This is a genomic window from Paraburkholderia lebeckiae (genome assembly GCF_050436225.1).
GTDB classification, from domain to species: Bacteria; Pseudomonadota; Gammaproteobacteria; order Burkholderiales; family Burkholderiaceae; genus Paraburkholderia; species Paraburkholderia tuberum.
The window spans coordinates 1,492,539-1,549,437 of sequence record NZ_JBNDLU010000002.1; the positions used below are offsets into that span (position 1 = coordinate 1,492,539).

Genomic DNA, 56,899 nt, shown 5'->3' on the forward strand with positions numbered 1-56,899 from the left:
CGGCTAGCGGAATAGGAGCTGCATGTGTCCGACGACTCTGGGTAGAGGGTGCATCAATCGGCGTCGCAGACCATGACAACGGCGGGCTTGACAAGCTCGTAACGGAGTTGAGCGATGATGCTCGCGTCTATAGTGCGACCCTCGACGTGTCCGACGGTGAACAGGTGGAATCGTTCGTTGCGGGGGCGAAGAGGAAGTTTGGAAATCTTCACGGCTTGATCAATTGCGCAGGCATCAAAGGGGTGGGTAATGTGCTGGATTGTGAGGCGGAAAACTGGAGGAAGGTGATGTCCGTCAATCTGGACGGAACCTTTCTCATGTGCCAGGCTTTTTCACGCGCCGTCCAGCATGACAAAATTTCACGAGCTATCGTGAACATCTCGTCCGGGGCAGGCATCATGGGCGTTCCGAATCGACTGCCGTACGTCGCTTCAAAGTTCGCAGTCTCTGGTATCACGCGGACTATGGGAGCAGAACTTGGTCCCTACGGCATTCGGGTCAACGCAATTGCCCCCGGGATGATTAGAACGCCTTTTACTGCCTATATGTTCGACGATCCGGAAAAAGCAAAACGCATTCGGGCAGCTCACGCGATTGGTCGCGAGGGGCAGCCTGAAGAGATTGCGGCGGTAGCAACGTTTCTGCTCACGGACGATGCCAGCTTTATGACAGGTGCGGTTATTTCTGTCGACGGTGGCCAGACGGCGTGCATTCCAGCCGTCTGAATGTTGTGATTCAGCGGGGATGGGTTTCGAGGTTGGGCCTAGGGGCGACACTTCCGTTTGTGGGTTTCAATGGTAATGCCGCCGTAGGCGAAGCTGCTCCGGCTGGCGCTACACAACGTGCTGGCAACGTCCACACGCCAACTCGCGGCGAGAGGAAGAGCACGATTCAAGCGCCGGGGGAGCACTAACCGGTCGATTATGCAGTTACGCGGCTATGGGATGATTTGGTTTGCGAAGCATATGGATGGCCACACCAGCGGTGCAGGCAGCGATCACCGCGCTGACCATGAAGATCGCACGCAGCCCGGCGTGCCCGCCGATCCATCCGAGGGCCGGGCTTCCTACTGCCATCGCCACATCCAGGAAGGCGGTGTAGAGGCCCATCGCCATTCCGCGATTATTCGGCGTTATGCCGCTGACTGCCTCGACGCCGAGTCCCGGATAAACGAGCGAATAACCGAAGCCGGCAACGGCCGCTCCTGCAGACGCGACCAAAGCCGTTGTAGCCAGCCACATGAGCAGCAAACCTATCGCCTCGACGATGACGAACACAGTTGCGACTTTCGCCCCTCCGAACCGGTCGGGAAGATGGCCTCCCATCGCGCGCGACGCGATCAGTGCGACGCCAAATGCGCTAAAGGCCATCCAGACAGGCTGCCAGTGCATGTCGGTGAAGAACAGCGAACTGAACGCCAGGATTGCGCAGTAGCCGATACTGGCGAGCGCCGCGCCGAGGCCGGGCAGCCACACGGCTTTCATGATCGTATTGAAGGGCGCATGCTCGCCGTGTGCTTGCGGCGCGACTGCGGGCATCCGGACGAGATAGGCAAGAACGATCAACGGCAGTAGCGCTGTGACAAGCGCGATCGCTAAAAATCCGAACGAGGTGTAAAGGATGGTCCCAATGGGCCCGCCCAGCGACATGGCTGCGAACATGGCTGTTCCCACCCAGGCGATCACTTTCCCGGCATGTTGCCTGGGGACGAGCCCCAGCCCCCAAGCGACGCCCCCAGTAATGATGAAACTTTCCGCACCGCCCAGAACCGCACGACCGATAAGGAGGATTGCGACGGAGAGCTCCGGCACCTTCACGAAGGCGAGAGAGAGCAAGTACAGTAGCCCTGCAGCGGCCGCGGCAATGAGACCGACCAGCATCCCGCGCTTTGCACCGCGTCTGTCAGAATAAGATCCCGCCCAGACTCGCGAGAAGAGCGACGCGGCAAATTGCGCTCCAGCCACGAGGCCGACAACGAATGGACCGAAGCTCAGATCGTTGTTCACATGTAAGGGCAGTACTGGAAGCGCTACGCCGATGATGATAAAACCGGCGAGCACCGCGGTCATTACCGGCATCAGCGTTGCAGCGACGGACTGCCCGTCGGCTTCCGCCAAGGGTGACTCAGCCATACGATGCGCCTCTTCATTCAGTATTCGGGTTTCTTGTAAAGCGTCTGAGCACGTGTCTCGATGTCCGGGCGATAGACTTCGTCCTTCCATCGGTCCGGTGGAACTTCCTCAAATCCGACTGAGACAGACTCTTGCCCGTAGCCGAGGATGTCCATCACATCACGGGTGATTGCTTCGGCCAGGCGTTGCTTCTGTTCCTCTGTCTTTCCGGGCCAGGCCCTAACGATGACATGCGGCATTACAGCTTCCTCCAGAAATTTGAAACGAAGGACCGTGCGAAACCACACATCGCGCAGCCAGGCCTATACGCCGGTACTGCAGGAAGCAGGCGAACGCCGCTCACGAGCTCGATTGTATGGCTCACGCCGGGCGTTTTGAAAACACATCCTTGAACACCGGCATCGTTGAAAAAACGTTCGGCCATCCGGCGTAAAACGCCAGGTGCGTCAGCACTTCGGACGCTTCGTCTTTGCTCAGCCCGTTGTCCATCGCGCGGTTCAGGTGATAGGGAATCTGTGCGACCTGACCATTTGCGACGAGCGCACTCACCGTCACCAAACTACGGTCGCGCGGCGCAAGCCCCGGACGAAGCCACAGGTCGCGGAACAGCGAATCCGTCGTGTACTCGACCACGCCAGGCGCGACTGCTCCGAAGTTCTCGCCGACCATCTGTGCGCGTTGCTTCTCAGCCGCTTCGTCCAACGGCAGCAGCGTCACGTCGGCAGGCGCAAGCTGATCGGGGTCGATGCTGCGTTCATCGAAGATGTGCCTGGCGACGCCCGAAGCGGCCGTTGCGTTGGCCCACCCCGAGTAAAAAGCCAGGTGTGCAATCATTTCCGAAATCTCGGCGGGTTTCACGCCGTTGTCGAGCGCGAGCCTGAAATGAAGCGGCATTTCGACGGTCTGACCGCGAGCGATCAGCACCGAGAGAGTCACGATGCTCCGGTCGCGCGGCGAGAGTTGCGGCCGCTTCCACAGACCGTCGAACACAGTCTGCGTCGTGTAGCGCTCGAAAGCGGGAGAAACCGACTTGAGGTCGGCGAGGGAGGGGGCTTGCATGGATTCAGTCCTTTGCGTATGGGCACAGGCGGACGCGAGGATCGCGAGACCCGCCGCTGCAATATGTCGGGACAAGTGGCGCATTTGCCTGTTACGGCCCGGTGTATTGCTGATCCGTGACTTGTTCGAGCCAGTCGACGTTTTTGCCATCAAGCGACTCCTGAAGCGCGATATGCGTCATGCCCGTGGTGGCGGTCGCACCGTGCCAGTGTTTGACTCCAGCGGGGATCGACACGATGTCGCCGGCTACGATCTGCTGCCGGTCGCGGCCCGATTGCTGGATCCAGCCCCGACCGGACGTGACGATCAACGTTTGCCCGAGCGGGTGCGTGTGCCAGGCAGTGCGGGCGCCCGGTTCGAACGTGACCATGCCGCCGGACAGGCGCGAAGGCGACTGCGGTTGAAAGAGCGGATCGATGCGCACCTGACCAGCAAAGCGCGGCGTGCCACCCTGGGCGGACGGTTGCGACCCGCTCTGCGCGACCGTTATGCCCGCCGGCTCGGCAACGGCGGCATACGCCGCTAGCGGAGCCCATATCAGCGCTGAAAAGACCAAGGCTGCCGCGAGCTTCCTCATTTCTGATCGCCGCTACCGAGGTATTGCTCGTCCGTCACTTTCTCCAGCCAATTGACGTTCTTGCCGTCGAGCGCTTCCTGAATGGCGATATGCGTCGTCGCGGTCGTCGATGTCGCGCCGTGCCAGTGCTTGTGACCAGGCGGACACCAGATGACGTCGCCCGCACGAATCTCGACACGCGCCTCGCCTTCGCATTGCGTCCAGCCGCAACCCGTCGTGACGAGCAGCGTCTGCCCGAGCGGGTGCATGTGCCATGCGGTACGCGCGCCAGGCTCGAAGGTGACGCTTGCGCATGAAACCCGCGCGGGCGGCGGCGGAGCGTTCAGTGGATCGATCCGCACTGTGCCCGTGAACCATTCTTCGGGGCCTTTCATTGAGGGCTGCGAGCCCGCGCGCTTGAGTTCCATTACGTTTCTTCCTCACAAAATTGGCGACGCATGCGTCGTGCTGCCTGACCATAATCTAACGCCTCGCCATTCATGCGACTAGATGGCAAAATTGGCATGGGCCTATGCTTTGGTGCATTAATCGATGGAAGACTTCAACGATCTCATGGCGTTCATGGCAGTTGCGCGTGAGCGCAATTTCACTCGGGCGGCCGCCCAGTTGGGCGTCTCGCAGGCCGCGTTGAGCCGCACGGTGCGGGCTCCGGAGGAGCGCATGGGCGTGCCACTGCTTACGCGCACGACCCGCAGCGTGTCGCCGACGGAGACAGGGGAGCGATTGCTTTCGTCGATCGGCCCACGGATCGAGGAAATCCAGGCGGAACTCGAATCTTTGCGCGCGATGACAGACCGGCCGGCAGGAACCGTCCGGATCACCGCCACGGATTACGCGGCGAACGCCTACGTGTGGCCGCGGGTGCAGACGCTGCTCCGCCAATATCCAGAAATCAAGATCGAACTCGTGAACGACTACGGGCTTTCAGATCTGGTCGCAAATCGCTGTGACATCGGCGTGCGTCTCGGCGATCAAGTAGCCAAAGACATGATCGCAGTGCGTATTGCACCGGATATGACGATGGCGATCGTGGGATCTCCCGCCTATCTGCAGACCGCAACACGAGCCAGGACGCCGCAGGATTTGACGCGGCACAACTGCATCAATCTGCGACTGCCGACAAGAGACTCCCTCCTGGCGTGGGAGCTAAGCAAAGGACGGCGTGCGTTACAGGTTCGCGTTGAGGGACAGCTCACATTCAATAACGTTTATCAGATGGTCGAGGCAGCGCTCGCCGGCTTCGGGCTCGCATACGTTCCGAGAGATCTTGTAGAGCCGCATGTTGAAGCGGAACGTCTTGTCTGGGTTTTGGAAGAGTGGTTTCCCACTTTCGTCGGGCACCATGTCTATTATCCGAGCCGCCGCAAATCATCGAGGGCTGGTGGAACTCGTCGTGGACGCATTGAAGTCTGGTTACCGAAGGCGAGCACCGTGACAGGCACAGATCTCGTTTTCATGCAATCGAAGAGTGGGTCCGCAAGTGCCGCTCTGTCCCATAGCTCCTTGGGCAAGCGAGCGATCGGGCTACAAGAGCTACTCAGCTGCCATAAAATTTGACATAAAAGTAATGAGCAAAATTTTGACTGTTAGTCCAAAGTTCAGATGTCGCGTTTCCGCTAAATTGAAATGTCGTGTTTGCGGGTTCAGGCTGGCGGCCAGTATCTCTTCAGGAGCGCTGGCCATGAACGCATCCGGGACGATCACCATGTCGATGACCGAGCTGGACCGGTTGAAGGTTGAAAGTGGTACAGGCTGTTTGCGAGCGGCGTCTGAAGCCGGGCCAGGCAGCGGACCGCCTTGCGTTGAGCGTCCGTCAGGATGAACGTCTGGTGCTGCGCTACGAGGCTGCCGGTGTGGCCGGTCTGGTATCAGGCGGCTGCGCCGCCCAGCCCAAAAACATAAGAAAAAACACGATAAAACCCGACATTTCAATTTAGCGCAGACCCCGACATTTGAACTTGGCGGCGACATTGACTGCAGCGGCTATCGTATTGTCGTGTTTTGTGTATGGCTCAGTGTTGGGCATTCAGTTCAGTGCGTCGGCGACGAATGCAACTGCGACGAGCACTATGACGACTCGGAAGCGGCGCGGATGAAACTCTGGAATTCGAGCGTCGGCCCCTTGGGCGCCTGAAACCGGCGATAGCCTATCCTGCCATCCCTCGTTTTTATGTTGTTTTTAATGCCCCAATCCAAACGTTTTCGGCGAGGTCGACCGTGATATTCCGCGAGGTTGCCAGGGGAGTCCGCGGGCGACACGCCATGAGTCTGGTGGCCTTCTGTTGCTGGACTGCATACTTCCTCATCGCCAGTCTGTGATGTCGACTGATCGAGTCTGTATACGGCGCAGGCCGATTCCTGCGTGGTAGTCCGGTCCATGGTCGATAGCTGGATGCCGGATGTCCGCGAGGCGTGCCGCTGCAGTCGGCAATCACATGCCCCGAATCCGTAAGATCGATCCTGCTTCGGCAGCCTGCTCTGTTTCCAAAATCCGTGAGGTCGTTCCCGAGAGTATGCAGGCGGGGCTGTCGCGAGTCTGTAGGGTAAGAGGAAAAATCTGCGAGCTTGTCGTGTTGCTGTCGGCGCAGTGGTGATGTCTACCTGCATCCCTTCCGAATTTTTTTCAGGCTATCTATCGGAGTCTGTCGCACGTGGCCGACACACCAAAATATTTTTGCCTCTTTTGAATTCTCAATGGGTGGTTTGGCGGGTCAAGGGCGGGCGTAAGCCCGGCGCAGCGAACCCTTGATGCGCACTGATTCGATAAGCTGAGTCATGGCTGGTTGCGGCAGAATGGTGCAACCAGCCATGCAAGACGAAACGAATAATGACGAACCAATTGTTTGAAGCCGCCTTGGGAATCAGGGCCCCGTGGTACGTACAAAGCGTCGACTTTGATACCGGCAAACGCCAGCTCACGATTGCCGTGGACTTCGTCGCGGGTAGCCGGTTTGCCTATGCTGACGTAGCCGGCGAGCACCCCGTGCACGACACGCAAATCAAGCGTCTGCGCCATTTGAATTTCTTTCAGCACGAGTGCTTTCTGGAAGTACGTGTGCCGCGTGTGCGTTTGCCGGACGGCTCGGTACGGTTGGTGGAACCTGATTGGGTCGGCCAACTCAGCGGCTTCACGTTGCTGTTCGAGGCGCTTGTGCTGATGCTCGCTCAGCAGATGCCGTTTGCTGCCGTGGCGCGCATCGTCAACCTGTCGTGGCACCGGGTGCATGCCATCTGCTCGCGCTATGTGGAACTGGCGCTCGCGTCGGCGGACCTGTCGGAGGTGACGATGGTGGCGATTGACGAAACCTCGTACCGGCGCGGTCATGAGTATCTGACACTGGTGGCCGACATGCAGGCGCGGCGCGTCGTGTTCGTGACGACCGGCAAGGATGCCGGCACAATTGAACGCTTCGCGGCTTATCTTGGCCAGCATGGTGGCAAGCCCGAGCAAGTCGATTCGGTCAGCATCGACATGTCGCCGGCTTTCATCAAGGGAGTCAACGAACATCTGCCCGATGCGCGGCTGACCTTCGACAAGTTTCACGTCGTCGCTCACGCGTCCAAGGCGCTCGATACCGTGCGTCGACAACAACAGAAAGTCGACCCGGAACTCAAAGGCATGCGCTGGACGCTGCTGAAAGACGCGAACAAACTCAACCTGGCGCAATTGACCGACCTCGAGGCGCTCGTCAGTCAGTACACCACGAAGCGCACCGCCCGCGCATGGCTATATCGCGAGCAACTGCGCGAGATTCTCGAGCGCAAGCAAATCAATGTCGTCTCCGACATGCTGCAGCAGTGGTGCACCAACGTTATGCGTTCGAAGGTCGAACCGATGAAGGATGTGGTGCGATTGATTCGCCGACACTTCGACGGAATCGTCGCCTGGACCCAGACCCGCCAGACCAACGGATTCATCGAAGCCATCAATGGACTGTTTCAGGCCGCCAAGCGCAAGGCACGCGGATACGCTCGCTTCGAAACTATGCGAACGGTCCTGTTTCTCATCGCAGGCAAACTCGACTTCTCCAGCATCAACCCGCATGCCTCGTGAGCCGCATAACCCACTCCACTTTCAAAAGAGCCATATTTTTTCTATTCCGATGCAATCTCGCTAATTCCATGGCATTCCGGCAGCGAAATTTTAGCTAGAAACGGGTATTGACGGAGCTTTCCTGAGCGGACAAGATGAATTGAAGAAAGCGGGATGGAGCGACTTATGCCTGTTGCGAAGAGCTATACACGTGCGCAATGGGATGAGCTTGTCCACTCTCTCCAATCACTGCCTGTCAAGCCGGAGGCTGAGCAGCGCGTCTCGATCACCGATGCGATGAAAGAGATGCGGATGGTGATCGGCGCGGTGAAGGAAAAGGGATATACGCTGGAAGAAATCGTTGAGCATGCAAGAGGCAAGGGCGTCGAATTTAGCGTTGGCTCTGTCAAATACGCGTTATATCCATCGAAGAAAAGCAAGCCACCCCGGCAGGCGATAAGGGAATCTGCACGAGGCGATGCCGCACCGTCGCCTCGCACGAAGAAAGTAAACCAGGGCAACGTACAGCGCGCGGAAAATGCCCGCAAGAATCAAGGGCAGGATGGGAAAAAGGTAGTCAACAAGCCGGGGGCCATGGTGATGCGCGACGCGTTCTCATTTGAGATCACGCCCGACACCGAGAACCTTTAGAGGATCCAAATGGATACGACGACTTACCCTATCTATATCGTTGGCGGCAGTAAGGGCGGCGTGGGCAAGAGTTTTGTTGCGCTCGCGCTGGCCGATTATCTGCTACGGCGGGAGATTCATGCGGCCCTGGTGGAAACCGATACCTCCAATCCAGACGTGATGAAAGCGGTGCAGGACGAGATGCGTTGCATCGCATATAACCTGGATGATGCAAACGGCTGGATCGGCCTCGTCAATTTCTGCGACGAGCACCGGGACGCCGCAATCGTCGTCAACACGGCGGCGCGGAGTCAGACGGGCGTGGCGCAATTCGGTGCGACACTGGCCGGTGCGCTTGACGAGCTTCGACGCCAGCTTGTTGTACTGTGGGTGATCAACCGGCAACGCGACAGCCTTGAACTGTTGAACGCTTTCAGCCGGACTTTCCCGGACGCGGTGACGAACGTCGTGCGTAATGGCTATTTCGGTTCGGCGGAAAAGTTCACCCTGTATCAGGGGTCGCAGCTTCGCCGCTCCATCGAAACGCGAGGCCATTCGCTCGATTTTCCCGATCTCGCGGATCGCGTTGCCGACGAGCTTCGCAGTCAGCGTCTGTCGATCCGCAAGGCAGCGGAGACGATGCATATCGGCGAGCGGGTCGAACTATTGCGCTGGCGTTCGTTATGCGATGCCATGTTCGCCAAGGTGACGGCCGATGCGTAACAGACGGGCGAAGTTGCCTGATACGCTCGCCCGCCTGTTCCTCGATGTCACGGGCGAAGTGCCCGACGACGCCAGCCTCCTGCGCATGCGCCGGATGTCCGGCACGCTGAACCTGCGCGACAACGATGCGCTATGGTCGGTCATTGCCGTGCTCGAATACTACGCGCGGCTATATGAGGCGATGCCCGAGCGCATCCGGCGCGCGGGTGATGGTGGTTTCGATACCGTGCGCCGGGAAGCGGAGGCGGCGACCGACGCCCTGATGCGTCAGCATCGCGACGCGCTCGCGCGCTGCAAGGAGACGATCAGGCTGGCCGAGGAAATGACCCGGGAGCACGAGGCGCGCTATCGGGTCGCACTGGCGACATTGAACGACCAGTCGCTGACGATGCTGGCCGAACGGGCGGCGGGCAGGATTGCGCGCATGGCCGGAAACCGTCTGGTCGGCCTGTCGGCTGTCGCTGCGCGCGAACAGCGGGCGCGGATGGATGGCGTGATCGCTCAGGTCAATGGCGCGGGACAGGTGGCGACGCGTGACATAGTGCGCACATTCCGCCGTCTGCTCGGAGGCATGCTGGTTGTTCTGCTGTTGGTGACGGGAGCAGGCGCGTGCGCTGGCTGGTGGGCTGGCGTGCATGCCGCGCAGGCAGGACATGTGGGCCGGTGACAGACAGGAAGAAACCTCGCCCCGTTGCCGGGGCGAGGAAGTCGCGGGTTATGCAGCGTCCCGTGTTGCGAGATGGCTGTTTATGGATGCCGTAGTTGGGGAGGGCCACGCAGGACGCGTATCGTCGTTCGCGGTGTCGGCCGGATCGCCCGATCCCGTGTCGGTAGGCTCAGCCGGGTCGGATTCTTCCGTCTCCTGCCCGTTGTTCGCATCGTTCTCATCGGAGTCGTTCATCACACCGTAGACGTGTGTGACCGGCACCTCTCGATCGGTGAGCATTTCCGGGAGCCACGCGGATTTTGCGAGCCGCAATTCAGCCGACGCGGCGGCATCGCCCTTCTTCATCTTGCTCAGGTCAAGCGCGATCTTGGGCGACACCGACTGCCTGGCGACATCCACGATACGCGCCTTGCTGACGTGATCGAAATACGAGGCGCGGGTCGGCGTCCAGTACCGGGTCATATCGAGTTGCAGCACGTTGCTCAGGGCGTTGATCGCGTGCGGCCCATCCGTGCCGGTGACCCCATCGAGCAGGGTGCCGGTGCAAAAGGCGAGCAGATCGAGCAATGTCGTGCCGGGGGCCTGCTCGACCAGCCACGGCAGCAGGTCGGCCAGTCGCGCGGGCAGGGCCGTGAGCCACTGCTGGCGCTGCGCGTCGATGACGCTCCATGCGGTGCTGGCGGACAGGTCGTCAGGGCCTTGAGCAGCGCATCATGGTTGCTGGTTGCGTTCAGTTCGAGACAATCCCGGCTGGCGTGCCCGTACCGTTCGGGAAGGCGACCGGCGCGAGCCGGAACAGCAGGGCGGCGAGGGCGACGGACGGCTGCGCGATCAGTTCCGCGTGAACGGCGGCGGTGCGGTGGGCACTCAGGCGCTGGCAGAGTTTCGCGCTATGAATGGGCTTGGCTTTCCGGTTCGCTTCCTTGAGCGCGGCGACGGCCTGACTGACCGGAGTTGCGCTGTCGTCGTGCCCATCGTCGCTTTCGCGGCGTACCAGTCCACGCTCGATAATCAGATTGCCTTGCGGGTCGAGGATAACGAACGCGCCCGCTTGGGCCATCTGTTGTGCGTCCAATACCTGTGTGCGCGTTTCCAGTGCCTGAATCGCGGCGGTGATTTCGTTCAGTTCGGGTTCGATCCGTTCGCCTTCCTCGTAGGCGTCCTCGTCGTCCTCCGCGAGCGCATCGTATCGTTCCGCCAGTTCGTCCTGCCGTGCGGTCAGGGCATTCATTTCGCGCTGCTCGTCCTCCGTATAGTGGCGGTCGAGCGGATCGAGTCTGGCGAAGCGGTTCAGTTCGAGCACGTCGCGTTCGATGCGCGCTTCCGTCCAGTTCCACCCTTCGGCACGAATTGCCTCCGCAGCGGCTTCGAGCTTTTCGCCCGCAAGATGCTGTAGCAGTTCGGCGTCTGCGATGAAACCGGCATTTTCGGTATCGCTGAACAGGTCGCGCCGCACGTATCCCCCCGCTGCTTCGTAGGCCTCCAGCCCGACGAACCGCACCAGACGGCTGCGGCTCGCATCAATCTCGGTCCGCGTGATGGACTGACGCAGATACTGTGGAGCACGCTGCCAGTCGTTCGGTGCGTCGAACCAGACCCGTTCTTGCATTTCGTCAACTGGTCGAGGGTGATCCCATCCTCTCGCAGCAGGGCGAGCAGTTTGGGCGACACGTTGGCGAGCTTGAGACGCCGCTTGACCGTGAGCGGCGCGGCAGAAAAGAGCGCGGCAATATTGTCCACGCTGCGGCCTTCCTCGGCCAGCATCCTGAACGAGCGCAGCACATCGAACGGGTCGAGTCCTTCGCGCTGGCTGTTTTCGATCAGGCTCACGGCGAGGGCTTCGCCTTCGCTGACGATGCGCACGGGAACCGCGTAGTCGTCCCCGATGCGCTTGTCCGCGTGCAGCAGGTCGAGCGCGGCATGGCGGCGCTGACCGGCGCAGACGCCGAGCTTGCGTTGCTTGCCGCGCGATCCACGCAGTTCATGCACGACAAGATTCTGCAACAGGCCCTTCGCGGCGATATTGTCGGCCAGGCCCGGAATCCCGGCGAGAGGTTTCGTGCGCGCGTTGAGCGGGGATTTCCGCAGGGATGAATACGGTACAGTGACAATCGGCTGCTCGTTACCGAAATCCGTTTCGAGTAGGGGCGTTGCCGGGGTATCGTCAGTTTCGATGACGGTAAATGGCTTGGGTTTCCATGATTGACTCCGGATAGAAAAGACAGGTTCCGGGTCACTTCACTCGATGCGTTCAGGCGTTGACCCGGAGAGGATTCCTGATCGAATGAATGGAGGGGTGGCCTGATCGGCATCCCCCTCCGGTGGGGGTTATGCCTTCATCCGGTGCATGGCGTCAGCGAGCATCCACAGCGCGCGGTTCAGCTTCACGTTCTGGTCGATGCCGGTCACGGGGCGGGTGGACATCGCGCGCCCGCTGGCCGAACGTCCGCGCAATCCGCCTTTCGTGAGGTTTTCCTGGACCTTATTAAAAATGGTCCAAAGGTCGTCGCGGCGATCCTCGAAGCGACGCGGAAAGAGCAATTGATGTTCGGTGATTGGCGCGGGAGCGGTGGCGTCAGTCGGGTCGTAGCGCAGCGCGAGCGCGGAGCGCGCGAAGGCGGTCTGCTCGTCGCGGTTCAAGGTCACGGCCTGCATGCCTTCCTTCTGCTCGCGGATCAGGTCGAAGCCGTCGAGCACGTCGAATGCGCCGTTGATCACGTTCTGCACGATGTTGCCTTTGTGCGGCACGCGGATCTCGGCCACGTTGTCGCCTGCGACCATGCCGTTCTGGCAGACAAATCTCAGGACGCCAGCCAGCATTTGATAGCTGCTCGTGCCATCGTGCGAATTCAGCATCACGATTTCGTTGGCTTCGTCGCCGGTGATCGTGTCGGCATGGCGAAGCCTGAGCATGTGTTTCGTGTATTCGCGCTTGCTCTCGTCGCGCACGCGGGTCTGGCAGACCATGAACGGCTCGAAACCTTCATTACGCAGACCGCGCAGCACGTCGATGGTGGGAATGTAGGTGTAGCGATCCGAGCGGCTGTCGTGCTTGCCTTCGGCAAAGATCGACGGGGCGACACGGTGGATTTGATCGTCGGACAGCGGCGCATTGGAACGGAGCGCCGGGGAGCCGGGACGGAAAGAAGAGGCGAGTTGCATGGCAATCTCCACAGCAAAAGGGTTGAATTACGGGCTGTGGGATGGCCTTGCCGCTTGCGCGTGAAACCCTCCCGGTGGAACTCGGGGTTGGCTTCTGCTTTTGCCCGGCACCCGGTTTCCTGCCCGTGCGACCCAAGGAGTCGAAGGCGGGGCGGTGTCAAGGAAAAAGGCGAGGGATGGTGCGGGCAACACGGTCCCTCGCCCCTTGACGCCGCCCCGCCTTCGACTACGGTCGCGGGACAGGGCAGGAAACTGGGGACCAGGCAGATGCCAGGGCACGAGTTCGACGGGAAGAACTGCGAAGCCTTGGTTATTCACAGTTTTTGGGGGCAACGCTGTGAATAACTTTCTGGACGGAACTGCAAGTGATTGAGGAAAATCGGGTTTCGCCATGAACCTTGCCGCCAGTACGAAATGAGTCAGGCTTCAGGCGTCTGACGAAGCGGATGTCTCCGGTTCCAGAATGGCGTGGACGGCCGGAAGGCAAGGGCCGCGTACTGTTGGCGACGTGAAAACAGGGGAGCGGATATGGCGCTTCAGTGGATTGGGTACCTGAAGCAGAGCGGCTGGATGGATCTGCTGAAAGTTGGAGGTGTCGCGAGCATCATCAGCTCAATCATCACGCTGGGCTGGAATGGAGTTCGAGAGGCCAGGGCCGGCAGGCGTGAGGTATAGCGAATCGGTGCCCGCTGACACGGGCAAGGTTTTGAAGGCGCTCTGCCGCGAAGAGCGGGGCGCAGGTGGCTACGGCCTGACTTGCTACGACAGGTTGTGCAAAAGCGTGCCGTCCTCGATGCTGACGCTTCGTCCGTCACGAAGGACGGTTCACGGACACGCCGCCCGGCCTTGCCATGGAGCTTCCACGCCGCACCTCTCTGCAATGCCGCGCGCTGCGGCAGGGACGCTCCCGCCTGTCGTTGGGGTGTGGGCCTTGCCCGCGTCAGGGTACAAACCGCCGAAGCCATTGCGCAGTGAGCCGGGTGGGCCGCGGCTCCTTTCGGGAGCTTCGTCCCATGCGTCCTTGCTTTGTTGTGAATCCTGGCGGGGGCATGGCTGCGCCTCGGGCTTCCTGGCCGCAACCGTCCGGCGCAAACAATTTTCCCGGCGCCGCGCGCCTTCCTCGCGGGACAAATTCTTTGCGCCTTCCGGTTCTCCACTGCGTTTCGACCGCAGGTGGTGCAGCCCGCCCGACCCCCGCCGATCGGATCACAACAAGGACGCGATGGGCGCGACCTTGCCAACCAGAAAGGAGCAGGCATCATGGCCAACATCGGCACCTTCACCGCTGAGAACGATGGCTTCACCGGCACCGTCCGCACCCTGACGCTCAACGTCAAGGTGAAGTTCGTCCCCAACGACAAGACCAGCGAGAACGCCCCCGACTTCCGCATCCAGGCGGCCGGCGGCTACGATATCGGTGCGGCGTGGAAGACAGTCAGTCAGGCCGAGCGGCCTTACCTGTCCGTGACCCTTGACGATCCTTCGTTCCCGGCGACGATCTACGCCCGTCTGATCGAGGAAGACGATGATACGCACAACCTGATCTGGTCGCGCAGCAAGTCGGCAGCCTGCGGGCTGGCGCGAGCGCCTCGCCCCTTGCGGGGGGCGCCTTTGCGTTAGGAGCGGGAAGCCGCCAGACGGCTTTCCGTCTCCTCCATCAAATCCACCGAAGAGCATCCGGGCGCGCGGGCAATCTTGAGGATGAGCACCAGCCTTGCATGTGCTCGCCGCGCTCGATCTCGCCCCAGGTGCGAGCGTTCGATGCCGGCCTGGTTGGCCAAGTCTTCCTGCGCGACACCGCGTTTCGTGCGCCATGCAGCAGAAAACGCAGCGGCCGGTTCAGTTTGAGATTGCGGAGCAGACCCAATACAGCGTTGAGGCATGAGTCAGGTCCGCATCGCTGCGATGCGCCTGAGGTGGCAGAACAGACCGAGGGTTTGACCGGAGGTGCGCCGGACCGGCGATCCAGCTTGTGTCGCTGCCGGCCACAATCCGCTGTTTGGCTGGATCGTTGGTAATCGGGAACAACGTACCATTGCCTATCTGCCACTTGAGTCAAAGGAATGAAGATCCATCCGTTTGTTGAGGCAGTGGCCTCGCTGCAGTTTGAAGACTGTTTCAACCCCTATTCGGATCGTTGCGAAGTGCGTGACCGGCGTGACGCGCCGCGTCGCCGCGCAGCCGCGCTTTCTGCCATGGTGCGGTGCGCGGTGCAGGAGCCAGTGGACGCAATCTGGATCGGGCGGGACCTCGGATACCGGGGAGGGCGTCGTACAGGGCTGGCGCTGACCGACGACGTTCATATCAGTCAGCATGCCAGACGATGGAATCTTGAGCTTTCCGAAGAGCGCCCGACGAAAGGCAGCGCGGTGTCGGAACGGACTGCCGCGGTGATATGGAACATGCTGGAGCACATTGATGCCCGCATTTTCCTGTGGAACGTCTTCCCGCTTCATCCGCATGATGCGGGCGATCCCTTCTCCAACCGGCAACATAATGCCCGCGAACGACGTGCCGGGGAAGAACTGCTGCAGCAACTCATCGTCCTGCTACGGCCGGCCCGGATCGTTGCCATCGGTAACGACGCCGCAGCCGCGGCGAATCGCATAACCGGTTCCGTGCCTGTGATCTGCGTGAGACATCCCAGCTATGGAGGACAGACGCAGTTTCAGCAGCAGATCGCCGATCTGTATGGGCATTCGGCGAGGGCCGACTCACTGTTTTGACTCGTTACTTCCCTTGACGAATACGAGGTCGCTCGACAGACGCAGTTGGCGTCCATGCTGGAGCTTTCCCTGCGATCGATGCAGATCCTCGACCGTATATCGGCCGCGGCCCCGTAAGAGATTGTTTTGATTGCATTGAATAATGCCCCACTGCCGCCTCGCGAAAGCGGCTCAGAATTACGCGACATGGTTCCAGCATCCCGGGCTTTGACAATCGAAGAACGCCACGTGGGTTCTGGCGCCCAGCTCATTCCAGATGATCTGGGACACCCGATTGCAATAGGCCTGATCGCCGCCGAACACTGAAACGGCGACCCTGCGTATGCCGGATGCCCTCATCCGTCGCAGCAAATGAATGTCGTGATCGCCGAAGCCCCAGCCGTAGATGACCAGCGACTCCCGAGCAGACGGTAATACTTCGCGGTATACGGTCGACAGGTAGTAACTGCTTTGAATCGAAGCCAACTTCTGCTCGCATGTGCCCTCGCTCACGAACAGGGGCACGACTTCCCCGGATATCCATCGGTTCAGGATGGCCTGAAGCAGGCCCGCCTCCTGGTTGTGAATCTTCATCTCTTCTTCGATGCGGTTTCGGCACAGGACGAGGCTCCCATGTGGGTAGAAGACGAGCGAGGTCGATCGCTCCCGACCAATGGGCTCCCTGAACCGCTGCCAGTTGTCGTCGAAACGGCCGCCACGGACGAAGCAGTCCTTGAACGCGTGTGCATCGTCAACATCAAGGCCGAAAGTCAGGGTCCAGTAGAGCACAAGGTCGTAGTTCAGGGAAATGACCGTATCGAACGACCTCAGAAAATCGTAGAGCCGAGGAAGCTGTTCGCGGACCGCGTCGTGCTCTCGATGAACGTCGCGAACCGTTTGTATAAGGCAATCCCTGACGTGATGGTATGCGTCACGAGTCCTGTCGTCAGATATTCGCAATGCCTGGTTCACGTTCGATGCCTGCCAGACATTGCGCAGAATCAACTCGAAATCCGAAGTCCCGAAAAACTCGAAGAGACGCTGGATGTCCGGCGTCATCAGACCGTTGGCTCTTGCATGGCCTAACAGCGATCCATACGAAAAGCTTGGGCTCACAGCAATGCTTGCTCCATTACCGAGGAGGATGGTACCCCGATAGGCGCCAGCCAACCGGTCCCAGGGCAGTATCTCGATTGGCATAGACCTTTTTGCGTTCGTTGTGGATTTCCGACGGCCGCAGCGCAGCCCATGTAAGAGCGGGCGCGCCGACGCAAGTCCCCCGCGTCAATTGAGCGTCACGGCGCGCTGGCTGGCTCGGGAGCCAGAGGGAAACGACTGGCGGCGGGCAACGCGTGCAATCGTGCAATGGGCCGCGCACCGTCGCCGTTGCTTCGGCCTGAGGCACGTAGCCTTTCGGTCACGACGGCTCATGCAGAGCAGCTAGGCGGGCCCATCGGACTGCGTCCCCCGGCGCATGTCGTACCGCGTGACTGGTGAGTAGGGCAGGACCTGTGGACGCTATAATAGCGCGCTAACAGACCAACAAGCGCGGAGGCGCGTTGACAACACCGATCATCCGATGGGCGGGTAGCAAGCGGCCGATCCTGAACGTGCTCCAGGCGGCAATGCCGTCGAAGTTTCGACGCTATATCGAGCCTTTTGCGGGATCCGGTGCGCTCTACCTGAGTCTTGCGCCTTGTCCAGCGATCTTGGGCGACGTGAACAGCTCGCTGGTTGCCACGTACAGGAGTGTCAGGGCGTTCCCGCATGCAGTCTGGCGCGAGATAAATGCGATGCCGACTGAGCCGGACTACTACTACTACTTGCGCAATCTTGACGAGGCAACTCTCAGCAAACGCTCACAGGCTGCGAGGTTTATTTACCTCAATCGTTTCTGCTTCAACGGTGTCTACCGGACGAATCGGGCTGGAAGGTTCAATGTGCCTCGTGGCCGGGGCCGTCTTCATATTCCGTCTGAAGAGGAATTTTGTGCGTTTGCGCGCCACCTGCGACATGCAGACCTCGTGCAGGACGATTTCGAACCCGTCCTGCAGCAGGCGCGCTCCGGGGACTTTGTGTACATGGATCCACCGTATTCCACTTCCGGAAAGAGGGATCGCGGCGAATACGGGCGAGACAGTTTTCGGGACCGCGACCTCGTTCGATTTATCGATGCCACGCTTGCAGCATCGGATCGAGGGGCAAAGATCCTGATTTCATACTCGTCGTCGAGCGCATTGCATGAACCGTTAAGAGCACGCGGGTGGAACATTCGCAGCCTGCATGTACACAGAAACGTCGCCGGTTTCTGCGGGCATCGCGGAAAGGCGGAAGAACTCCTCGTGACCAACTACTGAAATGGATCTTTAACGGTGCAAGCCTCATCGTCGAACCAGGGGGATGTGATACTTACGGTCGCTTTATTGAGTGACCCGCACTTTTATGCCGGTACTGGCACCGGCGAACCAAACCCCTCATGGCTCCAGGTGGTCAGCACCGAAGGCCCGAAGTTCAAGCGTCGTGATAACCCGTGGGCCTCGCTGCTGGCGCTTGTGAAGAATCATGGTCTGACAGCAGATGTTTTGCTTTGTCCAGGCGACATCACGACGTATGCGGATCCTGTCGGTCTGAATGTGGCGTGGAAATGTCTGGTCACACTCGGTGATGAACTAAAGGCATCGTTGACAGCGTCTGCGACGGGCAACCACGATGTCACGTCCCGAGCACCTGGCTCCGGGAAAAACGTGGTGCGAGATCTCAATGACGCGGCGGATCTTTTCGAGAACCTGAAACAGCTTGAACCGGCATATCCGGTTCACATCTCGACGATTCCGCCCGCGCAGGCTCACGAGCGTCGAGTTCACTACTTCGGGGCTGACTACGTGCTCGTCGACAACGACCCTCGCTATCGCCTTGTTGTGTTTAACAGCTGCGCGCGCCATAACGCGGTGCCCGTGGAGTATGAGCGGGGACGCATTGCGGAAAGCGCTCTGTCGTGGCTTGATGACGCCCTGGAGAGCTCCGATGGAGCGCAGTCGAAAATGAACCTCTTTGTCTGTCACCATCATCCCATCCAGCATGAAGACCATCACCTTGGTAGCTACGATTTCATGCAGAACGGGCAGCGCCTGCTCGATACACTCTCGAAGCATGGAGACTGGATAGTATTCCATGGTCACAAGCATCACGGGAAGCTTACGTACGCACCTGGCGGGGCTTCACCGCCTGTGGTGTTTGCTGCCAGTAGCTTCGGTGCGGTTGTTGACGATGCATCGTTACGGCTGCGCAACCAGTTTTACCTGATCGACATCGTTCTTCCGTCCGGTGGCGGCTCCCCGCTGGGCACGGTTCGAGCTTGGAACTGGTATCTGGGAAGTGGTTGGAAGCAGTCGGACAGTACGCTCGATGGCATTTACACGGGCTGCGGTTTCGGTGAGCGGGGCCATCCAGACAAACTGGCTGATGCAATAGCGGCAATGATTCCGGCGCCCACGCCGTGGGCAAACATTATTGCGAACGTGCCCTGGCTGCGTCATGTGACGCCACGCGATATGAAGTCGATTGAGCGAAGCCTGCTAAGACGCCATAACATTGTCATCACGAGCAACGTTGACGGGAAGTATGAAGAAGCTGGGCGAAAGCGATCATGACTATCTCATTTCTTGAAGCATTCAACGCAAAAGATTTGCGTCTTAACGAAATGGTCGGTTCGTTCGTTCCGTCCGACGAATTTTGGGAAATCGCAGGCAACTGGAATGCGCTGGTCGTGGGACCTCGTGGTAGCGGTAAGACCACATATCTGAGGATGTTGTCTCTTGAAGCGGTTCGCAGTTGGCGTCACGAACGGGCCGACTCTTTGCGATCGGCGGTCGGATACACTGGCATCTATGTTCCAGCGGATATCGCCTGGGGCGCAATGGTCGAAAGCCTCGGCGGTGGACGCCTGAGTGATGAATGTTTTGAGGCGGTTACGACCGCCGCTTTTTGCACCAATGTTCTGCAGTCTGCCGCGGCGACAATGTCCTGTGCGGTGAGTGGCGAAGATTGTCACGGCTCAATCTCAATCCCGGGGCCAATCCTGGAGTCGGTGGTTGTCGAGATTGCGAAAGCCTGGAAACTCGACGTCGAAATTGCTTCAATGGGCAGCCTGGAGACTGCGCTTGCATTCCGGATGCTTGACATTCACTCAGGGGCCCTTGAGCTGGCTGCGAAACCTGGTCTCACGCTATCCGACGTCTATGCGCGCCTTCCGTATGCAACGCTGCCATTTGACGTGGCTTTGACTGTCGGTCTTTCAATCATCGACCGGGCAGCGAAGCGCATCGATCATAAGTGGGCACTGCTGCTTGACGAATTCGAGATTGCCCACCCTTCGCTACAGCGACGGGTGCTGGGCAGTTTGCGTTCAGCCAACCGGAAATTGCTCTACAAGGTGGCCCTGGCCCCTTGTGGACCGCATACTTCCGAGAGCCTTGATACGCTCGGCCCACCGAGCCACAAGAACGACTACAAGCAAACCAACCTGTGGCATTCGGAGAAAGTCTCTGCGCTGCGTTTTTGCGATCAACTGTTTCACTCCCGGGTGGGGCATCACAAGCCATTGGCAGGGAAGACGCCGACGCAGGTCTTCGGCAGAACATGGGAAGGAGACTCTGATGAGCAAGGCAATGGAGCCCGTGCGAGCGACCGGTTAGACAAACTTAGTCAGGATTTCCTGGAACTGAGGTCGAAGGATCAGTCATTCGCGCGGTTCCTTGATGAAAAGCATCTCGATGCAGCGTCCCCGGACACATCCTTGTCGCTGGTTCGAAAAATTGCTCCACTGGTTGCGTTTCGAAATGCTTTCCGCGGTGCCGTGCTCAGTCGAAAGGGCCGTAAAAAACTCCTGAGCGTCTACACGGGATGGGAGGCACTTGCGTCGATAAGTGAAGGCAACCCCCGCTGGTTCATCGGGATGGTCAACATGATTATCTCGCGCACTCGGGAAACGGATCCATTGCCAATCGATCGCTCTGTTCAGCATCACGCGATCGAGCAAGCGTCCGAGGCGTTCTCTGCCATGTTACAAACGGCAGCGACGGAGCAGGCGATGGGGATCACGACAACAAAGTCGGTGTATGAACTGCTGTCCACGATAGGGTCATATTTCAATCGCCGACTGGTAGAGGATGACTTTATTGAAGAAATACCCTTGTCATTCGAGGTCTCGCACATTGATGGGGAAATTGAGAAGGCGTTGAGAATCGCTATCAACCTTGGAGCTGTTGTGAGTTTGTCTGACCCGGACGAGATGGGAGGTTTCCGTACGCTGGAAGGCAAGAGGTTCCGGCTTGCCTACCTGCTGGCGCCAGAATTTCGGCTACCCCTTCGATCGACGAAAAGCGTTTCGCTTTCGACCATCCTGTCTGACGCCACCGCTTCCAGGCGAAGCGGAAGGAGAGCAGACGCAATCGACGCACGCCATCGACAGGGAGCGCTGTTTTGATCAAGCACCTTATACCGGTAGCTGCGCAGGCGTTTGATCCGTCGGACGTGGCTGACAATGCCGCCTCATTTGATATGGTAGTTTGCGCGGTGAGCGGAGAGAGTCGCGCGTTGAAAGTGCCGGGTTTGATCAAAGCCTCATGTGGACGGAAAATCGCAATCCGTGTCCAGACTCACGACCGTCCGTCGCCTCGCGCTTCGAGCGTTTACGAGCGAGCAGGGTTTGAGTACTTCATCTATGATGAGAGCGCTTTCCGAAGCCTTCTCGAAGCATGCAGCGCGGAAGGCACTACAGAAGGCAGCAATAGAGGGCAGGAGCCCTTCCGGATTCTGGTGGACGTAAGCTGTCTGCCGCGGCGGATTGTGGCAAGTATGTTTGCGGCACTGGCGAGCCAGGGGCTATGGTCCGAGGTGGATCTGTGGTTGATCTATAACCCGGCCCGTTATGTTCCGCCGGCGACCGGCTCACTCGAACCCAATCGTCGTGTCGCGCCGGTACATCCCGTTTTTGCGGGGTGGATCTCGCGGGCTGGATTGCCTGTACGGACAGTTGTCGGACTTGGATATGAGCGGGGAAAGGCACTGGGGGCGGTGGAGTATATCCAGTCCTCGGACTATGTATTGTTTATTCCCGAATCTCCTGAGAAGCGATACAGAGCCAAGGTCGAGCAGCACAATCGCCAACTGATACGTGCGGCCAGCGACGCACAGGTCTTCGATTATGATGTTTTACAGCCGGTTGAGACTTTCCAGATGCTCGGCGGTCTGGTGGCCGGCATGAAGGGGCAATACAAGCCGGTGCTATTGCCATTTGGCCCAAAAATCCTTTTCGCAGTGTCGCTGCTTGTAGCGCTCGTTCATCGTGAGGTATCGGTCTGGCACGTCAGCGGCGAGGAACTTGAACAACCTGTTGAGCGTCCCGGATCGTCGTATTTCGCCACAATAAGGGTACGGCTTTCGGCTGGAAGAACTAATCTGAACGAGGTTGCATTTTGACGCTGAAGCCTTGCAGTCCATTGTGCGAGGCGCATGTGTTTCTCTTCTGAGGTGATTGCATAACGATAGTACTGCTACCAGATTGACATCCTTGTGTTTCGTCAAGCAAAGCGCGGGCATTTTGGCGACTAAGAGGAATGAAATGAACGCGTCCCACCCCGTGACCGAGTGAGCAAATCAAGGTGGATCCTCACCGGCCAACGGCATCGATGTACGCACGTGGAAAATAGGAAGTTTCCCAAGGCAACCGGAGGATCCAGTCGTGAATCGTACAGCAGTCGGCGTGGACATCGCGAAAAACGTGTTCCAGGTGCATTACATCGATCAGGAAACCGGCGAGATCGTGAACAAGCCGATCAAGCGGGCAAAGTTCCTTGAACATTTCGCGAACCGTGCGCCGTGCCTGATCGGGATAGAAGCGTGTGGTGGTGCGCACCACTGGGCCCGGCAACTGACGAAGATGGGCCACGAGGTGAAGCTGATGCCGGGGGAGTTTGTGAAAGCGTTCAATGTCCGCAACAAGAGCGATGCGGCGGACGCCCGGGCGATCTGGCTGGCAGTACAGCAGCCAGGCAAGCCGGTAGCGGTAAAAACTGAGATGCAGCAGGCGATGCTTGGGCTGCACCGGATGAGGCAGCAACTGCTCAAGTTCCGAACGATGCAGACCAATAGCCTGCGAGGACTGCTGACGGAATACGGCGAGGTGATGAGCAAGGGGCGAAGCAAGCTGGACAAGGAGATACCAGTGGTGCTCGAACGGCTCGCTGAGCGTCTGCCTGCTGTGATCATTGACACGTTTCGCGAGCAGTGGAACGGACTGGCGAAGCTGGACGAACAGGTAGCGCAGATTGAGCGCCGCATGCGCGAGTGGAAGAAGGAAGACAAATCGGTAAAGGCAATCGGCGAGATTCCCGGCGTCGGACTGCTGACGGCAACGGCGGCAGTCGCGATGATGGGCGATCCGAAAGCGTTCAGTTCGGGGCGGGAGTTTGCCGCGTGGGTTGGGATCGTACCGAGGCAGACGGGTTCGGGCGGCAAGGTGAATCTGCACGGGATCAGCAAGAGGGGTGACACGTATCTGCGCACACTGCTGATCCACGGTGCGCGTAGCGTCCTTGAGCACGCAAAGGAGCCGGGTGAGTGGGTCGAGCAGATGAAGAAGCGGCGGCCAAAGAATGTCGTGGTCGTCGCACTGGCCAACAAGATGGCGCGAACGATCTGGGCCGTACTGGCCCATAACCGGCCATACCGGAAGGACTATGTCAGCGTGAATCCGGCCTGAATGGCTCACGCGATGTAGAAGATCAACGTTTGACACAGGGTGAACGTCGAAAGGTTGCGCAGCAAACGAGTGTGATGACAAGCCAGGTAGGACCGGGGCCCGCCAAGCCTGAATCATTTCCAGAGCTTCGAGCTCGTTTGAGGAGTGAGGCGCGGGCCAGCGGATTTCATAGGGGGCCGTAGCCTATTGGGCTGCAACAAGCCCGGATATAGAGCAGCAGCCCATCCTGTCTGTCACACAAGCGAGAACTAGCGCAAAGGGACGCGTTCATATAGAAATGATGGCTATGCTAGAAAACATACAAGCAAAGATTGCGCCATTGCAGTCGGAGGCTGATGCGCTCAGGAAGTGATCGCTGGCAGCTATAGGAGAGATCCAGGAGTTGTTGGAAAGGCATGACGTCACGTTGGCAGACCTCGAATTCCAAATAGGCGGCGCGAGAGGCGGCCGACGACCCAGCAAAGTCGGCGGCGGTGAACAACCCGGCAGTGCAAAGTATGTTGATCCCAAAAGCGAGGCCACGTGGACAGGTCGAGGTCGTGCGCCGACCTGGATTGCCAGCGAAGGATCGAGGAAGGTTTCTTGTTAGCGGCAGCGTGCAGTATCCGGCGACCAAACGCGAGAGCGGCAAGCGAGTGAGCAACTACATTCGCGGTCCGCAGTCGACAAAATATCCTGATCCGAAAACGGGTGCTACCTGGCGCGGACGTGGCCGTGCACCTGCATGGCTTGCGGACGTGAGGGACCGTAGTGTATTCCTGACCGGTTGCAACGTTAGCGCATCAAAAACGGCGAATTCCGCGAAAAGAGCGGCTGCGAGATAGTTCGCAAGCAGCGGCCACGCTCCGATGGCGAGGCCTGAGCAGGCAATGCAGCGTGATTGTAAATTGCCCGACGCAGGTCCGTAGGTCGTGCGAATTGGGGGCGGTCGCCTTCAGCGGGCTTGAAGTCGCGGGATCTCATTGCGCATTAGTCCCCGACCTGAACCAGTTCCAAGGGCTGTAGGCGGCTCTTCTTCAGGAATTCGGCGACGACTTTCGGGATCACGCCCAATATTTTTTGGGGAGACGTCGCGACTACGCCGACCTTGGGCGTTGGCGTGTCGGCGTTGGCGCGGAGCCTTCGCGTACATCCTAGTATCTGCGGCAATTAATTGGCCGCGTTGAAGGTAGCAGCATCAACGGGCTTTAATTGGACCGCGTTGGAAAGCGCCTGACGGTACCGACGACGGTATCACCTTACAAAAGTCGTTTTTAGACAACCCATCTCCATGATAATTTGCAGAAGGCGCATTGATCCTCCGTCGTGATTCAAAGAGAACCGCTTAGTGCTGGCAGGATTTTTCGGTATCACTAACGGTATCGTCGCTACCCAACCGGACGGAAAGCCCGTCTACACAAGGAGCCCGGGCACCGGTTGACAATCGAGTGGGAATGAGGGTAAAAATATCTCAATTAAATCAATGGCTTACGAGGCTTGTTCGGATTGTCTATCAGAGTGCAACGTTGCTTCTAAGTATTTGATTTTTAATGAGTATCTTCACCATTCCGTAGAAAGCTGGACGTATTTGACGGTATCAAAGACGGTACAAGTGTCGGTAAACCGGACGGTATGGTTCCGTTCGAAATCCGGGTTTCAATTGTTACCGTCAATGCGATTCCGGGCATGACGGTAAGGTTTTCCCCGAAAAGCTAGACTCCGCGTGGGTTTGCGGGCGTCTGTAGGTCTTGTGGTTGGTGACGGTAAAAAGTCGTCCCAACCACGAGCACGACCCACGATGCTCACCGAATTCGCGCTTCGCAACCTCAAGCCCCGTACAACTCTGTACAAGATTGCCGACCAGCCTTTCTGAGCGTCATTCGTCAGCTTCGGAACTACATACCTGGGCTTCATGAAGCCGGGTTTCGGTCGTGCGCAAGCTCGTACACGGACAGCAATTTCAGCTGTCCACGGCACGTGTACCGACGTATATTTTGGACAATTCTGTAGTGGCGGAAAGTTGGCCAGGTGAAGAAAAGCCGCACCCTGCGGCTTTTCTGCGCACTCGTCATGCCAATCGGAGCATGAGTGTGAGGGGGCGAACCGGAGAAGGTGTGAACCCGTACGACTCATAGAAAGCCGCTGCGTGTGCGTCAGTCGCATGCACAAGCATCGCACGTACGCCAAGATCTTTTGCGATCGAGCTAGCGCGATTGAGCGCATCCTTCAAAAGGGCAGCGCAGAGTTGGACGCCTTTTGTATTTACGTCTCGTGCTAGCCGGCCAAGCACAACCACCGGAATTGGATTCGGCATATTTCGAAGAACGTTGCCGGTTGCATCGACATGGGCAACGGCTCCAGCCGCGAGGGCATAGTAGCCGTAGACGCGGCCGGTATCATCGGTCGTTACTAATACACGGCTTGCCCCACTGTTGTGGTTAATCAGGGCGCGCCGCTTCAGCCAGTCGTCAAGCTCCAGCCTTCCGCAGGAAAAGCTGGCAACGTCGTGCTCGGCCAGCAGCGGCTGCGGAGCAGAAAGCTTCCGATTCATTCGCTGTTTTCATTCCAAGGGGTTTTCACGTCCATAAGACGTGCAAGATCCGCGTTTGCGACTTTCGGCGCGTCTGGCAATTCGGTGAACTGCTTAAATTTTTCCGAATCAAGCCCAAAGAAAGTGCGATCCAGGACGACGGTCTGAGCGCGCTCGCAAGCGGCCTCCAACATAAAGTCAGAGCGGTTTTTGCCAAGCAGGCTCGCTGCGTAATCGATCAGATCACGTTGCTTTGGCAAGGCGCGAAGATTAATAGGTGCGTCGCGCATGATGCACTCCATACTGTATATACGATAGATATACGTGTGATAGAGCAATGTATATCTGATCAATACGCGCCGTAGCAGAATCAGTCAAGTTTCAGCCTGGCGACTGGATCGAGAAGTGCCTGGCGCACGTGGACGGACGTTCGATCTACAACAAGGTAGAGTACGCCGAGCAGCGGCGCCACATGCTGCATGAGTGGGCCAACATGGTCGATGCCTGGATCGACGGGTAGAGCTACGTGCCGAAACTATTGCCCGAGACTGTGGTAGTGCCGGTGCTGAGTGCCACCTTGTGTGTCGAATCTGCGGGCGATGGAGGACGAGGCCCGGGATATACTGTGTGTCCTCTTTTTACCGAGCCGGTGGGCAATCAAGGACGCCTTACGGACTCGATCCGGGGGGCGGATTCAGCCGTTGGCGGATTGACTGGATCTGCCCGCGTGGGAGGCAATCCGAGACCCGCTGGACTTCGCATTGTTGGAGCGGGTCGGTCGCGCAAATATCACGTCAAGTCATGACTAGCAAACACTCTTCCACCAAGTCACGTCGATCCTCGAAGCTTTCCCGCCTCCACGCCCCCGATCACATGTCGCCCGCCGACTGGCAGCGCGCCTTGCGTCGGCAATTCGGGCAAGAGCAAGCGTTCTCGCTGGAGAATCTCGGGACGGAGACGTATTTCTCCGAATTCCGCGTCGGCAATCCGGAGTCGAACTTCAGCTATCGCGTGTCGATTCGTGGGACCTGCCCGGGCGACAACTTTTGCGACTGTCCCGATTACGCCACCAACGAACTCGGCACCTGCAAGCACATTGAATTTACCTTGTCGCGACTGCTGCGCAAGCGAGGCGCAAAGGCGGCCTTCGCCCGTGGTTATCAGCCCGCATTCTCGGAGCTGTATTTGCGAAACGAGGGAGGCAGAGCGGTCCATTTTCGCGCCGGCGCGGATTGTCCGGCAAAGGTAGCCAAAGCGGCCGCCGCTTTGTTCGACGAGTCTCGGCGATGGCATCTGCCGGAGGACCGTTTCGAAGATCTCGGGCGCTTTCTCTCCAGGGTGGCGAAGGCCGGGCACGAATTGCGCGCCCATGACGACGCGCTCGATTTCATCGCCGGCCGAAACGATGCGGCGCGCCGTGCCAGGATGCTCGACGGGCAGTTTCCGCAAGGAGGGGCGACGCCCTCGCTGAAGAAGCTGCTCAAGGTGCCGCTCTATCCGTACCAGGCCGAAGGCGCATTGTTCGCCGTGCGTGCCGGGCGCGCCTTGATCGGCGACGAAATGGGCCTCGGCAAGACGGTGCAGGCCGTCGCGGCGGCGGAAATCCTGATCCGGCATTTTGGCGTGTCGAAAGTGCTGGTGATTTGCCCGACTTCGCTCAAGTATCAGTGGCAGAGCGAGATCACGCGGTTTTCCGGCCACGCTTCGAGGGTAGTCGCGGGCGGCCTTGCCCAGAGGCGGGGCGAATATGCGGCCCAGGATCTCTACAAGATCACCAACTATGAGAAGCTGAAATCGGACCTTGACATGATTTCCGCGTGGGCGCCGGAGCTGGTCATCGTCGACGAGGCGCAGCGCATCAAGAACTGGAACACCATTGCGGCGAAGGCTCTCAAGCGAATCGACAGCCCCTATGCCGTCGTGCTGACGGGAACGCCTCTCGAAAACAAGCTGGAGGAACTCGTTTCCATCGTTCAATTCGTCGACCAGCACCGACTCGGGCCCACGTGGAAGCTGCTGCACGAACATCAGGTCAAGGACGAGGCGGGACGCGTGACGGGATACACGGGCCTCGAAAAGATCAGCCAGACCCTGGCACCGATCATGATACGGCGTCGCAAGTCCGAGGTGCTGCTGCAGTTGCCCGGGCGCACCGACCAGAATCTGCTGGTGCCCATGACCGAGCTGCAGATGGCGTATCACACGGAAAACGCGGACATCGTGGCCAAAATCGTCCGGCGCTGGCGTAACACCAGGTTTCTGTCGGATCAGGACCAGCGGCGCCTCACCTGTGCTTTGCAGAACATGCGCATGTCGTGCAACAGCACCTATCTGCTGGACCAGGAAACCGATCATGGCGTGAAGGCCGACGAGCTGGCGACGTTGTTCGAGTCGCTTTTCACGCAGCCGGACGAGAAAGTCGTGGTGTTCAGTCAATGGACGCGCACGCATGAGATAGTCATTCGCCGGCTCAAGAAGCTCGGCATCGGCTACGTCAGCTTCCATGGCGGCGTGCCGTCGGAAAATCGGCCCGCACTGGTGCAGCGCTTTCGGGACGATTCGGACTGTCGGGTATTTCTGTCGACGGACGCAGGTAGCACGGGGCTCAACCTCCAGCACGCGTCGACGCTCGTGAACATGGATCTGCCGTGGAACCCGGCGGTGCTGGAACAGCGCATCGCGCGCGTCTATCGGTTGGGCCAGAAAAAGCCGGTACAAGTCGTCAATTACATCGCGAAGGGAACGATCGAGGAGGGCATGCTGTCGGTGCTGGCTTTCAAGCGCTCGCTGGCGGAAGGCATCCTCGATGGCGGCGCCAGCGAAATTCTGCTCGGTGGTTCGCGCCTGACCCGCTTCATGAAGGATGTCGAAAACGTCGCGGGGCGCATGGGAGAGAGCGAGGTCATGGCCGCGGCGGAGGAAGCCGCGAGCGGCGCAGTCGTGTCCGGCGACGCGGCGCGTGACGCGAGCGTCGTGGAAACCGACCTCGCCGGTACCGGAGAGCAGCCTCAAGCTTCGACCATCGATACAGCGCAACGAGGCGCGTCCTTCGAACCGTGGTCAGGGTTGCTGCAGTTCGGCGCGGCGCTGGCGTCGGCGTTGAATGAGCCGGGCGATGGCGCGGTTGCCGCACACCCGTGGGTCGAGCGCGATGCCGTGACGGGCGCGCGAAGTCTCAGGTTGCCGCTGCCATCTCCCGAGACGGCAAGACGACTGGCTGAGGTGCTGTCGACGATCTCGGATGCTCTGCTGCGCAACGGCAGCGCAAACTAAAGTCGCTGAACGTGGGAGTTGGGGCAGGCATCTTCGAGGCGGCCTGCTTCGAGTCGTATTCGAGTTGTACCTGACGGTGAGATGGGGAAGTTCTAAGCGCAAGCCCGCTCTTCGAGCGCCGCCCTGACCCACCCGAATCCCACGCGCTCTTGCTCGAGCCGCAATCCATGGCGAATCCGGTTGTCGCGGAGGTCATCGAAGAGTTCCCGCTCTTCGGCAGTGAGCCGCGGCAGATCGCGGGTGACCTGATCGCCTTCTTCTCCCCAGAACGCTTCATGCGCCACCAGCGTCGCGCGGTCCATCAAGAACGATCCAACATGCGGGAACCGGCTGCGCAATTGATCGAGAATGGCGAAGCCGTGCGTGTCGATGTCGCCCCAGTAGTGGAGCGCACAGTCCGTGAGCCATCGCGCCGGCTCGAGAGCTTCCCAACCGTAGCCCGCCCCGAAGAGCACGATCGACTGCGGAACGTCGGGAAACGCCAAAAAATTTATCTCGTTTTCCGTAATGAACACGTGGCGGCATGGCAGTGTGAGGCGCGCGAAGCTGTCCGCGTCGAGTGCGATGTCGGGCCGGCCCATGCCGGGCAGAACGGCGAGCCTGTCATCGAGCGCGCGAAATCGAATCCGAGGCGGCTTCTCGCGGAACCCGTAGCGAGCAGCGAATTGGGCGGCGGCTGTCCGGCTGCTGTCGATTGACTCCGACGGCAGCACGAGATCGAGCCATTGGGCGAGGACGCCGCGCCGCGCCTCGATGAATTTCGTGTCGACGTTGGCGATTTCGGCTTGGCGAAGATATACGCCCGGCTGCGGATGTGCTTGCAGCCAATCGACGACTGCCAGCAGTCGTTCCCAATCGCCTGCGAATTCGAGTGCTTGCAACGGGCGCTGCGCAAGCCACGTGGTGAGCTTCGGCTGGCGGGAGCGTGTGATTTCGAGCAGCCGCTCGAACTGCGCTGCGTCGCGGCGCTTGCCGGCGACCGCGAGCGCATCGTCCAGACTGTCCACCCAAGCTGCTTGTGGCAAACGCTGCAGGCCGAGAATTCGATGATTGATTTCTCGCCATTCGATGCGTACGCGCGGTGTCGCGGCAATCTCCGCGATCCATGCGCGTACCGCGTCGAAGCGTTCGGCCAATTCGGACGAGCTCGGGCCTTTTATCGTTAGACGTAGCGGGAACAGCCCCTCGGTGCCGTCTACGAGGCTCCGCAGCCATTCGCCACGCTCCCATAGGCGCTGGAGGCGAACGCGCAGTTCGGCGGTCGTCGTCCAATTCATCGCTCGAACTCCGCCTTGCGCGCGCGGTACTCCTCGATCGACAGGTTGCGCAGCTTCGAGGCGCGTCCGCCCTCGTTCTGAACGAATCCGACGCTCGAAACGAACGGCTCGATGATGTGAATCTTCTGCAGCGGCGTGACGATCAGCAGTTGCAGGTTCAGTTTTTGAAACAAGGTGAGACCGTATTGCGCCGATTCGTCGGAGCCTCGTCCAAACGCCTCGTCGATGACGACGAAGCGGAACGATCGAGAACGCACGGCGCCCCATTCGAGGCCGAACTGATAGGCGAGACTCGCGGCAAGGATCGTATAGGCGAGCTTTTCCTTCTGGCCGCCCGATTTACCGCCCGAGTCCGAATAGTGCTCGTATTCGCTGTCGTCCTCACGCCAACGCTCGCTGGCGGCGAACAGAAACCAGTTGCGCACGTCGGTCACTTTGGCGCGCCAGCGCCGGTCCTGCTCGGTCAACCCTTCGCGGCCGCGGAACCGGTCAATGATCCGTTTGACTTGCAGGAACTTGGTCTCCGAGTATTGGCTATCGTCCGAGCCGGTGAGTTCGCCCTCGGTGCAAGCACGCAGGTCGCTCTGGAATTCGCGGATCTCCGCGTCGGGGCTGGACTGACTCTCGAGGACGATGTATCGGCCCGCGTTGTAGTCGATTTGTCGCAACGATTCGTTGATGCGTTCGATACGTTCCTTGATCGTTTGCCGTTCGCGGGCGAGCTGGCCGTGGAAGTTGGCGATCTCGTTGATCGTATTGACGTTGAGCAGCTCTTTGAAACGCGCTTCGAAGCGCGGCAGATCGTCCGCTTGCAGCCGCGCGAGCATGTCACGGTACTCTGAGGTCGCGTCGAGGCTCGCATCGAAGTCGGCCGTTTCGAGCTTGTAGGCATCCTTGAAGGCCGCCATGGCCTTGACGATTTTTTCGGCAAGGCGGCCGAGCGACTTCGTTTCGTTGTCGATACGGGTCGTCAACGCCTCTCGCACGTCCCGCTCGCGGTTGTCGCATGACTCGACGGAAAGCTGGTGTTCGCCGAGAATCTCCGCTCGCAGCGCCTCGATTCGCTCGGCAAGTTCGGCATTCACTTCCGCAACGAGCGCGTGCGTCTCGTCGCGCAACGTTTGCGCTGCCTCCCGCCTGGCCAGGATACCGCCCAGTTCCGAGTCGGTTTCCGAGATCGCCGCTTCACTCTCTGTCAACGACGCTTGCGCCGAGTCCAATTGGGCCGTTAGCTCCGCGAGGGCGTCGCTTGCCGCTTCGAGGCGGGCTTTTTCGTCTGCCAGACGTGCGATCGCGGTCGCGCCGCTTCCCCAGTCGATGTCGCGGAAGTCGACGAACTCGCCGATGCGCGCAAGCGCTTCGAGCTGCTCGCGCACCTTCGCGTGCTCGCTTTGAGCTTCTCCAAGCTTCTGTCCGATCTCGCCAAGCCGAACCTCGAGCGCTCGCCGTTGTGCTTCGAGGGCGGCAATTTTGGCCGTGTTGCTCCAACCCAGCACGTAGCGGCTGCGATCGTCAAGCGCGCGGCGGTCGTCTTTTTCGTGGCGCTCGCCAAGCGCTTTCGCCTGGCCCGCACGCGTGATCGCGCGCATCTCGCGCCGAAACTGCTCCTGCGTATCGCAGCATGCATAGTCGAACCGGCGGCCGATTTCGCGCTCGAGCCAGCCATAGAACAGCGAATCGGGCTTGATCGCGAGTTTGTGCGCGAGCGAGTGGCGGTGTAGCTCGATGGCCTCGGCTGCACGCGCGGCGCGTTCAGAGCGCACGCGAAAGTAGACGAGCCGCCCCCGGAGATGAGTGCGATCGACCCACGCGGCGACGTTCGCATAGTGCTCGTCGGGCACGAGCAGCGACAGGCCGAAGTTGCGCAGGACGCGCTCGGCGGCGCCCTCCCAGTCGCGCGCATCCTCCTGCACCTGAATGAGTTCGCCGGCGAACGGCAGGGCGTCTTCCTCCAGACCGAGCGCCGAGCATAGGCTCGCCCGCATCGCGACTTGTTCCTTCGGGATGTTGTTACGTCGAGCTTTCAGGCTCGCGATTTCGTCCTCTAGCAGATCACGCTGCGCTTTCCCTTCGCGAAAGGCCACGCTCCATTCGGTAATCGCGTTTTGCTTTTGCGCTTCGTCGTCGACGAGCGAGCTGCGCCGCTCGGCCAGACGTTGGCGTTGCGAAGCGAATGCGGCCTCATCCGTGGCCTCGGTTTCGCCGAGCAGCGTAACGATGGTGGCATAGCGTTGCGCGCGTTCGCGGCGACGCGCGCTTTCTCGCTCGTGCTGGCGGATTTCGACCTCGAGCTGCGCGATGCGATTGCCGCCTTGTTCGGCCACGGCGCGGCGCAAATCGTCAACGCGCTGGCGCGCCTGGTCGCGCGCTTCTTCGTGCCGCGCCTTGCGTGATATTGCACGCGCGTGATCCTCGTCGAGCAATTGGAGGCGGCGCTCGATGAGGCCGAGCTTGAGCCCGGCGAAGTAGGGTTTCAGTGCTTCACGGCACGCTCGCCAGCCTTCGAGAACGTGTCCTTGCTCGCTGTGGCGATCGCAGTCGTCGACGAGCGGTGTCAGCAGTTCCACTTGGCGCTTGGCTTTCAGTACCGCCTCGTGCGCGCGATTCAGATCGTCGAAGTGAGTGATCAGTGCGTCGACGCGCGGTGCAACGTCGAACGGCTCAAGCATGTGGCTGCGTACGAAGTCGGTGAGATTGCCCACCGATTTCATCGATACCGTTTGATGGAAGAGCTCGAGCGCTTGCTCGTTTTCGATTCCGAAGCGCCGCCGGAACCAGGCGCTGTATTTCGGAAATGTGTCCTCGATTTCGGCACCCAGCCCGCGCAGCTTTTTGCGCAGCTGTGCGATGTCGGTGCCGAAGCGCGAGAAGTCAGCGGCGATCGAGAGATCGCGTTCGACACAGACGAAGAATCGCGCGGGTTGAGCGTGTGCGTCTTTCATCCAGAACACCTGCGCGAGTGTGACTGTGGCATCGTACCCGGCGTTACGAAACACGCCCAAAATCACCGAATAGCTGTTATGGTCGCGCAGGCTCACGGGCTTGGCCGTCCCCGTGACCTCGTTGCGCTCCGACTTGTAGTAGCCAAGCACATACGAGCGTAACGTACGTTCCTTGCTGTCCGCGCCTGCCGCCTTGTTGTAGGCGATGCGCTGCGCGGGCACGAGGAGGGTGGTGATGGCGTCGACTAGCGTCGACTTGCCGGAGCCGATGTCTCCTGTCAGCAGGCCGTTGCGGCCATCGACCCGCAGCACCCAGACTCGTTCGTCGAAGGTTCCCCAATTGAAAACCTCGAGCCGCTCGAGGCGAAAGCCCGTCAGGGCGTCGTCGATGGCAAAATCGAGGCCGAGCGTGCGCGGCTCATTCATCGCGGCTCTCCTGTCGGTCAGAAACCGTCGAATCTTGAAGGTGGTGCGCCCGATAGCTCGCGAGCCGGGCGTCGAAATCGAGCAGCCATTGCGCATCGACGAACGCCTTGAGAATGCGCCGCACCTCGAATGTGGGCGGTCCGCTCGTGGTCTTCATCCGGCGTAGGAAGCCGAGCTCGACGATCTTGTTCACGTGTGTATCGATTTGATCGACCAGGCGCGCCTCGTTGGTGCTCGCGGGAAGGAATACGCGCACGAGCTCGACGATGTCCTCGCGCGCAAGGACGAGCCGTGTGTCGCCGCCGCCAGCATCCCATTCCGCCAGCTTCTTTCGCAGCAGCGCGAGCAGCAGGCTCACGGGGAACGAGAGTGGACGCCGGGCAACGAGCCGGGGTAGCTTAGCCTGTTCCCCATCGACTTCAGCGTCATGCGCGGCGCGGCTTTTTACGAAGGCGTAGCCTTCCGCCTCGTCCACGACGAGCTCGAGGCCAAGCACGGCGACGTAGTCGCGCGCGTGCGTCTGCAATTCGAGCAGTGCGGCCCAGAGGTGCTCGTTTCCATCACGATAAACCACGCCCTTGAGCAGCGCGATGGCAACTGTCGACAAATCACCTCGACCAGGCGACGAGGCTTGCTGTTCTTCCGTCATCTCTACCTTGTGAAAATCACACGCGGCATCGTCGTGCGCTTAATGATTGGTGTTCCGTTGGCGTCGTTCGCCTGCCACTCGATCGTATCGGAAATGGTCTCATCGACGGTCGCGCGAAACGATCCAGCTTCGGCGCTCAGTTGCAAATAGGCGACGAGCTCGGCGAGCCCATGCTCGAGAGGCTGCGAAGCGGTCAATTCGGCAAGCGTCACTTGCGGCCGATCTTGCAGGCATCGGCGGATATGGCCTGCGAGGCGCGCGCGATCGACGACGATCTGCGTGTAGAGTGCCGAGGCATCGAGGTTCGCCTCACCGGTTTCGATAGAGACGTTGGCAATGAGAGGGCGCAGCGCCGGCGCGCAAAGCGGGCGTTCCATCGGCAGCTCGATGTCAGTGGATGCGGTCTCGATCTCCATGACGGAGCCTGGTGGGGGCGCTTCGCGCAGCGCAAGCGCTTTCGTTTCGATACCGCGCAGAATGTCCATGATGCGGCGGTTTTCGAGCCACGCTTGATCGTCGAGGAAGCGTCGAAGCTGCTGCGAGAGCTGAGCTACCGTGCGCTGCGTATGCTCGCCGGCTTCCAGCCAGTCATAGTGGACGCGCCGCGTGCGCGCGTCGGGCCTCATTTCCATGACCGCCGGCAGCGCCAGCACGCGCTCGAGCCGTTTCGAGAGCTCCTCTTGACGGCGGCTCGACATCAGGAAGTCCCAAAACGCCCGGAAGCTGCTGCCCTGGTCCGAATCGGCGATCGCGTCGCGCTCGCCCATGATTTCCTCGATGAGCGCACCCTTCGATCCTTCCCAGAGCGCGATTCGCTCGCGCACATGTCGGTCCAGCAGCCGAAAGTTTTGTTCGACTTCACGGAAATCCGTGAGCAGGTCGCGCGCCATCTGCATGAATTGCTGAAAGCGGTCCTTGAGCGCGGCATCGTCGAGCAGCCGAACGTCACCGGCCTCCACGCGGGCGATTTCTTCGTCGATCTGGCCGCGCCGCGTGTGGAGTTCGGCAAGACGCTTTTCGGGGTCCGCCTCGCTGCCTTCGCCCATCTGCCGCAGCAGCTCGAAAAGTGTCAAGAGCCTCGATTCCGTGCCGACAAAGCTGCGTTCCGTCAGCGTGCCGAGCCACGCTATCGCTTTCTCCGTGGCGGGTGTCAGGTCGAACTGCGGTTCATCGGAACCTTGGCGATAGTACTTGCGTAACCATCCCTTTTCAGGGCTGGCCCAGTCGTTCAGATACTCGAGCGCCGGCTTCGGGAAGGCGTCATCGCCGAGTTGTTCGCGCAACGCGTAAAGCTCATCTTCGAGTGCTTCGGCAAGAAGCGGAGCCGCCACCACGCGCACGTTTGGCGCGACGAACACGCGGTGCAGGAAGCTGACAGCGAGCGGCGCGTGGTCGGAGCGTAACAGGCGCCAAGCGGGATGGCGCGTGCGCAGCGCATCGAGGGTAGGGTAGTCGAGGGGCATCGGTGCGAGATGACGGGTTCGGCACCCCTGAGGAGATCGCCGATCTTTGGCTCAAAAGGCCAGTATCCTACTCCGATTGTCATCCCAATTTTGCAAGGCTCCGCTCTGGAATGAGTCTCACGGTGTTTCTGGCGGTGTACGTGGGCGCCCGCGCAGGGGTTCGCTCACGGTATCGACGACGGTATCGAATCGGCTTCAGATGCTCGGTCTTGCTGGCTTTTTTAACGGAGCGGGTGCCTGTTGTCCGATGCCGTGCAATGGACCTCGAGATGGGCGGTGCTGCTCGACGATCTGGTCGCGCGAGCGCCGCGGTAGTCGTCGCGCGCGGCGCAAGGGCGAGGTGTCGTTGCGAGAACAGAATTGCCAGCGTATCCCGGCGCATCAGGTCCTCGCTGCCGCCGCGACTCGCGTCAGAACCGAAGACCCGCAGCGCGTTGTTGCCGCGGATCGCGTCGCATTGCTCCTTCGGCAGACGCGCGGTGTTGGCGAACGCGCCGCGAATGTCGTACACCTGATGCGGCCAGTCGGTCCCGAAAAGCACGCGATCCGCGCCGACCACCGAGACGAGAAATTCGAGCGACGCCGGGCTATACGTGATGCAGTCGTAGTAGATACGGCGCAGATAATCGATCGGCTTGCGCTTCATCTTGCGACGTTGCGGGATCCCGATCTCGTTGGCTTTCTCGAAGCGGCCCGCCAGATAAGGCAACGCACCGCCCGCATGTGACGCGATGAGCTTCAGATTCGGATACTGATCGAAGAAGCCTTCAAAGATCATCCGCGTGATGGCGAGCGTCGTGTCGAACATGAAACCGACCGCCCAGCTCAGATCGAACTTCGTCATGTCCATCAGATCGACGCCGGGCGGATCGGTCGGATGCACGAGCACCGGCAACGCGCGACGGTCGATCTCGGCCCAGATCGGCGCGAACATCGGATCGGTGAGGTTGCGTCCCGCGATGTTCGCGAGCACCATCACGCCGCTCGCGCCGTTCTCGCAGGTGCGGCGCAGTTCTTCGAGCGCCGCTTCCGGATATTCCCACGGCAGCGACGTGAACCAGCGGATGCGGCCGGGATATCTGGCCTGTGCTTCGGCGATCGCGTCGTTCGATTCGCGCGCGGCGAGGCAACTGGTTGCCTGATCGCCCCAGTACACGTTTGGGCAGGTCAGCGACACGACCGAAATATCGATGCCCGATTCATCCATCTGCCGGATCCGCATGTCGAAATCGAAGTGGCCTTTTTGCGGAATCACGACCGGCGTGTTGCCGCGAAACACTTCCTGCTGACCGTCGGGGCGCGTCTGAATGTTGTACGCACCGCCGCGCTGCCGCAGCAGTTCGAGCCATTTGTGCGTGAAGATGTGCGTATGAACGTCAATGACAGGCATGCGGGATCTCCCGGAGAAAGTGCGGGTAAGAGGAAAACGGGGATGAGCGGGCTACTGGGTGGCGAACTCGTTCACCGGCGCGGCGCGGCGCTTCAGCATGAACGCGCCGATCAGGCCGAGCGCGAAGAACACCGCGCAGAAATGCGCAGGCATCATGTTGTTGCCAGTCACGTGCAGCAGCCACGTCAGCACCATCGGCGAGAAGCCGCCGAAAGCGGCCGCGCCGATGTTGTACGAGATCGCGAGGCCGGTCGAGCGGACTTCGGTCGGGAACAGGCCGGCGAGCGCGGTCGGAATCGGCGCGTTCGACGCGCTGATCAGCAGCGCGAAGCCGAGTTCGACGGACATGATCGACGCGAACGACGGCGCGTTGACGATCCAGTAGTAAGCGGGGTACAGCACGACGAGAAACAGCGCGAGCGCGACGCGAATCATGCGTTCGCCGCCGATGCGATCCGCGAGATGACCGAATAGAGGAATCGTCACCGCGCGCAGCAGCACGTTCGCGAGCAGCACGGAAAGCGGCGGCGTCACCGGCATATGCAGGTTCTGCACCGCGTAAATCGGCAGATACGTGATGATCACGTAGGCCATCACGTTGAGCGCGGCCGACAGTGCGGTCGCGACGAACAACTCGCGCGGATAGTGCATCATGACGCGTGAGAACGGTACCTTCACGCGCGCGCCGAGCTTCAGGAACGCCTCGGTTTCTGGCAGATCGCGGCGGATATGGAAGCCGACCGGGCCGATCAGCAGACCAAGCAGGAATGGAATGCGCCATGCCCACGACTCGAGCGCCTCATGCGTGAACAGATGCGTGAGCGCGCTGCCCATCGCGACCGCGAGCAACGCGCCCAGGGCCTGTGCGAACATCTGCCAGCTGCCATACAGATTGCGGCGCGCTGTCGGTGCATATTCGATCAACATCGCGGTCGCGGTGCCGAATTCGCCGCCGGCCGAAATGCCCTGCAACAGACGCGCGCACAGCACGATCGCCGGCGCGATCAGGCCGATCTGCTGGAAGCGGGGTGAGCGCGATCATCGCGGCGGCCACCGTCATCATCGCGATGACGAGCGTGAAGGAACTGGCCGGCCGTGAGCGCGGTCGGCTGCGCTTTGCGGCGACGCCGTCGATCGTGGCGGCGATCGTGCCGAAACTGCTCGCCGAATATCGCGCGCTGTACCCGAACATCGAGGTCTCGGTCGACGACGCCGCGCCCGATCGCCTGAGCGCGTCGACGCCGACGGGCGACGTCGAGTTCGGCATCGGCACGATCAGCGAGCGGCCCGAGGGCATCACGCTGCAATGCCTCGCGCGTGACAACTTGTGCGCGATCTGCCGCAAGGATTCGGCGCTCGCGAAAAAGCGGCGTGTGAGCTGGAAGGATGCGCTGCAGTCTCCGTGGATCGGCATCAAGTCGACGAGCGGCATCCGCAAGTTGATCGACGAAACGTTGTTCACGCTCGGCATGCGCAAGGCGGTCGAGTACGAAGTGTCCTATATGACGACCGGGCTTTCGATGGTGCAGGCCGGTCCCGGTATCGCGATTTTTCCGGGCATTCTGCTCGGGTCGTTTCCACATCGCGATCTGGTCGCGCGCAGGCTCGAATCGCCGCTCGTCACACGCGACGTGATCTGATCCGACGCGCTGAGCATTCGCTGTCGCCGGCGGCCGAGTCGTTTATCGAGCTTTGGTACAAACGCATCGGCAAGCCGGCCGCTCTGTAGCGCGTCGCAATTGCACACGGCCTGTCGTGCTGTATGAATATACAGTATCATGGCTGCAATGGGCCGCTTGTGCGGCGGTGTGCGGATCGGCGGAAAAAATCAGCGAAGGAACGAGGCGCGATGGCTGAACAACTGTGGTTGCCCGGACTCGAGGCGCCGCCCCCGCTCACCGACGGGCTCTTTTTCGCGGTCTATCCCGATGCCAATACCTCGGCCGGTATCGCGAAGTTCGCGCAGCAGCTTTGCGTGGAGGCACGCGTGCGTAGCGGCGGGCACAGCGGCGTGCGCGGCAAACCGCTCGCGGCGAACCGTCTGCACGTCACGCTCAGGCATCTCGGCAATTTCGCGGGCGGCTTGCCGGCGGATGTGGTCGAGGCGGCGAAACGGGCGGCCGCGGCGGTCAGCATGGCGCCGTTTACGGTCGAATTCGACGCGGTCGCCAGCTTCGCGAAAAGGCCGCGGCTCGGGCCGGCGGTGCTGGTGGGCGAGCACGGTGTGCACGGACTGCACGTGCTTCACGATGCGCTCGAAGCGGGCTTGCGCGACGACGGCATCGAGCCCGACGCACGTTTTACGCCGCACGTGACGCTGGCGTACGGGATGCAGTGGATCGAGCGCCGTACGGCCGAGGCGGCGTGCTGGAATGTGCGCGAGTTTGCGCTGATGCACAGCCTGCTGGGACGGACCAGACATATCGTCCTCGCGCGGTGGCCGTTGGTGGGGCCGAGCTGAGGGAGGAGGCGTAGGCCACCTCGGTGACGAATTCGCGGCTGTTTCGCGAGGCGCCGGCTAGAACCGCACGCTCGTCCCGCAGCCCCCGGCATAGGCGCCGCCGCTCGCCGCGGCGCCACCGCAAAAAACGCCGCAGCCGGAAAGCAGCACGGCCGCGGTAATCGCCGCCAGCGCGCTACGCACGCCGTTCCGCCGAGACGTTTGCTGGCCCCCTCGCACTGGCTGCGCGGCGCAGATCGGACGCGGTTCCGCGACGGGAAGAGCACTGGGACAGCCGATCGGTGTGAATGGCATGGCGGCATCAAATTCGACGAGAGGGAACCTCTGCGTGCCGCGCCGGTTAAGCGCCGCGCGCGTTGTGCGACTTGATGACTTACTCTAAGTCCACGCTGAAACACCGTCAAATGCCGAGTTGCCGTCAAATCGGCGCCTTTATGCCGTCACGTGAGCACGGAGCGTCCGTGCGCTCCCTGATAGAATGCTCGGGCCGCAACGTTGTGGATTGCAGATGAAATTGCTTGATGCGCTTGTCGAACAGCGTATTGCCGCCGCCGCCGCGCGCGGAGAGTTCGACGACTTGCCGGGTGCGGGCGCGCCGCTGGCCCTCGACGACGATGCGTTGGTGCCGGAAGAGGTGCGCGTCGCCAACCGGATTCTGAAAAATGCGGGCTTCGTGCCGCCCGCCGTCGAGCAGCTTCGCGCGTTGCGCGATCTGCAAACGGAGCTGAATGCCGTGAGCGATCAGCCGACCCGTTGCCGTCTCCAGGCGCGCATGCTCGCGCTCGATATGGCGCTCGAATCGCTGCGCGGCGGCCCGATGGTCCTGCCGCGCGAATATTGCCGCCGCATCGCGGAGCGTCTCTCGGAGCGCGTGGGCAATGTCGATGTCGCCGCCGCGGGTTCGCAGTGAACGAGCCGCTCCCGTGTGCCGCCTCGATCGGCTCTTCTGCGCCAGCCGAGGCCGGCGAGAAATCCGTTGGCGCTTGCATCGGCGCGGTCTTTGCACCGGCGGCTGATCACCCGATGGCCGCTGCCGCCATCCCTCCCGGAAATTCCGACGCTGCCATCATCTCCGAACGCGACCTGCGCTTCATGGCGCTCGCTCAGGCCGCCGCCGAAGAAGCGCGCGCAGCCGGCGAAGTACCGGTCGGCGCGGTGCTCGTGCGCGGCGACGAAGTCATCGCCACGGGCTTCAATCATCCGATCGGCGCGCATGACCCGTCCGCGCACGCCGAAATGGTCGCGCTGCGCGCAGCCGCGCAGTCGCTCGAAAACTACCGTCTGCCGGGTTGCGAACTCTATGTGACGCTCGAGCCTTGCCTGATGTGCGCCGGCGCGATCATGCACGCGCGCATCGCACGTGTCGTATTCGGCGCGCGCGATCCAAAAACCGGCGCGTGCGGCAGCGTGGTCGATGCGTTCGCGAATCCTCAGCTGAACCATCACACGACGGTCAGCGGCGGCGTCCTCGAAGCCGAATGCGGTGCCGCGCTCAGCTCGTTTTTTGCCGAGCGGCGTCGGACGAGTCGCGCAGCCCGCGCGGCGGCGCGCGGCGAAAGGGCTGAAGCGGCCGAAGCTGCCGTTGACACCGCCACACCCTCCCGCAGCGAACCGCCTCCAACCACGCCGCTCTAAAACAACCACGCCCAACGGGTCTTGCCATGACCGCTTCTCGCACCATCGAACTGATTGCGCCATCCGGCTATCCGCATGATCCGGAGGTGCTGCATCGCGCGCTGCATCGGCTGCGTGCGCAGGGGCATCGAGTCGACGGCGAGGAGGCCGCGAAGCGCCGCTACCAGCGCTTCGCCGGCACCGACGGCGAGCGCGCGGCCGATCTGAACCGGCTCGCCGATCCATCGCGTGAGCTGCCCGATGTCGTGTTGGCCGTGCGCGGCGGCTACGGCGCGGTGCGGATTCTGCACGGTCTCGACTACGAAGGGCTGCAGCGGCGGCTCGCCGATCAGCCGATAGCGCTGGTCGGTCACAGCGACTTCACCGCGATCCAACTGGCGCTGCTCGCGCGCGCCGGCCTGAAGACCTTCGGCGGCCCGATGCTGATGAGCGATTTCGGCGCCGAGCAGCTCAGCGAATTCACGATGCGGCATTTCTGGTCGGCGTTGACGCAGTCGACCATCACGGTCGAGAGCGACACGCCGCAAGCGCAGAGCGTCGACGTAACGGGCACGTTGTGGGGCGGCAATCTGGCGGTGGTGGCGTCGCTTGTCGGCACGCCGTATATGCCGCTGGTGCAGGGCGGCATCCTGTTCGTCGAGGACGTCAACGAGCAGCCGTTCCGCATCGAGCGGATGATTTATCAGCTGCATCTGGCCGGCATCCTCGCACAGCAGAAGGCGCTCGTGCTCGGTGATTTATCGGGCGGCAAGCCGTACGACTACGACAACGGCTACGACCTGCACGCGATGGTCGAGCAAGTGCGCTCGCTGATCGGCATTCCTGTCGTGACGGGGCTGCAGTACGGACACGTTCATAACATGGTGACGCTGCCGGTCGGCGCGGACGCGCATCTGGTCGCCAATGCGCATGGCTTCAGGCTGACGGCGTCGGGCTATCCGAGCATTGGCTGAAGCCGCCATAAGCGGGGCGGAGGGGGCGGATCGCCCGCTTTTTTGCGTCAGTAACGCAACTAACTGTCGGTATTTGCACACTCACCACCTTCCACACCCATCGCCAAGGTTTTCAGTTTTTGTTGACAAAAACTGGTTGCCAGTACTCATCGTGGCATTGTCAAAACCGGGTAAGATTCCCGCCCAGACAGCCGCACACCTTGGTTCACAGGGCTTCTGCTGACGCAACGCAGCACGAAAACTGTCCAAAATAGACGCAAAAATTGTTGACAATATTTGTGTCCGTCCTATGATGACCAACATACCGAGACGCCAATCATGTCCGACACCGAATCCGTCGCGAACAGTTCGAAGCCCGAAGCAATCGCCGAACGCATCCGCGCGGCGATCCTCGAGCACCGGCTCGCACCCGGCGCGAAGCTCACCGAAGCTCAGCTATGCGAAGTATTCGGTGTGAAGCGCGGCCCGATCCGCCAGGCGCTGTCGCAGCTGGCGGGTGAGCGCCTCGTCGATCTCGAGCCGAATCGTGGCGCGTTTGTCGCGAGTCCGTCGCTGCAGGAGGTGCACGAGGTGTTCGAAATGCGCCGCATCATCGAGCTGGCCGTCGTCGAAAAGATCTGCAGCGGACACGGCATGCGGCGTTTGAAGAACATCGGCGGCATGATCGGCCGGGAACGCAAGGCATTCGAAACGCGGGATTTTCCGGCATGGATCCGCTTGTCGGGCGAGTTTCATACGGAGCTCGCGAACCTGACCGGCAACTCAGTGTTGTGCGATTGCCTGAACGGGCTGGTCGCGCGTTCCACGCTGATTTCCGCGCTGTACGAATCGCTCGGACGCAGCCCGTGCTCGTTCGAGGATCACGAAGCGATTCTCGCCGCGCTCGACGCCGGCGATGCGAAGCAGGCGGCCGCGCTGATGTCGCGCCATCTGCAAAGCGTCGAGTTGAAGATGCTGGAGCGCCCCGCGCGCGGGGCAGCGGATCTGCATGAAGTATTCGGCGCGCTCGCGCCGAAAGAAGCGTCCACGTAAAGAGCCGAAGCCGACTGCACCCCAGGCTGAGGCAAGCAGCAGGCGAGCGCCCGTTGGTGGTGCGCGCCGCACTGAATTGAACTGAACCGACAGATACACGGCTAGGCGGCCTCGCGTGAGCGCCGCCGGCCTGAACACGCATGTCCGTCGCGAGACGACGGACTTTCAGGTAGCGACGCATCGCCGGAAATCCGCGGCGGCTGGCGATGCGACAACCACAAGTACGTCAGTACGGAGACACGCGCGGCACGGTCCGGGACCACGACGCCGACTTCTTCGACCCTCGCGGGACGAGAAGCGAGCAACTGGCATGGCCGATGCAGTGTCCGTCGATGCTCTTTCGACGGTCCCTATCCAAAGGAGGAATCATGGCTCAGTTCAGTGCAGCGCCAGGCAGTCACCCCATCTCCAACTATCCGGACGGCACGGCTCAAACCGATCCGTCGATGCCGGCCGGCTACAGCGAGCGGCTTTACAACGAGGACCTCGCGCCGCTGCGCGCGCAGAACTGGAGCGCGTACAACATCTTCGCGTTCTGGATGTCGGACGTGCATAGCGTGGGTGGCTATGTATTCGCGGGGAGTCTCTTCGCGCTCGGCCTGACGAGCTGGCAGGTGCTGGTCGCGTTGCTCGTCGGCATCACGCTCGTGAACGTGCTGTGCAACCTGATCGCGAAGCCGAGCCAGCTGAACGGCGTGCCGTATCCGGTCGCGTGTCGCGCGACCTTCGGCGTGCTCGGCGCGAATGTCCCGGCAGTAATTCGCGGCCTGATCGCGGTCGCGTGGTACGGCATCCAGACCTATCTCGCGTCGAGCGCGCTCGTGATCGTCGTGCTGAAGTTCGTGCCGCAACTGCTTCCGTATGCGGACGTGCATCGGCATGGTCTGTTCGGTCTGTCGACGCTCGGCTGGGCGGGCTTCATGCTGCTGTGGGTACTGCAGGCGCTGGTGTTCTGGCACGGCATGGAGACCATCAAGAAGTTCATCGACTTCGCCGGGCCAGCCGTCTACGTCGTGATGTTCATTCTTGCCGGCTACATGGTGTATCGCGCGGGTTGGCGCAACATCGGCATCAACCTCGGCGGCGTCAAATATCACGGCATGGAAGTGCTACCGGTGATGATCACGGCTATCTCGCTGGTGGTGTCGTACTTCTCGGGACCGATGCTGAATTTCGGTGACTTCTCGCGCTACGGCAGGAGCTTTCGCAGCGTCAAGCGCGGCAACTTCTGGGGCCTGCCGGTCAACTTCCTCGCGTTCTCGCTCGTCACGGTGATCACGACCGCGGCCACGCTGCCGGTGTTCGGCGAACTGATCACGGACCCGGTCGAGACGGTGGGCCGCATCGACTATCCGATGGCCGTGATTCTCGGCGCGCTGACCTTCACGATCGCGACGATCGGCATCAACATCGTCGCGAACTTCGTGTCGCCGGCCTTCGACTTCTCGAACGTTGCACCGCGCCTGATCAGCTGGCGCGCGGGCGGCATGCTCGCGGCGGTCGCGTCGGTGTTCATCACGCCGTGGAACCTGTTCAACAATCCGGCCGTGATCCACTACACGCTCGACGTGCTCGGCAGCTTCATCGGACCTTTGTACGGCGTCCTGATCGTCGACTTCTACCTTGTGAAGCGTCAGAAGATCGTGCTCGACGATCTGTACACGGTCGCGCCGAGCGGCTCGTACTGGTATCGCAACGGCGTCAACTATCGCGCGGTGGCCGCGTTGCTGCCGGCCGCGCTGATCGCGGTGATCTGCGTGATGGTGCCGGGGCTCGACGGCTGCGCGAATTTCTCGTGGTTCATCGGCGCGGGACTCGGCGCGCTGTTTTACCGGATGCTCGCACGCTGAGCTTCGTGGCTTTGCGCAAGATTTCGCCGCTGCAATCACGAGTCGAACAGGAGTCGCCATGCGTATCAAACTGATCAATCCGAACACGACGCGCCGCATGACCGAGGCGATGGGGCGCTGCGCGCGCGACGTCGCCGCGCCCGGCACCGAAGTGATCGCCGTCAATCCGACGATGGGGCCGCCGTCGATCGAGGGCTATTACGACGAAGCGCTCGCCACGCCCGGTCTGCTCGCCGAAGTCGAGGCGGGCGAGCGGGACGGCTGTGACGGCTACGTGATCGCGTGCTTCGGCGACCCCGGTCTCTATGCGGCCCGCGAGTTGGCGCGCGGTCCGGTCATCGGCATCGCCGAGGCGGCGATGCACGCGGCGAGCGTGCTCGCGCCGGGTTTTTCGGTCGTGACGACGCTCGCGCGCACCTGCGGCATGGCCTGGCATCTGGCCGAGCGCTACGGCATGAAGCGCTTCTGCCGCAACGTGCGTGCGACCGACGTCGCCGTGCTCGATCTCGACCAGCCGGGCTCGGCGGCGCGCCGCATCATCCTCGACGAATGCCGGCGCGCGCTCGCCGAGGACGGCTCGGACGCGATCGTGCTCGGCTGCGCGGGCATGGCCGAACTGTGCGCGGAGATCGAGGATGCGCTCGGCGCGCCGGTGATCGAAGGCGTGACGGCGGCCGTCAAATGGACCGAGGCGCTGGTCGCGCTGCGTCTCGCGACGGCCAAGCGCGGCGACTACGCGCGGCCGCTCGCGAAGCGCTACGACGGCGCGCTCGCATCGTTCAGCCCGGGTCCGCTGCGGGTAAACGCCGAATCGGCGGACACGCACATACACTCGCTGTAACACGCACTATCTGCCCGGCTGTATGGGCGCACCGGGGTGTTTTCGCTACACTGGGTCAACTCGGCGCTGCGGTTTCGGCAGCCGCTGAATCCGCCTGTTGCGTGGCTACACGTGTGAACCCCGCACCGTTGCCGAGGGGTTTCGAACCGCGTTCACGCGAATTCCTGGTCCCGTCACTACGCATCCATCAAACCATGCCACTCGACCCGAACTACCCACGCGATCTGATCGGCTACGGCCGCCACCCGGTGCATCCGAACTGGCCGGGGCGAGCGCGCGTTGCGGTGCAATTCGTCCTCAATTACGAAGAGGGCGGCGAAAACTGCGTGCTGCACGGCGATCCCGGTTCCGAGCAGTTCCTGTCGGAGATCGTGGGCGCGGCGGCGTATCCGGCGCGGCACATGAGCATGGAGTCGATCTACGAATACGGCTCGCGCGCTGGCGTGTGGCGCATCCTGCGCGAATTCGAAAGGCGCGACCTGCCGCTGACGGTGTTCGGCGTCGGCATGGCGATCGAGCGGCATCCGGAAGTCGCGCAAGCGTTCGTCGAACTCGGGCATGAGATCGCGTGCCACGGCTATCGCTGGATTCACTATCAGGACATGTCGCCGGAGCAGGAAGCGCAGCACATGCGCCTCGGCATGGAGGCGATCGAGCGCGTGACCGGCGTGCGGCCGCTCGGCTGGTACACCGGCCGCGACAGTCCGAACACTCATCGGCTGGTCGCCGAATACGGCGGCTTCCTGTACGACTCCGATTACTACGGCGACGACCTGCCGTTCTGGATGGACGTCGAGGTATCGGGCGGCAAGACCGTGCCGCAACTGATCGTGCCGTACACGCTCGACACCAACGACATGCGCTTCGCCACCCCGCAAGGCTTCAACACCGCGGACCACTTCTTCACCTACCTGCGCGACGCATTCGACGTGCTGTACGAAGAGGGCGACGAAGTGCCGAAGATGCTGTCGATCGGCATGCACTGCCGGCTGCTCGGGCGGCCGGGGCGTTTCCGGGCGCTGCAGCGCTTTCTCGACCACATCGAACAGCACGATCGCGTGTGGGTGTCGCGGCGCGTCGATATCGCGCGGCACTGGCACGAAACTCATCCTTACCAGCACGACCGCGAGGCTGCGGCATGAAGGCGATGCAATACACCCTGGACCAACTCAACAGTATCTCGACCGACGCGTTCGTCGCGGCGCTGTCGGGCATCTTCGAGCACTCGCCGTGGGTCGCGGAGATTGCGGCGCGGGAGCGGCCGTTCGCGAGCATCGACGAGCTGCATCGCAGGATGTCGCAGATCGTCGAAACGTCTGGCGAGGACAAGCAGCTCGCGCTGATCAACGCGCACCCGGAGCTGGCCGGCAAGGCCGCGGTGCGCGGCGAGCTGACCGCCGAGTCGACGCGCGAGCAAAGCGGCGCGGGTCTCGCGCAATGCACGCAGGAAGAGTTCGACAAGCTGCATGCGCTCAATCACGCGTATCGCGAGAAATTCGGTTTTCCGTTCATTCTCGCGGTGCGCGGCTACGACCGCCACGGCATCATCGCGACCTTCGAATCGCGCGTGAACAACAGCCGCGCCGACGAACTGCGCGCGAGCCTCGATCAGATCTATCGCATTGCACGTTTGCGGCTCGACGACCTGATCGGCGCGTGACGCGCACTTCGTCATGCAGCGAGCCGTAACGTTTTTCCCGCACCAATCGATCTCAAGGACGACAAAGATGGCACTTCCGATTCTCGACCCCAACGCACCGGAATTCACGCGCCGTTACGTGAACCTGGCGGACCCGCGTCTGGGCGCGCAGGCGCTCGAGGCCAGCGACGAATTCTTCGCGCCGAAGGACCGCATGCTGAATCCGGAACCGGCCGTCTTCATTCCGGGCAAGTACGACGACAACGGCAAGTGGATGGACGGCTGGGAAACGCGTCGCAAGCGCACGACCGGCTACGACTGGTGCATCGTCAAACTCGCGCGGCCCGGCGTGATCAAGGGACTCGACCTCGACACCAGCCACTTCACCGGCAACTTCCCGCCGGCGGCGTCGGTGGAAGCGGCGCGCGTTGCGGATGGCGAGCCGAATCAGGCGACGCAATGGACCGAGATCGTGCCGTCGACCACGTTGCAGGGCAATAGCCACCACTACCTCGAAGTCGGCGACGCGAGCGCGTACACGCATCTGCGCGTGAACATCTATCCGGACGGAGGCATCGCGCGTCTGCGTGTTTACGGTCAGCCGCAGGTCGACTGGGCCGGCGCGAGCCGCACCGAGCAGTTCGATCTCGCGGCGATGGAAAACGGCGCGTATCTGGTCGGTGCGAACAACCAGCACTTCGGCGCGGCCTCGACGCTGCTGATGCCGGGTCGCGGCGTGAATATGGGCGACGGCTGGGAAACGCGTCGTCGTCGCGAGCCGGGCAACGACTGGGCGATCATCGCGCTCGCGCAGCCGGGCGTGATCCGCAAGATCGAAGTCGACACCGCGCACTTCAAGGGCAATTATCCGGATCGCTGTTCGATCCAGGCCGCGTACGTGAAGGGCGGCACCGACAGCTCGCTCGTCACGCAGGCGATGTTCTGGCCGGTGCTGCTCGGCGAACAGAAACTGCAGATGGACAAGCAGCATTTCTTCGAGAGCGAGATCGCGGCGCTCGGGCCCGTCACGCATGTACGCTTCAACATCTATCCGGACGGCGGCGTGTCGCGTCTGCGTCTGTGGGGTACGCTCGAATGAAAACGCTCGCCATCGAGCCGCTGACGAAAGAGGCGTTCGCCGCATTCGGCGACGTGATCGAACTCGAAGGCGCGAAGCAGATTCCGATCAACCTCGGCACGACGATCCGCTATCACGACCTCGCGAAAGTCGACGTGGCCGACGAGCACGGCCGCACGCTCGTCAATCTGTTTCGTGGCCAGCCGCGCACGCTGCCGTTCGAAGTGAAGATGCTCGAGCGTCATCCGCTTGGCAGCCAGGCGTTCGTGCCGCTCAACGACAAGCCGTATCTGGTCGTCGTCGCGCCCGCGGGCGAACTCGACACGAAGAAGGTCCGCGCGTTCGTCACCACTGGCTGGCAGGGCGTCAACTACGCGAAAGGCGTGTGGCACCATCCGCTGATCGCTTTGGGCGAGACGAGCGACTTTATCGTCGTCGATCGTGGCGGCGAGGGGCTCAATCTGAACGAGCAGGATCTGGCGGAGTCGCTGTGGCTCACGGAAGATGCGTTGAGCGCGGTGGCGGTTTGATGGCGATGCAGCTGCCGGGTAGCCGGTAGCGTTGCGGTTCGAAGAACAGGCCCGCGACGTGCGTTACGTCGTGGGCTTTTTTGCATGGATGGCGATCACTTGCGCCTGCCGAGCAGCGGCGAATGCCCGATGACTTCCCTTGACCGTTCGGGCGGCTCAGGCGCCGAAAATCCCGCTGCTTCGATCGCCGGCTTGAGCCCCCTGAATTGCACGCTTTTCTTTGGCGAGCGCAGCGATGTCATGCCGTCGTCCCACGCGTGCAGCATCTGTTTCGCGACCGTGCGCCACTGCTGTTCGTTGCGTGCTGCTTCGATCAACTCATGGCCGACCTCGACAGCCGAATCGCACAGCGCTTCGATCATCTGCGCATATTGGCGCGGAGCGATGCCCATGCGCGTGTTGAAAAATCGTTCCAGCGCTTTACCGGCTGCCCAGGTCTTCCGGCCGTCAACAGGCAAGCCGGGCGGATTGGCTGCGAAGCGCGGATAAGCCTGCGTCGTCACGACATCGTAGACGGGCGTGAACGCGACATCGTCGACCGACGTGTAGAACAGTGCGACGTTCTTGGTGTGGCAGTCCGCATTGCGCACGACGTAGTTGGTCAGCAGATGCCAGCCGAGCTGCTGGAGTTGCATCCGCGTGGTGTCGCGATCGAGCAGATAGGCTCTCGCCGCGTTGAGCATTTTCTCGCTGGTCGAATTGTATTTTTCGTGCGGCGGCAAACCGAGCAGGCCGCACAGGTCTTCCACCCCGTACGCCGGCAGTCCTTGCGCGTCCACATCGAAGCGCTCGACGATCAGTGCGCGGCCATCGTCCGACATCTGCGTGCGCGCAACGGACGCAACCCCAAGCCGCTCCAGCACGCGCATCGAATAGAACTCGTTGAAGCCGAGAAAGGGCGTGTTGTCGTCCGAACCTTTGACGATGTGACGGCTCGTTCGAATCGTCGGCTTACCGAGCTGCAACGGCGGTGACGCAGCAGACGGCTGCGCCTCTGGCGCGATGAACTTCGGCACGACGCCCGAAATAGCCGCTCGCGCGTATTCACGTACGAGTTGCGCGAAATGTTCGGCGGTGTTGTCGCCGTGCAGGATGTGCTGGACGTCGAGCGCCTGGAGTTCCGTGCCCGGCGCGACACCTTCGGGCGTGACAGTGACCCGACCAATCCCCATCGAACCCACCACGGCGAGCAACGAGAGATCGGTTCCGTCCAGCAACGGCCCGAATTGCTCGCGGATCAGATTCAGTAGATAGCCCTCGGGCAGGTTCTGCCGGAAAAACGGATGCAGGTCGCGCGGCCAGCGCCAGGCCTCTTCGCGCACCGGCATCGTCAGACTGACGAAGTCGGCCGCGCTCGCATCGACGTTGTATTTGAGGACATAGTCATCGCGCTCGCGAAACAGCGTGGCAACGTGCTTGCCTAGTACCTGAACGTCGAGCTTCATGGCTGCGCATCCGGGCTGCGCTGTTCGGCGAGGATGTCCTCAAGCGTGCGGCCGTGCCCGTGCGCGACGAACTTGAGATCGTAACCGGCGGCTTCAAGCAGGCGCACGAGCACGGACACGCTCATATCGTTTTTGGCGAGCGTTTCCATCCGTGCGACGGTCGTGCGGGCAACGCCCGCGCGGCGCGCCAGGTCTTCCTGCGATAGTTTGCTGTCTCGTCGTACGGCTTTGAGCATGTCCGAGACATCGGCGAGGTTGGTCATTTGTAGCCTCAGGGCGTCAAATTCGGCGAATCTGAGATTAATTGTAGCTCAAGGGGTACAAAACACTAATTTGTTTTGTGTCTCAAGGGCTACAATTCCGGTGGATTTGCGGATTTTGTCGCCCAAGGGCTACAAAATGAAAAATGCCGATCCGGTTGACTGCACCCGTCGCCATCCCAAAACAACAGCGGGCTTGCCGCTCACGTGACAAGCCCGCCTCACATTTCAGCCTCTGCCTCGGCACCGGTTCCGTGATCCGGACAGACGTCCTTACTTCGCCGCGCCGCCCTCGAACCACGCGGCGATCTTCATCCGCTCGTCGTCGGTCATATGCGTGACGTTGCCGAGCGGCATCGCCTTCAACGTGACCGCCTGCTGATAAATGCGTTGCGCGTTCTGCGAAATTTCGTCGGGCGTATCCATCAGCACGCCGGCGGGCGCGCTGCCCATCATCGTCGGATGCGCGGAGTGGCAGGCCACGCAGCGCTGCTGCAGCACCGGCGCGATGTCGGCGACCTTCAGCGCCGGCGCGTTGGCGGCCTGCGCCTGCGGCACCACCGGACGCGGCATGGTCCACACGAGTGCCGTGCACATCAGCGCGACGCCGACGAGCGGCAGATACCACAACACCTGGCCGCGATGGCGCATCACGAAGAACTGACGGATCAGCGCACCGGCCAGCATGATGACGACGAGCACCGCCCAGTTGTACGGATGCGTGTAGGTCATCGCGTAGTGGTTCGACAGCATCGCGAACACGACCGGCAGCGTGAAATACGTGTTGTGCACCGAGCGCTGCTTGCCGCGCTTACCGTAGATCGGGTTCGGCGTGTCGCCCTTCAGCATCGCGTCGACCATCTTGCGTTGACCCGGAATGATCACGAAGAACACGTTGGCCGACATGATCGTCGCGAGCATCGCGCCCATGATCAGATACGCCGCGCGGCCCGCGAAGATATGGCAGGCGAGATACGCCGCGATCAGCACATAAACGCCGACGCAGATGCCGAGAAGTTTGTCGCGCGTGCCGAGAATACGGCACAGCGAGTCGTAGACGATCCAGCCGGCCGCGAGGAAACCGATCGCCGAGGCGACGGCGACCACCGGACCCATGTCGAGCACGTTTTTGTCGATCAGGTAGGTGCTCGGCGAGAACAGATACAGCACGGTAAAGAGACCGAAGCCCGACAGCCACGTCGTGTACGAAGGCCATTTCGACCAGTGCAGGTCTTCGGGCATTTCGGGCGGCGCGACCGTGTACTTCTGCATGTTGTAGAAGCCGCCGCCGTGCACGTGCCACAGCTCGCCGAACACGCCGCGACGGCGCTGGTTCGGATCGGTCGGCGGCTTCAGGCTGTTGTCGAGCGCGACGAAATAAAACGATTCGCCGATCCATGCAATGGCGACGATGACGTGGAACCAGCGAATCGCGAGGTTCAACCAGTCGGTGATAAAGCCTTCCATGAAACTCCTCCACTTCTGATTCGTTGCGCGCGCGATGACGGTCGACGTCGTCGGTCATCGCGCCGACTGCGGGATAAAAGACGCAGCTCGCGGGTTGTTATGGGTATCGCGGGGCGCTTGTGCCTGGTAGTGCCTGCTTGTCCCGGTCGGGCGCGGCGCGCTAGCTGCCCCGATACGTGCTGTACGAAAACGGCGACACCAGCAGCGGCACGTGATAGTGTGCGTCGGCATCGGCGACGCCGAAGCGCAGCACGACGCGATCGACGAAGCGGGGTTCCGGCACCTTCGTGCCGAGCGAGGCGAAGTAGTCGCCCGCGCCGAACACGAGTTCGTACTCGCCCGCGACGAGCGCGTCGCCTTCGAGCAGCGGCTCGTCGCAGCGGCCGTCGTGATTGGTGACAGTGGTTTTGAGCGCGCGGCGCGTGTCGCCCGCGAGCGCGAAGAGTTCGACCTTGATGCCTGCGCCGGGACGGCCGTTCGCGGTGTCGAGCACGTGGGTAGTGAGCTTGCCCATTCGCAATTGTCCTTGTGTGAATGCGAGGTGTCGGCGGCGGCCCGATCCATTACGTTTGCGGCGGATCGAGGCTCCACGTCAGTGGCTACATACCCGTCGGCGAATCGAAGCGAGCGCCGTGGCAGCCATTGTAGAAAGGATGCTCTGTCCCGAGCGCGAGCGATAGGAAAGATAATAGTTCGCGCATGATGGACAGCCAGACGAAAGCCGCGCCGGCTCATCGGCCGATCGTACCGGCGCCAAAAATGCACCACTATATTGGCGGAGTGAAGTTGGGTATCGCAACCGCGCGGGTTGTCAGCGGGATTTTGGCTACCGAAGGTAAGCGCTGTGCGGCGCGACCCGCGCGAACCCGATCCGGTTCGCGCGAGGTGGCGGCGCGACACACCCGTGCAAAGGCAGGCCTTTGGCACGAGAACCCCGAAGACGGCGACTCACGCTGGGTAACCGGGCCAATGGCGTTCAACGGAACGCGACGGCACGGTGGCGTGCCGCCGCATCGCGTTCGGAACGGCTTTGCATGCAGGCAATCAGGCGGACAGACGAATGACGATGAATGAAGCACTGAAACAACCCGGTAAAACGATGCTCGTGAAGCACGCGGACGTGCTGGTCACGATGGATGACGAGCGGCGCGAACTGCGCGACGCCGGGCTGTACATCGAGGACAACCGGATCGTCGCGGTCGGATCGACCGCGCAACTGCCGCAAACGGCCGACCAGGTACTCGACCTGCACGGCCATCTCGTGATTCCGGGCCTCGTCAACACGCACCACCACATGTACCAGAGCCTCACGCGCGCGATTCCCGCCGCGCAGAACGCCGAATTGTTCGGCTGGCTCACGAACCTGTACAAGGTGTGGGCGAACCTCACGCCTGACATGATCGAAGTATCGACGCTGACCGCGATGGCCGAGCTGCTGCTGTCGGGCTGCACGACGTCGAGCGACCATCTGTATATCTATCCGAACGGCAGCCGTCTCGACGACAGCATCGCGGCCGCGCGCCGAATCGGCATGCGCTTTCATGCGGCGCGCGGCAGCATGAGCGTGGGACGCAAGGACGGCGGCCTGCCGCCCGATTCGATGGTCGAGCGCGAAGCGGACATCCTGAAGGACACGCAGCGTCTGATCGAGACGTATCACGACGATGGGCGCTACTCCATGCTGCGCGTTGTCGTGGCGCCGTGTTCGCCGTTTTCGGTGAGCCGCGACCTGATGCGCGAATCGGCGGCGCTCGCGCGCCAGTACGGCGTGTCGCTGCATACGCATCTGGCGGAGAACCTCAACGACGTCGAGTACAGCCGCGAGAAGTTCGGCATGACGCCGGCCGAGTATGCGCACGATCTCGGCTGGGTCGGCCATGACGTATGGCATGCGCACTGCGTGCAACTCGACGACGCGGGCATCGCGCTGTTCGCGCGCACCGGCACCGGCGTCGCGCACTGTCCGTGCTCGAACATGCGGCTCGCGTCGGGCATCGCGCCGATCAAGCGAATGCGGCTCGCGGGCGTGCCGGTCGGGCTCGGCGTCGACGGTTCGGCGTCGAACGACGGTGCGCAGATGATCGGTGAAGTGCGCCAGGCGCTGTTGCTGCAGCGCGTCGGTTTTGGGCCCGATGCTATGACCGCACGCGAGGCGCTCGAAATCGCGACCCTGGGGGGTGCGCGCGTGCTCAATCGCGACGACATCGGCGCGCTCGCGCCCGGCATGGCCGCGGACTTTGTCGCGTTCGATCTGCGTGAGCCGCATTTTGCCGGCGCGCTGCACGATCCGGTGGCGGCTCTGGTATTCTGCGCGCCGTCGCAGGTCAGCTATAGCATGATCGACGGTAAGGTGGTGGTGAAGGATGGGCAGTTGGCGACGCTCGAACTCGGGCCGGTGCTCGAGCGGCATAACGCGCTCGCGCGGCAGCTTTACGAGGCGTCGGCTTGAGCTCGAGCGGAACGGGCGGCACTCGCGCCGCGCGCAAGCCGCTGATCCGTGAGCGGTGGCGCCCGGTGCGATCGGCGTCGCATGCGGCGTCAGGACTTGTCGATCAAGGTCCGGGTCGCCTCGCCAACCAGGCCGCGCAGCCAGCGCACTTCGTCGGAGTAATGCACGCGCTCGTGCCACAACTGGTAGTACTGCATCGGCGGAAAGTCGAGCGGCGCGGCCACCACGGTCAGCGGCAGAAACTTCGCGTAGTAGTCGGCAAAGAGGCGCGTCGTCGTGAAGATCAGATCGGACTTGATCAGCACGTACGGCGCGAGATTGAAGTAGGGCAACGTGACGACCACATGGCGCTTGAGCCGCTCGCGCGCGAGATGCACGTCGATCGCGCCGCGCTGGCCGACCGAATACGGCGTCGGCGCGAGATGTGGCGCGTTCAGGTACTGGTCGAGCGTGAGCCCGCCGCGTTTGGCGAACGGATGCGCGTTGCTCATCAGGCAGACGATCTGATCGACGAACAGGTTCGACAGATGCAACTGCTCGGGCGGCTCCGGCCAGTTGCCGACCACGATGTCGAGCTTGCCGTCCTCGAGCGCGAGTTCGTAGTCGAACGCGGGGCCGAGCGAATGGAATTCGAGCGTCGCATTCGGCGCGGCCTGGCGGAAACGTTCGACGACCGTCGGCACGAACAGGACGTTCAGGTAGTCGGGACAGCCGATCCGGTAGCAGCGGATCGACGTGGCCGGATCGAAATTGTGCTGCTGGAACTTGATGCGCTCGATTTCGCGCAGCGCGTTCTGCACCGGTTCGAGCAGGCGCAGACCGTACTCGGTCGGCACCATGCCGGACTTGCCGCGCACCAGCAGCGGGTCGCCGGTGATGTCGCGCAGACGGCGCAGAGCCGCGCTGATGGCGGGTTGGGACTGATTCAGTTTGACGGCGGCGCGGGTGACGCTGCGCTCCATCAGTAGCGTGTGCAACACGCGCAGCAGGTACGTGTCGATCGCCTCGCGTTGCTGGCTCATGGATTCTCCAAATATATGTGCAGGCTGATCGAACGAGGGTGGGGGTATATGCGTTTTAATATGGACGAAAAACGGCGTCAAGGGTGACATACCCGCAGAGCTTGTAGCGGCGGGGGTTTGCGGGAATTTTGTCAACTCGACTGAGTGGGGCGAATTAGGTATTGTCATCCGGTTGTGGTGACGGATCGCCCATCGGCGGGGCGGATCGATAGTCCGCAATCTGGCGGCAAGCAGGCGGCAAGCAGCGTCACGAACGCACTACGGAATCTCATGAGCAACACTCCACTTAGCGACGACGCGCAACTCACCGGCCAGGCGGTGCCTCGGCTCGCGCTGACGGGCATCACGAAGCAGTACCCGGCCGTGCGCGCCAACGACGATGTCACGCTCGTCGTCGCGCCCGGCGAAATCCACGCGGTGCTCGGCGAGAACGGCGCGGGCAAGAGCACGCTGATGAAGATCATCTACGGCGCGGTGCGACCCGACGCCGGCGAGATCCGTTGGGAAGGCGAGACGGTCGATATCGCGAGTCCGGCGGCCGCCCGCAAGCTCGGCGTCGGCATGGTGTTCCAGCACTTCTCGCTGTTCGAGACGCTGACGGTCGGCGAAAACATCGCGCTCGCGCTCGACGAACCGTTCGATCTGAAGACGTTGGCCAAACGCATTCGCGAGGTATCGGCCGACTACGGGCTCGACATCGATCCGCAGCGGCATGTCCACAGCCTCACCGTCGGCGAGCGGCAGCGTGTCGAAATCGTGCGCTGCCTGCTGCAGAATCCGCGTCTGTTGATCATGGACGAACCGACCTCGGTGCTGACGCCGCAGGCGGTCCGCAAGCTCTTCACGACGCTGCGCCGG

The 56,899-nt window shown here is 61.5% G+C and carries 53 protein-coding genes and 4 pseudogenes (2 of these 57 only partly in view); 32 read left to right on the forward strand and 25 right to left on the reverse strand.

Annotated features, from left to right (window positions below; all coding sequences use genetic code 11):
• Positions 1-725, forward strand: the 3' portion of a protein-coding gene (locus tag OKW45_RS21555; protein WP_429470970.1) for an SDR family NAD(P)-dependent oxidoreductase. It extends 40 nt beyond the left edge of the window; only the last 725 of its 765 coding nucleotides appear in the window; its start codon lies off the left edge, out of view; its stop codon occupies positions 723-725.
• A 204-nt stretch (positions 726-929) separates the two neighbouring features.
• On the opposite strand, the gene OKW45_RS21560 is transcribed toward OKW45_RS21555, so the two are convergent.
• The 5 genes from OKW45_RS21560 to OKW45_RS21580 all read right to left on the reverse strand — a co-directional run bounded on the left by OKW45_RS21560 (position 930) and on the right by OKW45_RS21580 (position 4,175).
• Positions 930-2,132, reverse strand: coding sequence for an MFS transporter (locus tag OKW45_RS21560; RefSeq protein ID WP_429470972.1), 1,203 nt, complete (start codon positions 2,130-2,132; stop codon positions 930-932).
• A 17-nt stretch (positions 2,133-2,149) separates the two neighbouring features.
• Positions 2,150-2,371, reverse strand: coding sequence for a tautomerase family protein (locus tag OKW45_RS21565; RefSeq protein ID WP_429470974.1), 222 nt, complete (start codon positions 2,369-2,371; stop codon positions 2,150-2,152).
• A gap of 121 nt (positions 2,372-2,492) precedes the next feature.
• A complete protein-coding gene (locus OKW45_RS21570) occupies positions 2,493-3,191 on the reverse strand; it encodes a carboxymuconolactone decarboxylase family protein (protein ID WP_429470976.1) in 699 nt (232 codons plus the stop codon).
• A gap of 91 nt (positions 3,192-3,282) precedes the next feature.
• Entirely contained in the window at positions 3,283-3,768 is a 486-nt protein-coding gene (locus OKW45_RS21575) for a (R)-mandelonitrile lyase (RefSeq protein WP_429470978.1), read from the reverse strand.
• Entirely contained in the window at positions 3,765-4,175 is a 411-nt protein-coding gene (locus OKW45_RS21580; RefSeq protein ID WP_429470980.1) for a (R)-mandelonitrile lyase, read from the reverse strand. The genes OKW45_RS21575 and OKW45_RS21580 overlap by 4 nt, the downstream gene beginning before the upstream one ends.
• 124 nt (positions 4,176-4,299) lie before the next feature.
• Here OKW45_RS21580 and OKW45_RS21585 point away from each other — a divergent pair.
• A pseudogene (locus tag OKW45_RS21585) lies at positions 4,300-5,203 on the forward strand (LysR family transcriptional regulator).
• 98 nt (positions 5,204-5,301) lie between these two features.
• Here the strand turns inward: OKW45_RS21585 and OKW45_RS21590 are convergent.
• The gene (locus tag OKW45_RS21590) at positions 5,302-5,451 is read right to left on the reverse strand and encodes a hypothetical protein (RefSeq protein WP_429470982.1); all 150 of its coding nucleotides are present in this window, start codon (positions 5,449-5,451) and stop codon (positions 5,302-5,304) included.
• Between the two features lie 53 nt (positions 5,452-5,504).
• On the opposite strand from OKW45_RS21590, the gene OKW45_RS21595 reads away from it, so the two are divergent.
• The 5 genes from OKW45_RS21595 to OKW45_RS21615 all read left to right on the forward strand — a co-directional run bounded on the left by OKW45_RS21595 (position 5,505) and on the right by OKW45_RS21615 (position 9,821).
• On the forward strand, positions 5,505-5,705 hold the full coding sequence (locus OKW45_RS21595; protein ID WP_429470984.1) for a hypothetical protein: 201 nt from the start codon (positions 5,505-5,507) through the stop codon (positions 5,703-5,705).
• An 890-nt stretch (positions 5,706-6,595) separates the two neighbouring features.
• Complete coding sequence (locus OKW45_RS21600) at positions 6,596-7,822, forward strand: ISL3 family transposase (protein ID WP_429470553.1); 1,227 nt, start codon at positions 6,596-6,598, stop codon at positions 7,820-7,822.
• A 165-nt stretch (positions 7,823-7,987) separates the two neighbouring features.
• On the forward strand, positions 7,988-8,452 hold the full coding sequence (locus OKW45_RS21605) for a hypothetical protein (RefSeq protein WP_429470986.1): 465 nt from the start codon (positions 7,988-7,990) through the stop codon (positions 8,450-8,452).
• Between the two features lie 9 nt (positions 8,453-8,461).
• Positions 8,462-9,154 carry a nucleotide-binding protein gene (locus OKW45_RS21610; protein WP_429470987.1) on the forward strand — a complete coding sequence of 231 codons (693 nt, stop codon included), beginning with the start codon at positions 8,462-8,464 and terminating at the stop codon, positions 9,152-9,154.
• Positions 9,147-9,821 (forward strand): hypothetical protein, encoded by a 675-nt coding sequence (locus OKW45_RS21615; protein ID WP_429470989.1) that lies wholly within the window; start codon positions 9,147-9,149, stop codon positions 9,819-9,821. Before OKW45_RS21610 ends, OKW45_RS21615 begins: the two co-directional genes overlap by 8 nt.
• Before the next feature lie 48 nt (positions 9,822-9,869).
• On the opposite strand, the gene OKW45_RS21620 is transcribed toward OKW45_RS21615, so the two are convergent.
• The 4 genes and pseudogenes from OKW45_RS21620 to OKW45_RS21635 all read right to left on the reverse strand — a co-directional run bounded on the left by OKW45_RS21620 (position 9,870) and on the right by OKW45_RS21635 (position 12,983).
• A complete protein-coding gene (locus OKW45_RS21620) occupies positions 9,870-10,388 on the reverse strand; it encodes a hypothetical protein (protein ID WP_429470991.1) in 519 nt (172 codons plus the stop codon).
• Between the two features lie 163 nt (positions 10,389-10,551).
• Positions 10,552-11,322: a hypothetical protein gene (locus tag OKW45_RS21625; RefSeq protein ID WP_429470993.1), complete on the reverse strand. Its 771-nt coding sequence runs from the start codon at positions 11,320-11,322 to the stop codon at positions 10,552-10,554.
• A 371-nt stretch (positions 11,323-11,693) separates the two neighbouring features.
• Positions 11,694-12,035 (reverse strand): annotated as a pseudogene (locus OKW45_RS21630) (ParB/Srx family N-terminal domain-containing protein); the annotation flags it as partial.
• A gap of 114 nt (positions 12,036-12,149) precedes the next feature.
• On the reverse strand, positions 12,150-12,983 hold the full coding sequence (locus OKW45_RS21635) for a DUF932 domain-containing protein (protein WP_429470995.1): 834 nt from the start codon (positions 12,981-12,983) through the stop codon (positions 12,150-12,152).
• A 1,260-nt stretch (positions 12,984-14,243) separates the two neighbouring features.
• On the opposite strand from OKW45_RS21635, the gene OKW45_RS21640 reads away from it, so the two are divergent.
• Positions 14,244-14,603: a DUF736 domain-containing protein gene (locus tag OKW45_RS21640; RefSeq protein WP_429470997.1), complete on the forward strand. Its 360-nt coding sequence runs from the start codon at positions 14,244-14,246 to the stop codon at positions 14,601-14,603.
• Here OKW45_RS21640 and OKW45_RS21645 read toward each other — a convergent pair.
• A pseudogene (locus OKW45_RS21645) lies at positions 14,600-14,866 on the reverse strand (helix-turn-helix domain-containing protein). The gene OKW45_RS21640 and the pseudogene OKW45_RS21645 sit on opposite strands and share 4 nt — an antisense overlap.
• A 180-nt stretch (positions 14,867-15,046) precedes the next feature.
• On the opposite strand from OKW45_RS21645, the gene OKW45_RS21650 reads away from it, so the two are divergent.
• Positions 15,047-15,709 (forward strand): uracil-DNA glycosylase, encoded by a 663-nt coding sequence (locus tag OKW45_RS21650; RefSeq protein ID WP_429470999.1) that lies wholly within the window; start codon positions 15,047-15,049, stop codon positions 15,707-15,709.
• A 177-nt stretch (positions 15,710-15,886) separates the two neighbouring features.
• Here OKW45_RS21650 and OKW45_RS21655 read toward each other — a convergent pair whose 3' ends face one another.
• Positions 15,887-16,888 carry a DUF4917 family protein gene (locus tag OKW45_RS21655; protein WP_429471001.1) on the reverse strand — a complete coding sequence of 334 codons (1,002 nt, stop codon included), beginning with the start codon at positions 16,886-16,888 and terminating at the stop codon, positions 15,887-15,889.
• Positions 16,889-17,247: 359 nt separating this feature from the next.
• On the opposite strand from OKW45_RS21655, the gene OKW45_RS21660 reads away from it, so the two are divergent.
• From OKW45_RS21660 to OKW45_RS21690, 7 genes are all read left to right on the forward strand, one after another.
• Entirely contained in the window at positions 17,248-18,045 is a 798-nt protein-coding gene (locus OKW45_RS21660; RefSeq protein WP_429471003.1) for a DNA adenine methylase, read from the forward strand.
• 15 nt (positions 18,046-18,060) lie between these two features.
• The gene (locus OKW45_RS21665; protein ID WP_429471005.1) at positions 18,061-19,338 is read left to right on the forward strand and encodes a metallophosphoesterase family protein; all 1,278 of its coding nucleotides are present in this window, start codon (positions 18,061-18,063) and stop codon (positions 19,336-19,338) included.
• Positions 19,335-21,173, forward strand: a complete 1,839-nt coding sequence (locus OKW45_RS21670) for an ORC-CDC6 family AAA ATPase (protein ID WP_429471007.1) — start codon at positions 19,335-19,337, stop codon at positions 21,171-21,173. Before OKW45_RS21665 ends, OKW45_RS21670 begins: the two co-directional genes overlap by 4 nt.
• Positions 21,170-22,168, forward strand: a complete 999-nt coding sequence (locus OKW45_RS21675; protein WP_429471008.1) for a hypothetical protein — start codon at positions 21,170-21,172, stop codon at positions 22,166-22,168. Before OKW45_RS21670 ends, OKW45_RS21675 begins: the two co-directional genes overlap by 4 nt.
• Before the next feature lie 262 nt (positions 22,169-22,430).
• Positions 22,431-23,450 carry an IS110 family RNA-guided transposase gene (locus OKW45_RS21680; protein WP_187639731.1) on the forward strand — a complete coding sequence of 340 codons (1,020 nt, stop codon included), beginning with the start codon at positions 22,431-22,433 and terminating at the stop codon, positions 23,448-23,450.
• A 385-nt stretch (positions 23,451-23,835) separates the two neighbouring features.
• Positions 23,836-24,039, forward strand: a complete 204-nt coding sequence (locus tag OKW45_RS21685) for an H-NS histone family protein (RefSeq protein WP_429471010.1) — start codon at positions 23,836-23,838, stop codon at positions 24,037-24,039.
• Positions 23,948-24,274, forward strand: coding sequence for an H-NS family nucleoid-associated regulatory protein (locus OKW45_RS21690; protein ID WP_429471012.1), 327 nt, complete (start codon positions 23,948-23,950; stop codon positions 24,272-24,274). The genes OKW45_RS21685 and OKW45_RS21690 overlap by 92 nt, the downstream gene beginning before the upstream one ends.
• Positions 24,275-25,497: 1,223 nt before the next feature.
• Here OKW45_RS21690 and OKW45_RS21695 read toward each other — a convergent pair.
• Positions 25,498-25,980, reverse strand: coding sequence for a GNAT family N-acetyltransferase (locus tag OKW45_RS21695; protein WP_429471014.1), 483 nt, complete (start codon positions 25,978-25,980; stop codon positions 25,498-25,500).
• Positions 25,977-26,249, reverse strand: coding sequence for a type II toxin-antitoxin system TacA family antitoxin (locus OKW45_RS21700; RefSeq protein WP_429471016.1), 273 nt, complete (start codon positions 26,247-26,249; stop codon positions 25,977-25,979). The genes OKW45_RS21695 and OKW45_RS21700 overlap by 4 nt, the downstream gene beginning before the upstream one ends.
• Positions 26,250-26,350: 101 nt before the next feature.
• Between OKW45_RS21700 and OKW45_RS21705 the strand changes: the two are divergent.
• Both OKW45_RS21705 and OKW45_RS21710 read left to right on the forward strand, forming a co-directional pair.
• Positions 26,351-26,476 (forward strand): annotated as a pseudogene (locus OKW45_RS21705) (tyrosine-type recombinase/integrase); the annotation flags it as partial.
• A gap of 356 nt (positions 26,477-26,832) precedes the next feature.
• A complete protein-coding gene (locus OKW45_RS21710; protein WP_429471018.1) occupies positions 26,833-29,232 on the forward strand; it encodes a DEAD/DEAH box helicase in 2,400 nt (799 codons plus the stop codon).
• A 92-nt stretch (positions 29,233-29,324) separates the two neighbouring features.
• Here OKW45_RS21710 and OKW45_RS21715 read toward each other — a convergent pair whose 3' ends face one another.
• The 6 genes from OKW45_RS21715 to OKW45_RS21740 form a co-directional block, all read right to left on the reverse strand.
• Positions 29,325-30,509 (reverse strand): Wadjet anti-phage system protein JetD domain-containing protein, encoded by a 1,185-nt coding sequence (locus OKW45_RS21715; protein ID WP_429471020.1) that lies wholly within the window; start codon positions 30,507-30,509, stop codon positions 29,325-29,327.
• On the reverse strand, positions 30,506-33,877 hold the full coding sequence (locus tag OKW45_RS21720) for an ATP-binding protein (RefSeq protein WP_429471022.1): 3,372 nt from the start codon (positions 33,875-33,877) through the stop codon (positions 30,506-30,508). The genes OKW45_RS21715 and OKW45_RS21720 overlap by 4 nt, the downstream gene beginning before the upstream one ends.
• Entirely contained in the window at positions 33,870-34,526 is a 657-nt protein-coding gene (locus OKW45_RS21725; RefSeq protein WP_026225324.1) for a DUF4194 domain-containing protein, read from the reverse strand. The genes OKW45_RS21720 and OKW45_RS21725 overlap by 8 nt, the downstream gene beginning before the upstream one ends.
• Before the next feature lie 2 nt (positions 34,527-34,528).
• The gene (locus OKW45_RS21730; RefSeq protein WP_429471024.1) at positions 34,529-35,989 is read right to left on the reverse strand and encodes a DUF3375 domain-containing protein; all 1,461 of its coding nucleotides are present in this window, start codon (positions 35,987-35,989) and stop codon (positions 34,529-34,531) included.
• Between the two features lie 79 nt (positions 35,990-36,068).
• Complete coding sequence (locus tag OKW45_RS21735) at positions 36,069-37,379, reverse strand: amidohydrolase family protein (RefSeq protein WP_429471026.1); 1,311 nt, start codon at positions 37,377-37,379, stop codon at positions 36,069-36,071.
• A 51-nt stretch (positions 37,380-37,430) separates the two neighbouring features.
• Positions 37,431-38,369: an MFS transporter gene (locus tag OKW45_RS21740; RefSeq protein WP_429471028.1), complete on the reverse strand. Its 939-nt coding sequence runs from the start codon at positions 38,367-38,369 to the stop codon at positions 37,431-37,433.
• Positions 38,370-38,407: 38 nt separating this feature from the next.
• Between OKW45_RS21740 and OKW45_RS21745 the strand changes: the two genes are divergently transcribed.
• The 12 genes from OKW45_RS21745 to OKW45_RS21800 all read left to right on the forward strand — a co-directional run bounded on the left by OKW45_RS21745 (position 38,408) and on the right by OKW45_RS21800 (position 49,398).
• Positions 38,408-39,019, forward strand: coding sequence for a LysR substrate-binding domain-containing protein (locus OKW45_RS21745; protein ID WP_429471030.1), 612 nt, complete (start codon positions 38,408-38,410; stop codon positions 39,017-39,019).
• Positions 39,020-39,228: 209 nt separating this feature from the next.
• Positions 39,229-39,840 (forward strand): 2'-5' RNA ligase family protein, encoded by a 612-nt coding sequence (locus OKW45_RS21750; RefSeq protein ID WP_429471032.1) that lies wholly within the window; start codon positions 39,229-39,231, stop codon positions 39,838-39,840.
• 508 nt (positions 39,841-40,348) lie between these two features.
• Positions 40,349-40,750: a DnaJ family domain-containing protein gene (locus tag OKW45_RS21755; protein WP_018417683.1), complete on the forward strand. Its 402-nt coding sequence runs from the start codon at positions 40,349-40,351 to the stop codon at positions 40,748-40,750.
• Positions 40,747-41,475: a tRNA adenosine(34) deaminase TadA gene (gene tadA / locus OKW45_RS21760; RefSeq protein ID WP_429471034.1), complete on the forward strand. Its 729-nt coding sequence runs from the start codon at positions 40,747-40,749 to the stop codon at positions 41,473-41,475. The genes OKW45_RS21755 and tadA overlap by 4 nt, the downstream gene beginning before the upstream one ends.
• Before the next feature lie 26 nt (positions 41,476-41,501).
• Complete coding sequence (gene ldcA, locus OKW45_RS21765; protein WP_018417685.1) at positions 41,502-42,428, forward strand: muramoyltetrapeptide carboxypeptidase; 927 nt, start codon at positions 41,502-41,504, stop codon at positions 42,426-42,428.
• A 318-nt stretch (positions 42,429-42,746) separates the two neighbouring features.
• Entirely contained in the window at positions 42,747-43,460 is a 714-nt protein-coding gene (locus OKW45_RS21770; protein WP_018417686.1) for a GntR family transcriptional regulator, read from the forward strand.
• 368 nt (positions 43,461-43,828) lie between these two features.
• Positions 43,829-45,310 (forward strand): NCS1 family nucleobase:cation symporter-1, encoded by a 1,482-nt coding sequence (locus OKW45_RS21775; RefSeq protein WP_429471036.1) that lies wholly within the window; start codon positions 43,829-43,831, stop codon positions 45,308-45,310.
• A 58-nt stretch (positions 45,311-45,368) separates the two neighbouring features.
• A complete protein-coding gene (locus OKW45_RS21780; protein ID WP_429471038.1) occupies positions 45,369-46,151 on the forward strand; it encodes an aspartate/glutamate racemase family protein in 783 nt (260 codons plus the stop codon).
• A 194-nt stretch (positions 46,152-46,345) separates the two neighbouring features.
• Positions 46,346-47,293, forward strand: coding sequence for an allantoinase PuuE (gene puuE / locus OKW45_RS21785; protein WP_429471040.1), 948 nt, complete (start codon positions 46,346-46,348; stop codon positions 47,291-47,293).
• Positions 47,290-47,811 carry a 2-oxo-4-hydroxy-4-carboxy-5-ureidoimidazoline decarboxylase gene (gene uraD, locus OKW45_RS21790; protein ID WP_429471042.1) on the forward strand — a complete coding sequence of 174 codons (522 nt, stop codon included), beginning with the start codon at positions 47,290-47,292 and terminating at the stop codon, positions 47,809-47,811. The genes puuE and uraD overlap by 4 nt, the downstream gene beginning before the upstream one ends.
• Before the next feature lie 67 nt (positions 47,812-47,878).
• A complete protein-coding gene (alc, locus tag OKW45_RS21795; protein ID WP_184056821.1) occupies positions 47,879-48,889 on the forward strand; it encodes an allantoicase in 1,011 nt (336 codons plus the stop codon).
• A complete protein-coding gene (locus OKW45_RS21800) occupies positions 48,886-49,398 on the forward strand; it encodes an ureidoglycolate lyase (RefSeq protein ID WP_429471044.1) in 513 nt (170 codons plus the stop codon). The genes alc and OKW45_RS21800 overlap by 4 nt, the downstream gene beginning before the upstream one ends.
• A gap of 95 nt (positions 49,399-49,493) precedes the next feature.
• On the opposite strand, the gene OKW45_RS21805 is transcribed toward OKW45_RS21800, so the two are convergent.
• From OKW45_RS21805 to uraH, 4 genes are all read right to left on the reverse strand, one after another.
• On the reverse strand, positions 49,494-50,843 hold the full coding sequence (locus OKW45_RS21805) for a type II toxin-antitoxin system HipA family toxin (protein WP_429471046.1): 1,350 nt from the start codon (positions 50,841-50,843) through the stop codon (positions 49,494-49,496).
• Entirely contained in the window at positions 50,840-51,106 is a 267-nt protein-coding gene (locus OKW45_RS21810; RefSeq protein ID WP_018417694.1) for a helix-turn-helix domain-containing protein, read from the reverse strand. Before OKW45_RS21810 ends, OKW45_RS21805 begins: the two co-directional genes overlap by 4 nt.
• A gap of 270 nt (positions 51,107-51,376) precedes the next feature.
• On the reverse strand, positions 51,377-52,570 hold the full coding sequence (locus OKW45_RS21815) for a urate hydroxylase PuuD (protein WP_018417695.1): 1,194 nt from the start codon (positions 52,568-52,570) through the stop codon (positions 51,377-51,379).
• 160 nt (positions 52,571-52,730) lie between these two features.
• Positions 52,731-53,084, reverse strand: coding sequence for a hydroxyisourate hydrolase (gene uraH / locus OKW45_RS21820; protein WP_018417696.1), 354 nt, complete (start codon positions 53,082-53,084; stop codon positions 52,731-52,733).
• A 546-nt stretch (positions 53,085-53,630) separates the two neighbouring features.
• On the opposite strand from uraH, the gene OKW45_RS21825 reads away from it, so the two are divergent.
• Entirely contained in the window at positions 53,631-55,019 is a 1,389-nt protein-coding gene (locus OKW45_RS21825; protein ID WP_503129160.1) for an 8-oxoguanine deaminase, read from the forward strand.
• Between the two features lie 89 nt (positions 55,020-55,108).
• On the opposite strand, the gene OKW45_RS21830 is transcribed toward OKW45_RS21825, so the two are convergent.
• Positions 55,109-56,041 (reverse strand): LysR substrate-binding domain-containing protein, encoded by a 933-nt coding sequence (locus tag OKW45_RS21830; RefSeq protein ID WP_018417698.1) that lies wholly within the window; start codon positions 56,039-56,041, stop codon positions 55,109-55,111.
• Between the two features lie 270 nt (positions 56,042-56,311).
• On the opposite strand from OKW45_RS21830, the gene OKW45_RS21835 reads away from it, so the two are divergent.
• Positions 56,312-56,899, forward strand: the 5' portion of a protein-coding gene (locus OKW45_RS21835; protein WP_429471048.1) for an ABC transporter ATP-binding protein. Its footprint extends 1,011 nt past the window's final position; the window shows 588 of its 1,599 coding nt (coding positions 1-588); its start codon is at positions 56,312-56,314; its stop codon lies off the right edge, out of view.

What these genes read in the sequence shown, in the direction of transcription:
- OKW45_RS21560 (WP_429470972.1), bottom strand. Translation starts at nt 2,132, where the DNA reads ATGGCTGAGTCACCCTTGGCGGAAGCCGACGGGCAGTCCGTCGCTGCA.
- OKW45_RS21565 (WP_429470974.1), bottom strand. Translation starts at nt 2,371, where the DNA reads ATGCCGCATGTCATCGTTAGGGCCTGGCCCGGAAAGACAGAGGAACAG.
- OKW45_RS21570 (WP_429470976.1), bottom strand. Translation starts at nt 3,191, where the DNA reads ATGCAAGCCCCCTCCCTCGCCGACCTCAAGTCGGTTTCTCCCGCTTTC.
- OKW45_RS21575 (WP_429470978.1), bottom strand. Translation starts at nt 3,768, where the DNA reads ATGAGGAAGCTCGCGGCAGCCTTGGTCTTTTCAGCGCTGATATGGGCT.
- OKW45_RS21580 (WP_429470980.1), bottom strand. Translation starts at nt 4,175, where the DNA reads ATGGAACTCAAGCGCGCGGGCTCGCAGCCCTCAATGAAAGGCCCCGAA.
- OKW45_RS21590 (WP_429470982.1), bottom strand. Translation starts at nt 5,451, where the DNA reads ATGGCCAGCGCTCCTGAAGAGATACTGGCCGCCAGCCTGAACCCGCAA.
- OKW45_RS21600 (WP_429470553.1), top strand. Translation starts at nt 6,596, where the DNA reads ATGACGAACCAATTGTTTGAAGCCGCCTTGGGAATCAGGGCCCCGTGG.
- OKW45_RS21605 (WP_429470986.1), top strand. Translation starts at nt 7,988, where the DNA reads ATGCCTGTTGCGAAGAGCTATACACGTGCGCAATGGGATGAGCTTGTC.
- OKW45_RS21610 (WP_429470987.1), top strand. Translation starts at nt 8,462, where the DNA reads ATGGATACGACGACTTACCCTATCTATATCGTTGGCGGCAGTAAGGGC.
- OKW45_RS21615 (WP_429470989.1), top strand. Translation starts at nt 9,147, where the DNA reads ATGCGTAACAGACGGGCGAAGTTGCCTGATACGCTCGCCCGCCTGTTC.
- OKW45_RS21635 (WP_429470995.1), bottom strand. Translation starts at nt 12,983, where the DNA reads ATGCAACTCGCCTCTTCTTTCCGTCCCGGCTCCCCGGCGCTCCGTTCC.
- OKW45_RS21640 (WP_429470997.1), top strand. Translation starts at nt 14,244, where the DNA reads ATGGCCAACATCGGCACCTTCACCGCTGAGAACGATGGCTTCACCGGC.
- OKW45_RS21650 (WP_429470999.1), top strand. Translation starts at nt 15,047, where the DNA reads ATGAAGATCCATCCGTTTGTTGAGGCAGTGGCCTCGCTGCAGTTTGAA.
- OKW45_RS21655 (WP_429471001.1), bottom strand. Translation starts at nt 16,888, where the DNA reads ATGCCAATCGAGATACTGCCCTGGGACCGGTTGGCTGGCGCCTATCGG.
- OKW45_RS21670 (WP_429471007.1), top strand. Translation starts at nt 19,335, where the DNA reads ATGACTATCTCATTTCTTGAAGCATTCAACGCAAAAGATTTGCGTCTT.
- OKW45_RS21690 (WP_429471012.1), top strand. Translation starts at nt 23,948, where the DNA reads ATGTTGATCCCAAAAGCGAGGCCACGTGGACAGGTCGAGGTCGTGCGC.
- OKW45_RS21695 (WP_429471014.1), bottom strand. Translation starts at nt 25,980, where the DNA reads ATGAATCGGAAGCTTTCTGCTCCGCAGCCGCTGCTGGCCGAGCACGAC.
- OKW45_RS21700 (WP_429471016.1), bottom strand. Translation starts at nt 26,249, where the DNA reads ATGCGCGACGCACCTATTAATCTTCGCGCCTTGCCAAAGCAACGTGAT.
- OKW45_RS21710 (WP_429471018.1), top strand. Translation starts at nt 26,833, where the DNA reads ATGTCGCCCGCCGACTGGCAGCGCGCCTTGCGTCGGCAATTCGGGCAA.
- OKW45_RS21715 (WP_429471020.1), bottom strand. Translation starts at nt 30,509, where the DNA reads ATGAATTGGACGACGACCGCCGAACTGCGCGTTCGCCTCCAGCGCCTA.
- OKW45_RS21720 (WP_429471022.1), bottom strand. Translation starts at nt 33,877, where the DNA reads ATGAATGAGCCGCGCACGCTCGGCCTCGATTTTGCCATCGACGACGCC.
- OKW45_RS21725 (WP_026225324.1), bottom strand. Translation starts at nt 34,526, where the DNA reads ATGACGGAAGAACAGCAAGCCTCGTCGCCTGGTCGAGGTGATTTGTCG.
- OKW45_RS21730 (WP_429471024.1), bottom strand. Translation starts at nt 35,989, where the DNA reads ATGCCCCTCGACTACCCTACCCTCGATGCGCTGCGCACGCGCCATCCC.
- OKW45_RS21735 (WP_429471026.1), bottom strand. Translation starts at nt 37,379, where the DNA reads ATGCCTGTCATTGACGTTCATACGCACATCTTCACGCACAAATGGCTC.
- OKW45_RS21750 (WP_429471032.1), top strand. Translation starts at nt 39,229, where the DNA reads ATGGCTGAACAACTGTGGTTGCCCGGACTCGAGGCGCCGCCCCCGCTC.
- OKW45_RS21755 (WP_018417683.1), top strand. Translation starts at nt 40,349, where the DNA reads ATGAAATTGCTTGATGCGCTTGTCGAACAGCGTATTGCCGCCGCCGCC.
- ldcA (WP_018417685.1), top strand. Translation starts at nt 41,502, where the DNA reads ATGACCGCTTCTCGCACCATCGAACTGATTGCGCCATCCGGCTATCCG.
- OKW45_RS21770 (WP_018417686.1), top strand. Translation starts at nt 42,747, where the DNA reads ATGTCCGACACCGAATCCGTCGCGAACAGTTCGAAGCCCGAAGCAATC.
- OKW45_RS21775 (WP_429471036.1), top strand. Translation starts at nt 43,829, where the DNA reads ATGGCTCAGTTCAGTGCAGCGCCAGGCAGTCACCCCATCTCCAACTAT.
- OKW45_RS21780 (WP_429471038.1), top strand. Translation starts at nt 45,369, where the DNA reads ATGCGTATCAAACTGATCAATCCGAACACGACGCGCCGCATGACCGAG.
- puuE (WP_429471040.1), top strand. Translation starts at nt 46,346, where the DNA reads ATGCCACTCGACCCGAACTACCCACGCGATCTGATCGGCTACGGCCGC.
- uraD (WP_429471042.1), top strand. Translation starts at nt 47,290, where the DNA reads ATGAAGGCGATGCAATACACCCTGGACCAACTCAACAGTATCTCGACC.
- alc (WP_184056821.1), top strand. Translation starts at nt 47,879, where the DNA reads ATGGCACTTCCGATTCTCGACCCCAACGCACCGGAATTCACGCGCCGT.
- OKW45_RS21800 (WP_429471044.1), top strand. Translation starts at nt 48,886, where the DNA reads ATGAAAACGCTCGCCATCGAGCCGCTGACGAAAGAGGCGTTCGCCGCA.
- OKW45_RS21805 (WP_429471046.1), bottom strand. Translation starts at nt 50,843, where the DNA reads ATGAAGCTCGACGTTCAGGTACTAGGCAAGCACGTTGCCACGCTGTTT.
- OKW45_RS21810 (WP_018417694.1), bottom strand. Translation starts at nt 51,106, where the DNA reads ATGACCAACCTCGCCGATGTCTCGGACATGCTCAAAGCCGTACGACGA.
- OKW45_RS21815 (WP_018417695.1), bottom strand. Translation starts at nt 52,570, where the DNA reads ATGGAAGGCTTTATCACCGACTGGTTGAACCTCGCGATTCGCTGGTTC.
- uraH (WP_018417696.1), bottom strand. Translation starts at nt 53,084, where the DNA reads ATGGGCAAGCTCACTACCCACGTGCTCGACACCGCGAACGGCCGTCCC.
- OKW45_RS21825 (WP_503129160.1), top strand. Translation starts at nt 53,631, where the DNA reads ATGACGATGAATGAAGCACTGAAACAACCCGGTAAAACGATGCTCGTG.
- OKW45_RS21830 (WP_018417698.1), bottom strand. Translation starts at nt 56,041, where the DNA reads ATGAGCCAGCAACGCGAGGCGATCGACACGTACCTGCTGCGCGTGTTG.